This is a genomic window from Sphingomonas azotifigens NBRC 15497 (assembly GCF_002091475.1).
GTDB lineage: Bacteria > Pseudomonadota > Alphaproteobacteria > Sphingomonadales > Sphingomonadaceae > Sphingomonas > Sphingomonas azotifigens.
The window spans coordinates 1-50,755 of record NZ_BCTR01000017.1 but is presented as its reverse complement, the minus strand read 5'-3'; the positions used below and the strand labels follow the sequence as shown (position 1 = coordinate 50,755).

Genomic DNA, 50,755 nt, shown 5'->3' with positions numbered 1-50,755 from the left:
ACATATTCGACCGACAGTTGGCGGATCAGGAGCGCCTCCCAAGCCGGGAGATCAATTCCGCGCAGCCGGCACCACGCGTCGATCGTAAGCCAGCTGACCGGCCCAACTCCCATGGCCGCCGCCTCACTGAGCCCTATCTCGAGCAGACGCTCTACGATGTGCGGAAGCGGGTTCGGAGGCATCGGGACCGCGATGCGATCCAGCTTCATTTTCTCGGCGCGGGTCAGTGTGGGCACCGGCGCGTTCGCCCGCGCACGCCTGGTCCGCTCGTCCGGCTTGGGCACGGTGTTGAGCCATGCCATCTGCCGGACGAAAACGGTCAGCTGGCGACTTACTTTCCCGTGAAATTGCTCCAGTCGGTCACGAATTTCGATACCTGCTTGGCGAAGTGCCCGAGCTTCGGATCTGCGTAGAATGCCTTGAACAGCTCGGCGCCCTGCGTATCGCCCGCTGGCGGATAGGTGAAGTTTTCGAAGCGGACGGTGAGGGCCGCGAGATCCTCGGCCGTCTGCTGAAGGCGCTCTTCCGCACTGGTCGCGCTAAGTTCGCCGTCATTCGCCTTGAGCCGCTTCACGGCGCGCGCGGACTGCGCGGTCTCGACGGCGGAGAAAGCCTTGCTGCCCGGACTGTGCACGATGATCTGGACCGGCTTGGTGCGCTCCGCATCGGCATATAGCGGTTCGCCGGTAGCGCTCTTGAGATGGATGGGGGCAGTATCGGCAACCGCCTGAGTGGTGATGTCGAACATGGGATAGCCTTTCGCGGGATTGGTGCGCCAGCCCGTCACGCATCCCGCGATCACGCGGCGAGCTGGCGCATAGAGATACCGGCGTCGCGGGCGCCGGGCAGGATCAGGATCCGGCGGCGACCTTCACGACCTTCGTGCAGATCTCGACGGTCGGGGCCGCCATGACGACGGGGTCGGCGCCATCGATCGTCTCCGGCCAGCCGAAAACACGCCCCTGGAAGTAGCGCTTGGCGCCGTTCTGCTTGGTGACACGGAACGAGAACAGCGCGTTCGTCTCGTCGTCGGCAGCGGTCCGGAACAGCGTCTGCCCCGCATCCGAATCGTCGACGGCAAACGAGGGCTGCAGCGAACCATAGTCGGCGCTGCCCTTGAGCTTCTGCTTCGGCCCCTTGAGGGGCTGGAACTCAGTCTTCGCAAAGGTGGCACCAATGGTGCCGATCTTCTCGCAGTTGCCGCCTTCCGTGTAGGTCAACGCTGCATAGCCTGCGGTGTCCTGGGTGGCGGGGGCGGCGACCGAAATGGCGATCGACGACCCTGCTCCGGTTTCGAGACTCATGATTTACTCCTCGGCATGGGTGGTGGGCCGGCGACGCCGGCAGGGATCAGGCGGCGGTGCCGCCCTTCGCGGGATTGGCGGGGACCTTGGCATCGCCAGCGGCCAGCTTGTCGCCGATCAGGCCGGCGGCCTTGAAGTTGTCGTATTCGCCGTGGGTGAAGTCGTGTTCCTTGCCGCCGGCATATTCCTTTTCGGTGCCGGCATCCTTGAACGTGGTGGGCACATAGCCCTTCTTCGTTTCGGCCATCGTGGTCTCCTCTGGTGGTAAAGCCGCTCCCTCGGCCCGGACTTTCACCAGGCGACCTCCCGGCGGATGCCGGGCGCTCTTCGCGCATATCCTGAGCTACGAGGGGTCCATGGGAGCCGCGGCGCTTGCGGAAGATCAGACCGCGACGTCGTGGCTGACGCGAAGGTCCTGAGTTCGTTCGAAAGCCCCGCCCAGGCCAATGCCCTCGGGTCCGGCGCCGTCGGTGGTGATTGAGACGGACAATCCGCCGCCGATGTCGCCCGTTCGGTGCGCGCAGCAGCGGACCACCAGGCGGCGAAGACGACGCTGATCGCGCAGATTGTCGGCGCGGACGCGCACGGACACCCGCTCGACCGTCCGCACCGTCTCGCCGCGCGTCAGGGGCTTACGCTCTACCGTGCTGGTGGTGCTGATCAGCACCTGCGGCAACGGCGCCTGTTCGGGTAGCGCCCCGATCTTGATCCGCTCGGGCGGCACGATCGCGGTGAGGTCCGCGAAATCGCGGAGCAGCGCGCCGACGATGTCCGCCCCCTCGACGACGTCTGTCATTGTTCGTCCTCGATGTCCTCGGCGCCGACGATCTTTCCGCCGACGATCCGGCTGTTGATGTAGGCCTGTGCCGCGGCGATCGCGTCGCCGCTGCGCAGATCCAGTGCCGGGCGGAGAAATGGTGCCGCGCGGGCACCCGGGTGATGCACGGTATCGCCGACGAACTGCCCGTTGATCACGAGCGAGCCCTCTTTCACCAGCTTGTTGATGCGCCCGATGCTGCGACCCTGACGCTGATCCTCGGCGACCTTGATGAAGTGCGGCTCAGTGCCCCATTCCTCCCAGACGGCGAGCGAATAGCTCCAGCCCTGGCGGACAGTGATCCTGACGACGATCCGGCCGTCTCGGCTGGATACCTTAACGACGATGTTGTCGCGAACCTCCTCCGAGAGGGTGCGCTCGCGCGCGTCGTCCGCGACGACTTTCCCGCCGACGCGGCCCGCACCGCGCAGGAGCTTCGCTTCGATCTCCTGCGGTAGCTTGTCCATGTAGCGCTGCAGGTAGTCGCGCCCGCGGACCGTCACCATCAGGCAGGGTTCCCGGCCGGGCGATAGTCCTCGACTACCATCTCAAGCCCATCACGGTTGCCGAGGACCGCCGGCCCCGCGATGATTTGCATCACGCGTTCCGGCACCTTCTTGCGCAGCAGCACGATCCGCATGTTCGATGCGACGTCGTCGCGGAAGCGGATCCGGACGCGGGCCGGGCGCGCCGCGACGTTGATCCCATCGGCCAGCTTTTCTCCCCGGCTCGGCAGGTTATCCTGCACCTCGGCCCATACCTCCTTAACCAGCGCCCAGGTGCCCGAACCTGCGCCATCGAGGCTGGTGTCCGGCACTGGCCGCTCGATCCGCACGCGGCGGTTCAGCTTGGACGGGTCAAACACGCCTGTCATGCGAATGCCGGGGGACGGGGGCCGAGTAGCCGCTCGGCTGCACGCGCGGCGTTGTCATAGGCGCCAGCGCGCTCGTCGAGCATGCCAGCGACCAGCACGATGATGGCCTCGATCATGCAGCTCGGCGCCTCGCCGACGGCGTAGCCGGCGGTATAGACGACCGTTACGGCGCCTCCATTGCGAAGTGCGGGCCATCCATGATTGGGCGGATAGATCCGGGTCGGGCTCGGACCGAGCGAATACGCTGCATCGGAAATCGTCGCGTCGCCGCCGATGCCGTTGTAGGCGATCGAATCGATGGAGACGACTGGGCGGGTGTCGATGGTAAGGTAGGCGCCCCAGGTGCGAGCATATTGCACCAAGGTACGCTGCGCCACGACGCGACCGGTGTAGCCCTCCACCCACTCGCGCGCCGAACGAATCTTCTGCGCGATGAGGTCGTCTTCCTCATCCTCCTCGATTTTGCAGTGGAGACGGACCTGCTCGACCGTAACCGGTTCGACGACCGGCAGCGACAGCGGCGGACCATCGTCGACTAGCGCGGCATAGGCGGCAACGATCTCCGCATTTGTGGCGGTGTCCGGCAGACCGACGATCGCCCGCATCTGGTCGATGGTCATTCGATCACCTCGAAGCGCGCGACATAGAATGGGCCAGAGCCCTCCTTTGCCGTGGCGAGCAGGACAGGCTTGCCGTCGAGCATGCCCCCCTTGACGCTCTCCGGCCGCGCCGCGGTGCGGTTGGGCAGGAAGGAAACGCGATTGCCCTGGCGGCCAGCCCAGCCGTCGAACACGCCAGCAATTTCCAGCCGCACCCGGTCGCCATTCTCGATCTTCACAGCTGCCGGACCGTCAAAATAGCCGTGCGCTCATAGCGCTTGGGCGAGGCGGCATCGGTCACGATACGAACGGACACTGGCAGGAGCACGCCGTCCGCCGCGAACGAGGATGCTTCCCAGAAGGCCTGGTCGACCAGGAACCAGAGCTGGATCTTTTTGCCGGCTGCGTCGATGATCGGCCGGTAGCCGGATGCCGCATCGACACCGATGCCGAGCAATGCGGCGGTCGAGGACACCTTGATCGCCTCGATCTTGGCAATGCCTTCATCCTCGTCGAGCAACTCGGTGAAGTCGATCGCGTAGGGCGCGTGGTCGCCGGGATCGAACTGCTGCGCCCATGCAGCCGCCCCGAGCGGCAGCGCGCTGCCGCGCGAGGCGCTCGGTTGCACCACCGTCATGCTGGCGGTGCGATCCGGCGTGGCGATCACCGCGCCCTTCTCCGCCGTGCCGCCACTCGGCGCGGCGAGAAGGCCAAGGGCAATGAGCTGTGTCAGCATGGCGAGCCTCCGATCAGCCCGGGATGATCCGGAGCGACGGGGTTAGATCGGACGTAGAGGCCAGCGTCATCGCCGCGCGCGCGACCAGCACGCCGTAGAGCGAGGTGCCGGCCGCCAGCTTGAAGGGAAGCCCGCCGCCGATCGCCTGGGCAATCGAGGCGGTGCCGAGCGCCGACCAGTCGGTCAGGTGGATCACGCCGACCAGCTTGTCGAGGTCGGCGGCATTGATCGCGACGGTCGCCTTGTCCGTGAACGTGGAGGCGGATGGGTTCGCGGAGAAGATGAGCAGATCCAGCGCGGCGGTCTGCACGCTCTTCGACAGCACGCTGGCCGCCTGGATCAGACCCGAGCCTGCTGCGGCGCGCGCTGCGCCGGTGAAGGTGAGCAGGCTGCCCACCACGTTGCCGGCGGCGTACGCCGTCGTGGCCACCGCCGGGGTGCCCCCGGGTGCGGTGAGCACGTCGCCTCCGATGCGGCCGATATAGGCCTCGCCCGCCGGGGTGGATGCCGCGACCGCGGCTGCAATGGTCGCGAGCGTGGCATTGCCTGCGCCCTGAAGTGTCTCCAGCCCATCGACATAGCCGACGATCGCGGCGAGCGACTGGTTCGCCGTCGTCTGCAGCGCTTCGAGGCCGTCGACATAGCCGTTCTGGGACGTCAGCAGGTCGGCGATCGCCTTGAGGCGGCCGAGCAGCGTGTTGGCCGCCGGGCTGGCGGTGGCCAGGCCCATCGCGTCCTGCCCGGCGGCGTCAGCGATCAGGTTCCAGGCGAACAAGATGCCCGCAAGATCCTTGAAGGCAAGAACCTTGCCGTCGGCAACGGGGGTGGTGACGTTGTCGGCCATCAGGGGCTCCTATCTGGGTTTAAGCTTTGGCTGGCCGGGCGTCGCGGCCGCGCTTCACGGCCAGCTTCCAGCTTGTGTCAGTCTCGGGCTTGGCGGCGGTATCGGCGTCGGCGATCCACAAAGATCCTGCCCAGGTCACCGCATCGCCGGCCTTGTAGTCGCCCTCGCGCCAAACCCCGCGGTAGATCGTCACCGGGATCGACAGATCGAACGATTTCGAGACTCCACCGGCGCAGAAACAGAGGCGAATGATGCGGCCGCCGTCGTCGCTCTCGACCGAAAGGTCTTCGAGTTCGAAGGCGTCCTTCGGCTTCGGGATGGCTTCGACCATCTCTCGAAGCTGACGCTCGAGCGCCGGCATGTCAGCATCGGAGCCAACAACCTGACCCAGCTTCCTTATCGAGCCATCGGTCATCGTCAGGACCAACTCGCCGAAACGGTCGATGAGAGCGTCCGCAAGGCCGATGCCATCTGCCGGGGGCGGCAGCGCAGCGACCGCTTCGGTCACCATTGCCCGCACGACTCCCGGGTCCACGCTCTCGCCATCCTTCGGCACCGGCAGCGCGGCAACCGCGCGCTCGACCGTCTCCGTGATCAGCGGCGCCAGATCGTCCACCGTGATCGCCTCAGGGGCCGGCGGGGGCGGCAACGCGGCGACGGCTTCGTTCACCATCGCCCGCACGACTTCCGGGTTCACGCTCTCGCCATCCTTCGGCACCGGCAGCGCGGCAACCGCACGCTCGACCGTCTCCGTGATCAGCGGCGCCAGATCGTCCACCGTGATCGCCTCAGGGGCCAGCGGGGGCGGCAGCGCGGCGACGGCTTCGTTCACCATCGCCCGGACGACTTCCGGATCCACGCTCTCGCCATCCTTCGGCACCGGCAGCGCGGCGACGGCGCCCTCGACCATCTCGGATAGAAGGGGGGCCAGATCTTCGACCGTGAGCGCCTCGTGAGCGGTCGGCAGGGCCGCAACAGCTTCGACGATGAGCGCCTTGACGCGATCGGCGGACAGCTGGGCGGCGCACTGCGCCTCTAACTCGCCGATCCGTCGGACGAGCGGTGCCGTGGCGCGCTCGACATGATCGCCGATCAGCTCGGCGATCAGGTCAGCTAGCGCGTCGGAGTCGATCATCGAGATTGCCTTTCGCGCGGCGCCGGACGGCCCAAAGGTCGATTACCTGCGCGCCGCGCTCGGTCTGAGGATCGGGCTCCGGCGGAGGGGTGTCTGCGGGAGGTGTTGCGGGCTCCGGCGGAGTGCTGCTCGAGGTGTCGAAAGGATCATCTCGTGCATCGCGCTTTGCCAGCGCGGCCAGGCTGTAGTTCTGCTGCTGGAGGTAGGGCGTTTCGCCACCCGGAACCGGCCGCTGGCCGATCTTGGCCCGACCCTCGTTCGGCGACATCAGGCCTGCGCCGACGCCCTCCTTCAGCACCTCCATTTGTGTGACGCTATCCATACGGAGGAGGTTCTCGACGTCCAGTTCCGTGCCGGTGCCCGCCGGTGTGCCAAGGCCCTCATCGAGGCAGAGCTCGATCGCCTCGATGTGAACCTGAAGGCACTGCGAATAATATTCGATGTTGAGTGACTGGACATTGTTGAAGGTGGGCTGCGCACCGATCCCGATCTTGTAGGGCGGCACGTGATAGGTCGAGCAAACCACCTCGGCGCTCCACTTGAGCTGCTCGATAAGCTGCGCATCGACGGCTTTCACCGTCATGGATTCGTATTTCAGGCCGTCGCCGAGCACCGCGACCTTGCCCACATTCTCGCCGGTGTAATTCTCGTCCCAATGCGCCTTCAGCCGGGCTGCTGTTTCCTGTGAGATCTCGCCGGGCGCCGTGAGGATGCCGCCCGGATTTGAGCCACTCGCGAAGAACCGGGCGGAGTTATTCTGGATGGACAATCCCTGCGTCGCCGCGAGCCCATTGGCGTAGATTGGCGAAAGCCCCACCAGCGGGTGGAAGAAGCAGTTGAACCGGTCGTGGATGATCTCGCTCGCGGGGACAACGACGGCCTCGGAGAGGCCTGCGAGATGGTCGGTGTTGAGCTCGTAATAGACCGAGCCATCATCGGCGACGAGCGGCTTCACCCGGCCGGGATCAAGCACATAGAGCGCGGTGACAACGTTGCGTCCGTCGCGCTGCTTGAGAATGTAGGTGTTGCCGGCCTGCAGCTTGCTCAAGACCCAATTCTCGAGGAACTGGATGCGGTTCTGGAAATGGTTCGGCTTGCGGAGCACTGGCGAATACGCCTGATTGGTGGTCTCCGTCCAAAGCTCGCCTCGCTGGCGTACCAGCTTGATCCGCAGCTTCGCGATGTCGGAGGCGATCAGCGTCTGGCAGGCAAAAACGGCGTGGAAGGACAGCACCGTGTCCTTCTTGACCTCGATTCCGCGCTGCCACGCGCCGGTGAAGCTTTCACGCACGGCCGGCCACCATCCCCCACGCCCGGACGGCGCGCGAAGCGACTTCTTGCGGGAGATGGTGAAGCCGAGGAAGCGCATCAGCCCTTCGCGCGCATGTCACGTCGCTGGTACGTGCCGCCAGCTTTGTGACCCTTGCCACGACCGGACGATTCGGTCGCGGTATCAGGCTCGCTTTGTTCTTCACGAAGCTCGCCATCGTTCTCGGCCTTGCCAATCGCCCGAAGAAGCTTCGCATCGCGATCGGTCTTCGTCTCGAAGGGGTCGCCGACGTCGAGCTGCTTGCCGCCATAGCGCAGCGGCTTTGTCGCGATCATCTTCATGGGTCTCTCCCAAAGGAGGAGCCGGGCGAGCGCGAGGCCCGCCCGGCCGTTCATCAGCGGTAGTTGGTGCCGGTGATGTACTGGACAGCGCCGGCGCGGCGTTTGCCCCAGTTGATGTACCGCTCGGCGCGGATGCCGATCATGTTCATCTGCCACAGCGAGATGAGCACGGTGGTTGCGGTCGGCGGGTCGCTCGGTGCGCTATCCATCTGCAGCGAGGCTTCGCTGCTGACGTCGAGCATCGTCTCGCCATCGTCGGCCAGGAGGATTTCGCTGGCCTTGATGAGGATGATGCGCGATCCGGCCGGGATCGCGGGCGGCCCGGTGACAGCCGCCTGCGCCGGGATATTCTCGGACAGCACCACCGGAAGACCGAGCAACGTGCCGCCGCTCGCGCCGTTGATCTGAAGATCCGGGAATTCGCGCTGGCCCAGCGGGTTCAGCATCAGAGCGAGCCCGAGCGCCTGCGTCTCGGTCATGACCCATACTGCGCCCGCAAGCGACAGGTTCGCCTGAACGAACTTCGCCATCACGGCGTAAGCATCGTTTCGGAACGCATCGGCGTCAGTGCCGGTGGCGGTGACCGCGGCCACACCATTCGTAATCGAAGCCGGCGACACACCCGCCGTTGCCGCCTTGTCCGGATCCACGAACTGGCTGTCGGTGAACTGCGCAGTCTGGGCGATCAGGTCATCACGGACAAGCCCTTCCGCGGCGGGCGAAGATGCTCGCGCAAGTTCATCGGTGATGACGACGATGCCGGCAGTCTTCGCGCGGCCCAGGCTGATCTGATCGAACGACAGCGCGCTGACCGGCTTGGGCTTGCCTTCGCCGACCCACCCCACGCTCGACCCACCGGTCTGGCGCGGAATCTTGATCTCGAAGGGCACCCGGCGAAGGCCTTGGATGCGGCCGATGATCGTCGCCGGGCGGAGCAGCTCGGCGAACTCGCTGACCATGTTCTGGTATTCGACCAGCGGCTTGGCCCAGTTGGTGTCCGTTGTCGTACCGGCGGCAACGGCCGCCTTCAGGACCGTTTCGACCTGCGGCGTATCGCTCCAGCCCTTGGCGATCTCGGCCGCCTGCATCAGGTTGCCCTTCGACCGGGCCAGCGCCATCGCATAACGGGTGAAGGTGGTACCCTTGGGCAGGTTGGTGCCCTTGACCTCGATGCGAGTGCCGCCGCGCGCCGCCGAGGCTTCCTCGGACGAGCCGCCAACGGCGGGGACGCCCTTCGCGGCCAGGGTCTTCTGCAGCGAGCGCAGTCGCTTGATGTGCGCGTCGATCGCCTCGACGTCGGCTTCGAGGCCGTCATACTCTTCCTGCTCGGCGGCATCGAGGGTGGTTCCCTCGGTCGCCGCCTTCGTCATGATCTCTTCCATGCGGCTCTGCGTCGAGGCGCGCTTCGCCTCGAAAGCCGCAATCTGTGCAGCGATGTCCATTTTCGGTTTCCTGTAGGCGGCGCGGCGCGCGGCCAGGGAGTTACGCCGTCTTCCTGATCGGCTTGATCGAGGTGATGACGACGGGCGGCGCCCGGTCGCGGGCAGGATCCGCCAGCTTGACCACCCGGACGTACTTGCCGGACGCGGCTTCGTCGGGGGTTTGCGGGGGGATAGGGTCGGGGTCGGCCACGCCGGCCGCCTTGCGCAGGCCGGTGTCGATCGACTTGATCGAGGTGATGGTGGCGTCGGCCTGCATGGGAATGGTGACGGCGCTCAGCTCGTACCAATCCCACTCGTCGAACTCGACGCCGCCGTCGTTGATGAAGGCGTACTTCACCGCGCGGAAGCCGATCGATACGGCGCCGACGAGCCGCATCTTGATGCACTGCCAGGCAAAATCGAGCAGGTCCTTCAGCTTGCCCGGCTCGTCGGTCTTGGCGATCTGGGCCTTGAACTTGATGCCCTTGGCGGTCGGGGTCGCGTCGATCACATGGCCGATCGGCTGCTCGTGATTGTGCTGCCAGAGGAACGGCAGCGGGAGCGCGAACTTGGCGCCGAGCGGGTTGACGACGTCACCGGCGCGGTCGGGCGTCGGCGTCGAGGCGATGCCCTCGATGATGCGATCGTCCTCGTTGATCGATTTGATCTCGATCTGCGAATAGGCGCGGTTCTGCATGGCGCAGCTCCTAGATGATGATCATTTGGTAGGCCCGGCCGCGCTGGGCAGGCATGGCGGTGATGACGCCAACTGCCATGCAGAGCGCAATGACAGCGTCGATCTTGTTCACGGCTCGCTCCTTCGCGAGCCAATAGTTGCCCCAGCGATCGTTATCAGTGACGGCTGACATGATCGCGGAGATCAAAACCGGGTTCATGAGGAGCCGGATCCTCTCCTCAAGTATCATCGATTCGAGCGCCTTCACCGATGATGGCATCCACAGGCCATCCGGCTCTTTGCCCGCCTGCTTGGCGGCTAGGATCATAGCCTCGGTCGGCTTACCCTTCCTCGTGCCACCTTGCGGGTGCTCCACCTGCTCGATCGCAATGCCGAGTTTCCGCAGCTCTGGCTCGAAAGAGGCTCTATACGCATACCGATCGTAGCCGAGAGCGATCACATCGAAATTGTGCGCATCCTCGGCCACCGCTTGAGCGACATGCTCGTAGGCAATCACCTTGCCCTTGGGCGCCTTGAGATGTCCGTCGGCAACCCAGACTTCGTACGGCGCCTTGTCCGCAAGCGCGCGCATCGCAAGCGTGTCGCCTGGGGTCCATGCTTCGATCCAGGCGTCGTAGGTGGGCTTTTGGACGATCCGGGTCTGACCGTCCTCTTGCTCGATTTCGACGGCCTTGGTGCCGGTCTCGACGATGCCCGCTTTCGCGGTGATGTCGCGGGTCTGCGAGAGGTCAACGCCAAACGCGGCGCGCTTACCGTAATGGATCGAAGGCGAGAACGTGGCGAGGCACGGCTCCAGCGCCGCCCGCGTCATCCACGCCGCTTCCGCGTCAGTCCACACGCAGAAGTGAAGTCGCAGGATGCCGTTGAGCTTGCCCGGCATCATCTTCGCCTGGGCAACCACGCCCGCGAGATATTCCTCCGTGATCGTTACGCCGAGAAGTGGGTTCGCCTTCGGCCAGCAGCTGGGATCGTTGAGCGGATCGTCGCCCTTATCGAGCGCGCAGACATAGGCGAACGTCGTGTCGTCAATGACTTTTCCGAGATACGCCGGATCGTCATCCTTAGCGTCGGGGTTGCCGGCGGCGCAGCGGATGGCGTGTTCGTGCTCCTCCCAGCAGATCGAGTTCCGATCCGAGCCGCTGTTCGTGATCATGAACAGGAGCGGCTGGCGGCGGAATTTGAAGCCGCGCTCGAGCATCTCCATGACCCCGCGGTCGGGGTGCTCGTGGACCTCGTCGCAGAGCGCGAAGTGCGGGCGCGGGCCGGAGCCGGTCTTCTTGGCTTCGCGGCTGATCGGGCGGAAGAAGGAGTTGGTGGCCAGGTAGGCCATGTTGAAGACGTTGCCAGGCCCGCCGCTCTGTTTCACGCGCTTGGCAAGCTCGGGCGACTTGTCGACCATCTTGACCGCGTCGTTGAATAGGATGCCAGCCTGCTGCTTGGTCGCGCCGGCGGCATAGATCTCCGCGCCAGCCTCGTTATCGGCCATCATGCCGTAGAGCCCGATACCGCCGGCGATCGGGCTATTGTGCGTCGGGATCATCGAGCGGCCAGCCAAGAACATGCTTGAGACCGAATCGACAGTGATGCACCGGACCGGAACCGCCGCCACAGGCTCGCACCCGATTATTTTCCGGTCAGCGGAGAGCCTCCGCCGGTTGTGCCGTGGTGCAATTCTCTCAAGCTTGCGCGGCAGCCTGAAGCAGGGTTGGTCGGCTCGAGGGTGAAACGTCACACGGTACTTCGGCCCGATGGCGCGGCCGTTGAGCATCGCGACGCCCGTGGCCATCGTAGCCTTCATGCCGAGCGAGAGAACGAGTTCGAGAACCTGTTCGGCCAGGCCACGCTTCACCTGGGTGAATTCGCATTGCCCCGTGGCAGAAACCGTCCCGTCGGTGTCCATCAGCCCCTGGAGCAGCGCCCAGCGCTGCGATGGACAGGCGCGCAGATACTGAGGCGGGATGTGCTTGTTTCCGAGCAAGCCCGCGCTGCGGAGCTTCTTGTTCAGATCGGCGATGCGATAGCGATTCGAGCCAATCTTGCCAGACACCACCCATCCGGCAGCGTGCAGAGCGCCAATCGTCTGTTCGGCATCCTCGTGGCCGATAGTGATGCGCGCGCAGTCGCTGTCGCCGTCGCCGAGCCAAACGCCCAAACCATACGGCTCAATGGGAAGGTCTTCTACCGGCCCCGAAAGCTCTCCGCAGAGCGCTATGCTGTGGTTGGCAGACTGGTATTTCCCGTTCGCATAGCGAAGTGTCGCCGCGATGTGGCGCGTCGTGCGGATACTCTTCCGCCACTTGCCCCATTCCGATCTCGGCACCCCTTTGGTTGCGCGGTGCTGCCCGGCTTGCGTTGCTGTGCGCTGCTCGGTCAACCACAGATGCTCGGCTGAGGCGATGATCGGCTCACCAGCATCGAATTCAAGGCGATAGCACTCTCGGTCGTAGCTGATCGGATGCACAGCGACGACGCGGCACGGGCAGCCTGCATCGTCGAATACCCAGTCGCCGGGATTCAGGTCTCCCATGGTCGTCCACCCCGATGGCGTCGGGATGGGAGTATCCAGCGCGAGCGCCTTGCCGTTGCCCTTGCCCTCCTCGATGTAGGCGCGGCGAAACCGGCGGGTGTCGTCGGCCCGCTTCCAGCCGAAAAGGGAACCGACCTTGAACGCCTGGCTCTCGTGCAAGAGCAGCGGCTTTCCCTCGAACTGGCCTTCGCTCAGCTTCAGCCGGGTTTCGAAAAACCGCATCGCGCGCGCCGCGGCATCCGCGTCGTAATGCAACCCGCGCTCGTGCGCCCGCTCCAGATCGTCCAGGTGGCGACGGCACGCGTTGCGCACATGCGGACCGGCGACGACTTTGCCGGACACCACCCGCGTGGCGTACTGCCACACGCGATCGTGCCGAGGGTCATCAGCCGAAGAACTCGTCCTCCTCTTCTTCTTCGCCGCCGGCGCGGTTGCGCTCATCGGTGAGACCGAGCTCGCTCATGTAGGCGCGCATCTGCCCGTGCATCGAGGCCGGAAATCGGGGCGGACCGCGCCGGAACTCGGCCCACAGTTCGCAGAAGGCGATCGCCGCAGGCTCGCGCGATCCGTCCAGCCAGCCGGCCGGGGCGATGTAGCGTTTCCATGCCTTGAGCGCCTCGCCCTTGAGCCACGTCGGCTGCACGAGCTTGCCGAAGCTCGTCTGAGCCTCGTCGATCTGCTCGCGCGCTTTCGCCCGATCGCCGTGCCGCGTCGCATTGTGCGTGCCGTCGACTAGGCGAAGTCTTGCAGGTTTAGGCTTCGCTCCTCGCGTCGCCATAGTCTTCTCCGTTACTTCGCAATGACTTTGAACCGCCGGAAGTAACGCAAGTATTCATTGCAAGTAAAACGTTGCAGATTGACCAATCCGGACCATCAATCTGCAAATGCGAGAATTTGGGGACGGTGCGGTGTACGCCGACGGCCCGGTTTGGGTTTGGACCCTCCCCCCCCCCTACCCTCCGTTCAGAGCCCGAACCGCCGGGCGCGCGAGCACCTTCTCTTGGCCCGCGTGGATGATCCGCCTGAACTCGTGGACATCGTCGTTGTGCTGCTCGGGGAGCGACAGGAAGGCGTTCCAAGCGGCGGCCAACAGGTCGACCACGGCGCGCTCTTGAACGGTCAGGCTTTCGGCCATCCGTCGGCTCCTATTTCCGCCTGCCGGCGGTGTAGGCGGGTGCCCATGTCCTCCGCCGTCTTGATGCTGTGGCATGGCTCGCAAAGGCACTGGATGTTGCTGTCGACGTCGAGGCCACCCTTGAACAGCGGCACGATGTGATCGGGCGTGACAGCGGCCGTGATGATGCCGTTGGCCTTGCAATGCCGACAAAGCGGCTCGGCCGCGAGCCGGCGCTGGCGGTCACGTTGGCCATGCCGGCCGCGCCTCCGCTCGACCATCGCGCTACTCCGGACGCTGATTTCAGGATGCCTTCGGACTTCGCGGGAAGCTGCTCGCCTCCCTACGTGCGCTGGCGCGGCGGCCTGGGTCCGTGCCCTGCCGACCTGCTACCTCAAGCCGCTATGGCGGCGGTCCCGGTGCGGGTGTTCATGGTCTGTACCGCATCCTCAACAAGAAGGAAAGAGGCGACCCGAACCCGGAACTGGCCTCCGAACGCGACCAACGCGAACCGCCCATCACCTTCCTCGACAACGCCGCTCATGCCGGCGAAAGGCCCGTCAGGCACACGCACCGCGGCGCCAGGCGCGAACTCCCGCTTGATCGATCGCATGCGGGCACGGCGCTTCTTGTCTTCGGCATCGCGCAGCTTGGCCATGTCCGCGTCCGCAACCAGGGGGACGCGTCCACCATGCCGGAACAGCGAGAATGGCGGGTGTTCGGACACGGGGGCCGCACAGATAGACAGCAGCTCGTGCAGGTGTTCGGCGCGGACGAATGCGAAGGTCGGCATGATGGGGATCTCGCGGGTGAATGTCTTGCGACTGCGCGGGACCCGCTGCTTGATCACGTCGACGGGTGTCCAAGCCTCGATGCCAGCCTCGGACAGCGATCGCGCAACCGCGATGGTGCGCCCGCCGGACGATCGAACCACACACCAGCGCCCCGCGCGCGCCGCTGCATCGTCCCCATTTGCCATGATCAGAACTCCGCCCCCGCAGAGCACCATAGCAGTTGCGGTGGAGGAAGGAATCACGATTTGTTCTCCACGTCTTCGGCGAGCGCCGCATCAACCTGCTCTTGTGTCAGATGGCCGAGGGTGACGCCGAGGCTGCGATATGCCGGCGGCATGTGCCGGATCTGCGCGTTCGTGATAGGGCCTGGATCGTCGGTCGCGCCGCGACGACGGCGGTCCTGCTCGGCTGCCATCTGCCGCAGGCGAGCGCAGGCGATCGAATGCTGGGCCATGAGCCCGGCCGCGATCTGTCGGATCACCGCCTCGATCTCGTTGGCGAACCGCATGGGCCTATGCAGCGCCATCCGCGCGGCCTCGCGGGAGATCCGGCCCGGAAGGTCGCCCAACGCCAACACCATGACCTTAATCCACGCGTCCGCCTGCTCGGTCCCGATGCCCGGCGACACCTTCGTGAGCAGAAGGGAGAGATCGTCGCCGAGCCCGGCCGACCAACGGCCGGGGCGCGCGGGATCGGGCTCCACCTCTTTCAGGGGCGTCAGGCCGCGCTCATAACGAGCGAGGATCGGCATCACCTCGATGCCGTCCACCAGCGCCATCGCATCATTGAGCGTCCAGGTCGTGCTGCTGATGGAAGCGACGACGACTTTCGATAGGTCCTGCAGGTCGGTCCGTGCTGCGAGGGCGGTTGCCATTGCGGGTCTCCAAGATGCGGGTGATGAAGGGAATTGGGTCCGAGGCGGCTTCGGACTGGGCCACGGCGAGCGCGTCGATCACAGCGCCGTCGCCATACTGCTTTCGCCATTTCCCCAGCATGGCTGCTGCGGCGTCCCGCGTCTTGTTGCTATTCATTAGCAGCGGGATCCCTGCCTCGAAGAGCTTCTTCTTCGCATCGATCGGCGCGTCGGAAGCGCCGTTCGCATCTGCGTTGCCCTGCGTTGCGTTGCGTTTCCGCTCACGGTGCCGGGCCGCTCGTTCGGTGCTCAGGTCCTCGCGCTTGGGCTGGCGGCGATCCCAACTTATCAGGCGCCGGCCGTCTGTCACCCTGCCCTTCATTGCGCCGAGGATCGCCTCGATAGCGGTCTGATCGAGGTCGAGAGCCTCGGCGGCCTCCTCCGGGCGCACGCCTTCGATCGAGCCCTTGTCCTTAGACCGCGATGCTTCCACCAGCATGTACGAGAACAGCGCCACGACGCATGCGAGCGGCTGCCCGCTTTTGCGGGCGATCACCCTCCACTTCGGATCTGTTGGCATATCGTGCCACAGACGAACCCACCCGCTCAAATCTCGTCTCCAATCGTGATCAGCACGCGGCCGTGTTCGTGCGGCTCGCCATATTCGTATGAGGGCAGGAACCGGGCGTCGTTCACCCCCATCGCCTCCGCGATGCCGTCGAAGTACGGCTTCATGCGATTGGCGAAGTTGGTTCGGTCGCCGCGACGGTTGGGAGGTTCGAAGCGGACGTGGATCCGGATGTCACCGGGAGGCTGCTTCTTGATCTTCGCCTCCTTCGCGGCAGACCATGCCCAGCGGCGATGTTCCTTGGTGACAGCCGACTTGCCTGCCCAATGCCGGCCGTTCGCGTGGCCGGACAGCGATGCCGGCGGGAACGGAAGCTCGATGATCATGCCGCCTCCGCTTCATCGCTGGCGGGCTTCGGTATCGTTGCCTCAGCCTTGTCCGCGAATTGCCTCGCAAGCTGGGCAAGCTGGGCGAGGCCGCAATAGGTCCGGGTGACGCCGAGGTCGTAGACCAGCCGGACGGCCGTGCCGAAATCCTCGCCGTTGATCCATTGGTCGGGCGCCATTCCGCAAGCGGCCATGATCTCTTCGAGCTTGCGCGCGGCAGTCTGGTTGATCGAGCGGAGCGACGATACCTCCCGATCGACGCGATCGCGCACCGTCTTCTCGATCGCCGCGCGCTCGGTCGCCATGACTTGGTCTATGCCTTCCCGGATGCCGCGCTCCCGCGCTTCGTGCGATCGGCGCAGCAGGGCGGCGAGGAAATTGGGCGACCATTGCTCTCGGTCCAGCTGAGGCGCCTTCGCCGCGCAGTGCAGCCCGTTGCCCTTGAGGATGAGGTGCCCCCAGGTCGGCGGCAGCTCGCCCTCGCGCACGATGTCGGCCGGCGTGACGATCCACCAGTGATCGCAATAGCGCTGCAGCGCGACGGACTTGTCCGGCTGCTTCAGCTCGTGGAGCCAGTCGGACCGGCTGACCTTGATCTCGAACCCATGCAGGCGCAGCCCGCGCGACGGGTACAGGCTCATTGCGATGGCGTCGGCCGATCGGCTCGCCGCGGCGCCGGTGCTGTCGGGCACCTCGAAGAAGGTCGCCCACTCCGGTGCCCGATAGCGGTTGAGGAGCGCCGCGCGGACGTCCTTGGCGGTGAAGCGCGGGGTCATGCTGCTTTCCTTGCGATATAGCCTTCGATGTCATTTTGCTGGCGCGCGAGATCCAGCGGGCGGAGCGTTTTCCCCCAGATCGACGGACTCGATCCGTCGAAGCTGTCCATGCCAGCCGCGGCGCAAGCGCGGATCCGACGCGCCGTGTTGACGCGGGCGCAGTGAACCAGCGAGTTCCGCTCTCGACTAATGCGACGCCAGAACTTCAAGGTGGCGAGCTTCCACTCGGTGTCTCCTCCGATGAAGATGCCGACGCGCTGGCAGACGATCCGCTTGACCCGACCGAGCATCTTGCCGGCTTCCATCCCGTTCTGGACCGCCAGCATGAACCGGACGCCGCGCAGCCCCTTCCGGCGCCGCAGCTTGCGAAGCCACCGGACAGACAGATCGAGCGACGCCTCCACCAGCCAGATCAGCTCGGGGATCGCGTCCATCGTGCGATCGCGCAGGTCTGCTAGGAAGGCTCTCCACTCTGGGTTGCCGCCATATTCCTCAATCGGAACGTCTTCAGGCACCCGATAATCGGGGAAGTCTTCCGCGCGGACGGTCAAATTGACCCGCCGTCCGGTCAGCAGCGCTGCCGCCTCCACGAGAAATCGATAGGCGTCGGCGTCCTCATAGAGGGTATCGGTGAACACCAACGCCCGCTCCACCTTTGGATGCATGACGCGGTCGATCATGTCAGCGCGGAAAGACCCTTGCCCTGCGCTGAACATCGTGTAGCGGCGGCCGCTCATGCCTGCGCGTCCCACGTCACGATAGGTTGCGCGGTGTCGACCGCGAGAGCCATGCGATAGGGGCTCACCCAGATTGCCTTGCTCGATAGCGTGAAGGTTGCACCCAGCTTGGCCAAGAGCAGGGCCTCGCCGATCTCCTCCGCCATCGCCTTGCCGGCGAGCGACGGCACGGCGTTGCCGATCCACTCACGCTTTGTCGCATCGGAGCCGCCCTCCAGCTCGAAAACCTCCTCGGGGTCGAAGAGCGATTGCAGCGCCGCCAGCTCCAGCGTGGTAAAAGGCCGATGCCAGGTGCCGTCGAGCGAGATGATCCGGCAGACCAGGCGGTCCTTCGGCTCCGGCAATTGCTCGACCGGCTCGACCTCCGCCGCCCTCGGGTCCGCGACCGAGTTGTACCCATTGTCGTGATAGGCAGACCCGGACACGGTATTTGAAGGGCTGTCCCACGGGATCACCCCGTAATGTCCGCCACCTTCGAAGTGCTTCCGTCCGCCGACAAAACCGGCGGGCCGCGGATCAGCGACGCTCAACGCGCCTGATCCAACTCGATCGGAGCCAGTGACCGTCGGGGACGCCTCCTCAGTGCCGACGACGCGCATCTTGTTGGTGTGCGCGTTCGGCCCGTGCGTCGGGCGAGGATCGGCAACAGCGAAAGCCCCCTGCCCCGTCGTGCTCTCGGCAATCACTGTCCCGGCCGGCTCCTCCATCCCAGTCACCCGGTACTTGCCACCGCCGGCGAACGCCGTCGTCGATCGAGGATCGGCAACCGCCAAGCCGCCGGCTGGGCCACCCGGTCCAGCGACCGCCGGAGCCGGAGCGTCGAAGGAGACGATCCGGTAGACGTTGTTGAACCGAGGCTTCCCCTCCATGCGCGGGTCTGAGACGGCGTACGGTCCCGTTCCCACCGAAACGTCACCCTTGATGCAGGGAGCCGGCCTGTCCCAGGGGCGAACGCCAAGCTGCACGCTTTTCGGATGGCCATTCTCGACGCGAGGATCCGCGACAGAATGCGGACCGCCAGACGGATGGGGGTTGCCGGTGATTGTCCGAGCCGGCTCGTCCCAGCACTTCACCCCCAGGACGTGACTGTGGGTGTCAGCGCCATAACCAGGTCGAGGATCCGCGACACTGTGGGCGCCGTTCGTCGGCCCGCTGCGCCCGGGGACGCATCCCGCCGGCTCCGCCCAATCGCGCACGCCGAGGACGTCGGATTGCCAGCCTGCATCGCGAGGTCGCGGGTCGGCGACGGCGAACCGTCCGTTGCTCGGCAGGGATTCTCCCGCGACGGTACCGGTCGCCTCATCGAAGGAGACCACGCCAAACCCGCCGCTTCGCATGTCGTTCGTGCGAGGATCGGCAACGCTGTGGCGTCCGTGCAGCGGCGAGCGCTGGTTTCCGACGATCGTGCCCGCAGTCTCGTCCCAACCCATGACGCCGAGCACGCCGTTCCGCAGCTCACGATCGGGCAGGATGCCGTAATCGCGCAGGCGCCCGTCGATCACCTCCAGCTCGTTCAGCGCGCGCCAGTCGCGGCCCGCGGGCACAAACGCCAGGCGCACCCACGTCTTCCACTGCAGCTCTGGCACGCGATGCATAGCGCCGCCGCGGGGGTCGCCCGGCAGTGGCAGCTTGCCGATGATCTCGCCGACGCCGCGAACGCGCTGTTTCTCCGGCGCATAGATGAAGTTCGGGACCTTGTCCGGGTGCCGGTATAGGCGGAGCATCCGCTTGCGGTGCTGGCCGAGGCCGCCAAGCTCACCGCAGTCGTAGATGCTGTCCTCGACCTCGGTCATTACATAGCCGTACGCGCGGTACATGGCATCGATCTTTGAAAGGAACTTAGCGCCGCGCTTGGAGGCGATCCTCGGCACGTTCTCGAAGCCGTAAACGGCGACCGGATCATCCTTGTACGCCTCGAGACCGAGCATCATGCCGCGCGTCGTCAGGCGGTTCAGCGCCTCGTAGCGATCGGTCTCCGACGCCTTGGTCGACAGCAGCCCCGAGAAGCCCTTGCACGGATAGGTGCCGAATAGCACGTCCAGCCGGCCAAAGGTCGCGCGGATATCCGCCGGGGTAGCCTCTCGCCAGCCGCTCGGCGGGGCGTGGCCGTGCCAGCACCGGTATTGATCCTCGTCGAAGAGGTCCATCAAGGTACCCTTGACGCCCGTCATCCGCTCGAAGTTGCGGATCGCGCCTGGGTCGTTGTCGATGCCGCCTGCGCACTCGAACCGCCCGCGAAGGTTGCCAACGCGGAAGTCAGCGAGGTTGAACCCCTTCGCCAGCGCGCCGATCCCGCAGGCCATGTGGCCGTGGCGAAGCACGACGGTATCGCTGTTGTGACCGAGGACGGACGTCATGCTGCCACCGCCAGCTGCAGGGGCGATCTGCGATATGAGATTGCGCGGCGAATCTCCTGGTCGACAGCGGTTGCCGCGTTGGCATCCTCGCTGAGCGCGCGAGCGAAGAGGATGCCGGCGATAATCAGATCGCCATCGAGAATAGCCTTCACCGCCTCCCGCAGCGTCTCCGCGTCAAGGTCAAGAAATTCGGGCTCTTGTTCACGAGCATTCTCGTCGATCTCGTCCTGGTGAGCGTCGACATCGAGGTCGACGGCCATGATGGCGGAAATTTTGGCCCGAACATCTGAAGGCAGATCGCTACGGCTCGCGCCAATCTCATCAAGGAACTCGTCGATGTCGACGGAGGCGGAAATGGATACCATGCGAAATTCCTCTCAGACGTTCATGGGCATCAGCACGAGCGACAAGCCGCTCTCGACCGTGCTGGTGATGAGGGTGGGATCGGCCGGCGCACCCATTGCGAACCGCACGGTGTCGACCGGCAGCACGTCGAGCGCGTCGCGGAGATATGCGAGGTTGAAGCCGATCCGGATTTCGGCGGCGCCGGCCAGGTCGCCAGTGACCTCGTCCACCGCCTCACCGTGCCCGGTAGAGTTGATCGACATCGTCACGCCGGCCGGCCGGAAGGTGAAGGCGCCGCCACGCACCTTGTCAGAGCTTGCGACCATGATCCGTCGCGTCGCGTCGATCATCTCATCGCGGTCGACGGTCGCGATCAGCTTGATCTGCGTCGGGATGACGCGCTCATAATCCGGGTAGGTCCCATCGATCACCTTCGTCAGGATCACGAGGTTGCCGATTGTGAAATCGACCTTCCCGTCGCCGATCTTGACGCCGATATCGCAGTCACCGCGCTCGGCGGCGGCGCTACGCACCAAGTCGATGCACAGTGTCGGCAGGATCGTGCCGCGCATGTCGGCCGCCCCGGCCGGGAGATCGTCGCTATACCGCGCGAGACGATGCCCATCGGTGGCGACATATAGCAGCCGCCCATTCCTGACGTGCCAGAAGACCCCGCAGAGGTAGTATCGGGTTTCTTCCTTGCTGACCGCATGACGGACTGCGTTGAAACCCCGCGCGAGCGCCGTTGCGGAGATCGTGAAGCTGGTGACCACCTCGCGCTGAACAGCCACTGGAAAATCATCAGCGGGGAGAACGGAGAAGCGCAGCCGGGCTCGGCCGGACTTCACCACGGCAGCCAAGCCGTCCACCTCGATATGCGTCTCGCTGCCGGCGGCGAAGGTGCCCAGCACCTCAGCCAGCCGCTTCGCCTCGATGGTCAGGCCGACGGCTCCACTGACGCTCTTCGCGCGGCACGCCCGGGTGACGGTTCGATCGAGATCGGTCGTGGTCAGGTAGACATGGCCGGTCGCCGTCGCGCTGATCAGCACATTCGACAGGATCGGGATCGTGTTCCGAGCCTGGACGGCGCCGAGCACGTCGCGCATGGCGGCGGCGAGCTCGCTCGTCTCAAAGACGATGGTCCCCTTCGCGGCCATCGTCACATTCCCAACGCTTGCTGATAGGTTTCAAGCAGCATCTCCGCTTCGTCGCGATGGTGCTTCTCCATCTTCCGCAGGCGAATGACCGTGCGCATCGTCTTCACGTCGAAACCGGTCGACTTAGCCTCGGCGTAGACATCCTTGATGTCGTCGGTGATGCCCTTCTTCTCTTCTTCGAGCCGCTCGATGCGCTCGACGAGCAGTCGCAGCTGCTCGGCCGAAATATTGTCGCTCATGCTATTCCTCCGTTGGAGTGGATCGCCTCGATCAGGCTGAGTTGTGGGTCGGGGTTGGCAGCGTCCCAGGCGTCGAGGCCCTGGCGCGCGGCGGTCAGCGCTTCCGCCGAGGCGTCGGCTTCGAGCTGCGCGCGGCCGAGCTTCCAGGCGGCGCGCTCGCACCGCTTCAGGCTCATCTCGACCAGATCGGCCAGCCGCTGGCGCGCGGGGTGCTTTTCTTGAGCCTCGCCCACCATCACCGCGCACTCCCGCACGATTCTTCTGCCTTGGGCTGGAGCGCCGCCATCTCGGCAGCAATTCTGGCCCGGTCGCGCGCGGCGTGATCTAGGACTATCCTCTCACGCTCGGCAGCGGTAAGGTCTTGCTTCGTCAGGTCGCGGTAGAGGTCGCGATACTCCGAAGGTATGTGGGCCAGCCGGCGCGCGCTGATCGATCGGCCCGCCTTGGCGCGCGCCTCGGGCGCCCACGACTTGTCGATGTTCCTCGGCCCGTGCCGCCGGCCGTTCTCTCGCCGCGCCTCGAAGAACGCAGGATTGTCGATGCGAGCCCGCTCGACGGTGGCGCGAACTCGCGCGCGGTGCTCGGCTTGCCGGGCCGGATCCGCATTGTAGTTCATCCGGAAGGTTGCAGCGGCCTTCGCGCGAACTTCTGGGCTGCTGGCCACCCGCCGGTTCGAACAGGTGCGGCAGCGGGTTGACCCCGCGGCCATGCGGCCACCGCAATCGGGGCAGGACCGCACCACTCGCCGAGGTCCATTGAACGCCTCGCGCGCGGCGGCGCGCCGGGCAACCGTCTCCGGATCCGAGTTGATGAAGACGAGCTGGCAGCGCTTGCACCGGCCGCTCTTCCCCACCTTCGCGATCGCCTGGCTGCAATCGGAGCAGTTGCCCTTCATGCCGCCCGCTCCAGCCCCATCAGGTCGAACAGGCTGGGCACCGATGCTTCTGCCTCGGCGTCGCGCAGGTACTGACAGGCAAAGCGGAAATAGTCGGGGTTGAGCTCGCTGCCGGCGCCGCGGCGGCCCATCTGGATCGCGCGCATCGGCACGGTGCCCAGCCCTGCGAACGGATCGAACACCAGGTCGCCCGGCATCGAGTAGAAGTCGATGAGGCGGTCGACGATATCGAACTGCAGCGGGCAGACATGCTTCTCCGCCCCCTTGCGCGCCTGCTCGGCGTTGAGGGTGCGCATCCGGACGATGTCGTCCCAGATGCCCGGGCCCGACGCGCCTGGCGCGAGCGCCATGAACGTGCGGGGCAATTTGCCGCGGCCGTCGCTGCCCGCGCGAGCCTCGATCGTCTCGCCGATCGCGACATGGGCGTCGTAATCGTAGACGAGGTGCCGGCTTTCCTCGCGAAACGCCTTCACGAGAGATCCGACCTGCATCGAGGTGAACCGGTCGACGTGCGCCGCCAGATCGTCCGGCAGCTGGGCAAGCTCTTCCGGAAGCGCCAGCCGGTTGCCGCTGCTCCGCCAATGAGCGTGCGCATCGATCTGCCAGCGCGCGAGGCTATAGGCGGCGGGATCCTTCGCGACCGGATCATCGGCATAGGCGCGCGACTTGTCGCTCTGCGGCTTGCGGAACAGCAGGACATACTCGGGCGAGCCGCAACCCATCTTGGTCGCGTCCTTCAGCATCTCGCTGTAGCTCAGCCGGTAGGTCTGGTTGTTCTCGCGCACGACGTCGGTGTCGACGTGGTGCATGCCCAGGAACTGGAACCCATGCGCCGCATAGTGGAAGATGCACTTGGCGTGGAACGGGTTGACGGTGGGCACGCCCTCGCCGGTCACCGAGCCGAACAGGATCCGGTCCTTGACGTGCACGCACATCAGCCGGCCGGGCCGCAGCGCGCGAAGAAGCTTCGGCGTCAGGAAGTCGAGCTGCGCGAAGAAGTGCGCATCGTCATCGGTGTGCCCGAGGTCGTTGTAGCTCGGCGTGTATTCATAGTGATTCGAGAAGGGGATGCTCGTGACGATCAGCCCGACGGAATTCTCCTCGAGGTGATCCGCCTCCAACACGCAGTCGTTATGCGCGAGGCTCCACCCCTCCCCGCTCTCGACCTGCCGATCGACGCCGATCGACCGCTGCAACCCGGCGATCGCCACCTCATGCTGAAGCCCGTACTTCCGGATCAGCGCCGACATGCGCTCAGCGAGTTCCTCGTGCCGCGCCCATTTCTCCTGAAGCACCCGGACGACTTCCGTCTCGGTCTCGGCATGGATGATGTCGATCTCGACCGGGTGCGGCTGCTGGAAGCGCTGCAGGCGGTGGATAGCCTGGATGAAGTCGTTGAACTTGAAGCCGACGCCACAGAAGATCGCACGGTGGCAATGCCGCTGCAGGTTCGTGCCGCTGCCCAGCATCACCGGCTTGGCGGCGAGGAGGCGGCTCATCCCCTCGGCAAACCGCTCGATGATGCCCTCGCGCTTGTCGAGCGGTTGGGTGCCGTAGACGCTCTCTGCCTCGGGCAACGACGCCTCGATCGCGCGCCGCTCATCCTCCAGGTCGTGCCAGAGGATGAAGTGGTCGGCCGGCGCCGCGGCGACGATCCCGGCCGCCTTGGCGACGCGGGCGCCGAGGGTCGTGCGCTTCTCCTTGGCGGCGGCCTGCAGCGATAGCGCGGCGTCGCGCATCAGCTTGCCCTGCCCTCGGCTGTCGACCCCGCCGTCGGCCAGGTCCGACTGCACGACATGCCACCGGACGGTCAGCGGCGGCAGCTCATAGCCTTCGTCGCTGAAGCCGAGGTCGCTCGGGCGCTGCAGGAAGACCGCCCAGCTATTCAGCCAGGCGAAGAACTCCTCTTCCTTGTGCGGATAGAGCGTGAGGTCGCCGGCCTTCTCGCTGTTTCGCTGGAAGAAGCGGGTCAGCGCCTGCCCGGTGTCCATGACGCCGAGGAAGCCGCCATAGTGGATCAGCTCCTTGTACCGGTTCGGGGACGGCGTCGCGGTCGCCACGAAGCGGTAGGGCACCGCTTGGAACAGCGGCAAGAACGTCTGGAAGGTGTCCGAGCCATAGGAGCGAAGCACGCTCGCCTCGTCCAGGCTTACCGCCACGAAGCGCGAGACGGTGATCTTGCCATCGCGGACGCTCTCGTAGTTGGTCAGGAACAGCCCGGCGTAGCCGTCCGCGTGTAGCGCCTGGATCTCGGCGTCGCTTCTCACGAACCGCAGTTCCACGCCGAGCAGCTGCGCGTCGTGCATGAACTCGCGACGGACGCCGAGCGGCGCGACGATCAGACCGTCGGATCGATAACCGTCCTGGGCATGGAGCTTGTCGAGGATGATGCGCAGGACCTCGATCTGCTGGATCGTCTTGCCGAGGCCGAACGCCTCGAAGAGCGCGCGGCGGCCGCCTTCGACCGCCCAGCGGATGACATGCCGCTGGTGATCGCGAAGCGCGCGGCCGTCGACCAGGTGCGTAGCGACCTCGTCGAGCGAGCAGGCCAGCCCCTGGCGCTGGGCCACCGGGATCTTCGCCTCGAGGAATTGGCGATATGCGTCGGCGCCCATCAGTGCCTCCAAAATGCGATGGTTTGGTCGGAGTGCCAGCACAGGGCGCAGGTCGCGCAGCAGTCGGTGCCGCCGGTCTGTGCTGGGCAAATCGTGTGGCGGGTGGCCTCGCCGCGCTCGATGACGACGGCGCCGTCGGTGTCCGCGTCGAGGCCCGAGAAGCGGATGCACCACCGGTCCGGGTGCAGGCCGAGCAGCTCGCGGACCACGGCCCCCTCGGGGCTATCGGGCTCGCGGGCGGTGTAGCCGAACACGCGGAGGGCCGGGAACACGGCCAGCGCCTCGCCCCAGAGCTCGACATAATCGGGCGAGTAGAAGTCGCCGAGAACGTGCAGGCGCACCACGAAGCCGGCCGGGTGCGCCGCCTGCTTCGCTTCAAGCTCCTGCCAGAGCAGGCGTTCGAACTCGGGGCCGTGCGCGATCCGCCGCGCATATTGCATGTTCGACCCGTAGCAGGTCCGCCATTCGCTGCAGGTCCGCGGGCAGGTCGCGCGCTCCTCAAGCGTGAGCGTGAAGATCGGCGCGCCCTTCCACCGGCCCTTCGTGACCTTCTTCCCGATCTTGCGGCTGTTGACGCCGGAGACGAGCAGGCGCGGCAGCTCCCCAGGCTGGAAGACCCGGGACGGCATCACCGTGCGGCCTTCGGCAATCGCGGGGTGCGTATCGGCGAAGTGCCGGCGGCTGCCGCGCGCGTCGATGGCCTCGAAGCGACGCTGGGCGCCGCCGCTGCCGTAACCCTTCCGGGTCGTGGGCGCGATCTCGACCGCGGCGCTCATGCCATCGCCCAGAGGTCGGCCACCGTCCGATGGCTTCGGAAGGGGTACACGCCGGTCAAGACGCGGGGGCGCAGCGCTTCGGCGGGCAAGGCACGCGGACGCGGCTTATCGTTCGCGGAAGCTGCTGCCGCAGCCGCCGCGCCAGTGATGGCGACCATGATGTTACTCCTCAGCCGGCCCTTGCCGGCGATTGATCCTCAGCCTTCGGAAACCGCCTCGGCGAGCTCGGCGATCAGCGCGCGGGTTCGGCTTTTCAGTTTGCCGTCCTCGACATGGTCGATGACCCCGTCCTTTCGAGCCTCGCAGACTTCGCCGACCAGACCGGCCGCGCCAGCGGCGATCTGATCCCAGTTCGTCTCGGTCTTCGTAATACCCACCATCCGCGCTCCGCCCGCCTCGGTGATCATGTCGATCGCTTCGGGCGGCAGGAACTTGCGGAGCGTGAGCAGTCCATGCACCGGCATCGCTGCGCCGGCGGCCCAGCTCTTCAGCGTGCTGGTCGGGATCCGGGATGCCGCGGAGAGGGCGGCGCGGGTTATCCGGCGCCCCTCGCCCACGAACATCGCGAACATTTCCACCTGCCGATCGGCGATATCCTGCGCGATGCCGTTTTCAGCAGACATGATCTCGCGCCTCCGCATCAGTTACACGATCGATATGAACAGGGATCAGACAATCGGACGCGGGAGCCGGGGGATGGGAAGCCCCCGCGTCCGTCTTCGCCGCACCGCGCGGACGAAGCTCGCAATTCTGGGAGGTGCAGTGCTGCGCCTCCGGATGCCACCCGCCGATCTCGCACCGGGCGCAATGCCCATGCAGGACCGCTCGGGCGGCAGACTCTCGATCGAGCAGGTTCATGCTGCCTGGGCCTCCTGCGCCGGCCGGCGACGAGGCGGCGTCGTTTGCATTAGCCACTCAGCAGTGACCGGGAGGTTCTTCTCGACCGCGAGAAGGATAACGCCCGGCCAGTATTCCGGCGGGATGCGATTGCGCGCTGCCCATGCCCGCACATTTACCGGAAGCGTCGCTACGTCGGGGGCTGCCGCAACTTTTGCGGCTCCGCCCAGCGCATCGATCAGCTCGCTATGATCGGTGAAGGTCGTCATGCACCCTCGCTATCATTCGTAGCGAGTTAACGCAACATGATTTGTAGCGTTGATGTATGCGATTTGCTCGGCGTGGAAGAACCCAACCTCGATTCGCCGGCGGAACGCCTCAAGTGGGCTCGCAAGCGCGCCGGCTTCGATGATGCCGCCCAGTTCGCGCGAGCCGCGAAGATCAACCCCACGACGTATCGAGCATATGAGAATGGGCAGAATGGGTTTGCCCGGCAGGCAACAATCTTCGCGCGCCTCAGCGGCGTCTCTGTCGAGTGGCTGCTCGGCGGCGGGTCCATGCCCGATACGGATCCGCCCGAGCCGCCCGCCCTCGGAGAGTTCGGAACACCGGAGATCCTCACCGATCGCTTCAACATCGAGCTCGTCCGACGGGTGGATATCCGATACGCGATGGGCGACGGGGCAATAGTCGAGGACTATCCGGACGCCGGCTTCATGCCGTTCGACCGCGACTTCCTCAAGGTCCTGACCCCTGCCAATCCTGCGCAGGTCTTCCTCGCTACTGGACACGGCGACAGCATGGAGCCGACGATCCGGCGCGACGCACTGGTGATGATCGACACCAGCCAGAACCGGATTGCCCAACAGGACATGATCTGGGCGCTTTCGTTCGCGGGCGCCGGCATGATCAAAAGGGTTCGCCGCCTGCCGCGGGACCGCTTTCTGATCCTGTCCGACAACCCTGCCGTCCCTCCTCAGGAAGCGGAAGCGGATGACCTGTACATCGTGGGCCGCGTCGTCTGGGCTGGCATGGGACTTTGAGCCCTCGCTCGCTCATGGGCCTCACGGGCACAGCGCTCGCCCTGGGATCGTGCAGCGGGCACGTCGAACCGGTCGAGCAGCCGAGATCGGATGAGGCGCGCGCGTTCATTGCCGGAGAGCAGAAGCCGGTAAAGATCGACGGCTTCGAAATCTGGTATGCGAATGGCGGTCGTGGCACGATTTCGTGCGGGACGATCGCTTCACCTAATCCGACCGTGACAGGCAATGCGCGCGTGCGGTTCCTCTATTTCTTCGACATGCATCAAGGGCAGCTCGAATATCATCAAGGCTGGCGATCGGCGGGCGGCGACATGGCCGTGATCGAGCAAAACCGAAAGACGTTCGACCAGCTCTGGCACGACGCATGCGCAGGTAACGCGCCTTTTTCTTGGCGGCGCAGCCTGGGCTTGGCCTGGTAGCTACCGGACAATCTGCGTTGCAGTGCGTTGCACTTTCGCGGCAACGCAGCCGACGCCGCGTGGCAGATGCCCGCCGATCCGGCCACGATGCTCCGATGGCCGGCCGGACCAGACGTGCGCGCACCCGGCATTCCGCAAATCAAATTAATAGCCATCTATCATATACTTATGCGTACAGCGGGTAAACGCAACGCAGTGCAACGCGCGGCAACGCCCCAGAAGCAGATACAGATATAGTTACGTTTGCTCCGCAAACGGCGGCTTCGCTCGCGCGAGCCTGTCGATTTGATCATCGCGCGCCAGCGCTACAAATCATATTGCGCGCTATGATTGATAGCGCTATGAAGGCTCCACAGCGACCTGATCTGCCGTAATTCGGCACGCAAGACGGTCGCTGGGGAGATGAACCTTGCACCAACCCTCATATCTCAAAGATCCGGACGCCCTGCAGGCGGTCGACGACTTCCGCGACGACGTGCTGGCGATCCGCGACATTACCCGGCCGATCGCCGGCATGGCGTTTGATGACCCGCGCCGCGCGCAGATCGGCGCCCGCGTCAACGAGCACATGGAAGGCATCGACCTGCGCGCCGCGCGCCTGGGCATGTCCGGCCTGGTGCTGTTCGAGTTGATCAACATGGCGATCGACGCCGAGCGCGTCCCGGCGGCGGCATGATCATGCTGCAGAACGGTGAGGCATACACTCCACCAAACAGCCGTGACGCCATTGCGGAGCGGCGCTTGCTCGATGCCGCCAAGACGGCGCTCTATTGCCTCCGATGCTTCGACGACGCCATCCATACGATGGGTCTGATGATCGGACGAGACTGCCCAGCGATCGCGCCGCTCGAGCGCGCCATTCAGGAAGCGGAAGCGCCAAGGTGCCGAGCGAAGAAATCCGGTCGCCGCCGCGCGAGTGAGCGCCCCAAGGACACCGCGCATTGGGGTGCCGTGTGGATCGCCGCCGATCGCCGTCAGCCGTTCAAGGTGGAGCATCCGCGCGAGATGCCGCGCCGCCGCCGCTGGTGGCCGCTGTGACTTTCCCTCGGCAGCCCGCCCAGCTGGTCATCACCCCGTCCAACCAAAGCCCTTGGGTCGGCTGGCCCAACTCGCCCGGCGATCGCTTCACCCGCGCCCAGGTAAGCGCGATGAAGCGCAACGGCATCGACCCGGAGACGCATGCCGTCTTCGTGACGGTGTTCCGCGAGGCGACCACGCGCGAGATGTACTGGCCGCGCGGCGACGCGCCGCCGGTGTTCCAGTTCGATTGCCCGGTGCTGTCGACCACCAGCGACGGCCGCCTGCGTGTGATCGCGCCGAGCGGCGACGTGAAGATCGTGCTGCGGAACGGCTGGGTGAAGGAGCCCAGCTACCTCAACCAGCACCTGCTCGACCGAAAGGACGCCTGATGCGCGACCACTTCCCCAAGGCCATGCTCGTCGTGGCCGCCCTGCTGGTCGCCAGCATGCTTATTCGGTGCGTCGACGCGGCGTACCAGCCCCATTCCCCCGAGGTGGCCTCCGCACACCCCTTCGTGGTCGCAAGCAGCGCACAAGCGCGCATCCTCGCTCCGGCCGCGGAGGCCGGCCGGAGCTCCTCATTCCAGGGAGACGTCCGTTGACCGACACCACCACTGCGCCGGCCGTCGCGTCGGCGGATGACCAGCTGTGCTCGCTGATCAGCGCCGCCGTCGCGCGCCGCATGACGCCTGACTTCATCGAGAAGGAGGTGCAGACCCGCGTCGACAAGCTGATCGTCGAAAGCGTCGACCGGGCGCTGCGCAGCTACAGCGACACCGGCAAGCTCATTGAGAAGGCGATCGAGGAAGCGCTGCGCGTCGATCGACTCGACCTTCCGTCCTACGGCGCCACCGTCGCCAGCATGTTGAAAACCCAGATCGAAGCGCGGGTAGCGCCCCTGATCGCCGGTCAGCTGGCAGCGGACATGGACGAGCTCCTGAACCTCGCGCCGAAGGAGGTGAAGCTCTCCGACATCGCCGCCTTTATGCTGAAGCCCTACGAGGACGATAACGAGTGGGGCAAGCACATCACCGTGCATGTCGAGTCGAAAAGCTATGGCGGCACTTGGATCAGCCTCGACGATGACCAGGCGCTGGAAGGACGCGACCTGTACAAGGCGAAGTTCCGCCTTCTCGTTGACAAAGATGGTCGCATCTCCGGGTTCTTCGTCGGCGGCCGCGAGGCTTCCACGAAGAGTTGGATCGGCAGCGCCTACGGCATCGAGCAGAAGCTCCGCGCCTACACCGCCTGCGGCACCAAGCTGATCATCGACGAGGATGCGGTGATCACGTCGGTGGGAGACTACTGATGCGCCAGCCGATCAACATCCCCACCGACGGCAGCGGCACCATGTTGCTGATGCCGGCGCGCGAAGGCACGTGCGAGGTCTGCGCGACTGCCCACAAGCCCGAGCTGCCGCACAACGCGCAGAGCCTTTTCTACCAGACGCGGTTCAGTATCGAGCACGGCCGGGCAGCGGATTGGCGCGACGCGATGGCGCACTGCTCCGACGAAATGCGCGCGCTCTGGACCGAGCAGCTGACCGCCCGCGGCGTCGACGTCGAAGGCGGCGCGATCAACCCCGCGAAAACGGCGAGGAAGGCGCGATGATCCCCTACACCTCACCCGAGGACATGGCCGCCTGGGCGCGCGCCACGATGCAGCGCCAGCCGGACTTCGTGATTGGCGCCCCCGCCTACCTGCGGCGCTGGTGGATCGTGCCGCGCAACGAGCGGCAGAATGTCTACCTGCACGAGATCCTGCGGGATGATGATGACCGGGCACTCCACGACCATCCTTGGTGGAACACGTCGTATGTGCTGATCGGCCGCTATCGCGAGATCACGCCCGATGGCACCTTCATCCGCGAGGCAGGTGACATCGTGCACCGGCCGGCCGAGGCGTTGCATAGGCTCGAGCTGATCGACGGCGCGCCCGCAGTCTCGCTGTTCTTCACCGGGCCCAAGGTCCGCGAGTGGGGCTTCGCCTGCCCGCAAGGTTGGGTGCACTGGAAGGACTTCACCGGCGGCGTGAACGGCGAGCTGGTCGGTCGCGGCTGCGGCGAGCATGATATGGCGGAGGCGGCGTGATGATCAGCATGCAGACCGCCGCCGACATGGCGATCGCCTATCGCGAGATCGAGGTAGCCGAGAAGCTGCTCGCCGAGATCAAGGAAGCTCTGGCGAAAGCCGAGGTTCCGGACATCCGTGACGTGTTTGGCCGGCAGCAGCGCGCGCTACAGCTTGGCGTGCCGAACAGCGACCGCGGGCATAGGCTCTTCCATGTGCCCTACGAAATCGCGATTCCAGTGCTGGAGGCGACGATTGCCAGCCATCGCGCAGCGCTGACCACGCTGAACCAGAAGGCGGCGTCGGAGCTCGCCAAGCCGGAAACCACTCGTGGCTGACCGTCGCGAGATCGTGCTGAAAGCACTGGGAAAGCGCATCGCCCGCCAAGGCGACATGGCGATCCGCGTCCACCGCAACACCATGCGCATCATAATGAAGCTGCTCGGCCAGGGCGACTGGGAGTTCGGGCAGGACAATTTCCGCGAAATCGATGCGCTCGCGCTCGACATGCTCCGGGATCTGGCCTGGCAGCGCGGGATATTCGGAGGCCGCATCCATGGCTGACCAGATCGACCAGGCGAACGACCTGAACGAGCAGCACCTCGAGCGCAGCCTGCGCGCGGCGCGGCAGCCGATCGCCGTGGGCGTGCCGGGCGAGTGCGATAACTGCGGCGACGACAGCCCCCGCCTCGTCGGAGGCCGCTGTGCACGGTGCCGAGACGGACGGCCTCGATGACGCCGCGGCAACTGCGAACGCTTGACCTGATACGCGAGGAGATCGCGCGGACGGGTTTGGCACCCACCTATCGGGAAATTGCTGCTCGATCTGGATTCTCTTCGCCTGGGCACGCTCATGATGCGGTCGAATTCCTCATCGAGGCGGGCCTCATTCGGAAAATCCCAGGGCGGCAGCGGGGCCTGATGATCGTCAACCAGCCGACCCTCGCTGCTGTGCCGACCCAAACCCTTCGAGACGAACTGGCGCGCCGGGAAGCCGCCGAGATGGAGTTGACCGATGCCCAACTTTAAGCCCGACCTCGTGATCTACCACGACCAGTGCGCGGATGGTTTCGGCGCGGCCTGGGCATGCTGGCAGCGCTGGGGCGACGCGTGCGAGTATGTGGCGGCGAACTATGGCCAGACGCCGCCCGATGTCACCGGCCGCCACGTCCTGATCGTCGACTTCAGCTACAAGAATGCCGTCCTGCAAGAGATGGCGCGGGCGGCCCGGTCGATTGTCGTCCTCGACCATCATAAGACCGCCAGGGAAGATCTGGAGCAGTTCGCGCGGTTCGAGGGCAAGCCGGAGCGGTTCACGCCAGCGGTAGTGGGCTTGATGGTCGGGGATCTGACCAAGGGCGGCTATCCGCCGATCGTCGCCTGCTTCGACATGGAACGGTCTGGCGCGCGGATGGCTTGGGAGTTTTGCCACGAGCGCCCGGCGCCCTACCTGATCACGCTGATCGAGGATCGGGACCTGTGGCGCTTCACCCTGCCCGACACCAAGCCATTCGGGCTGTGGCTTCGCGCCGAGCCGTTTAGTTTCGCCCGCTTCGACGAGATCGCCCACGACCTCGCGTACACGACGACTTGCCGGACCATCATGCGCGAGGCTGCCGCAATGCAGCGGTTCTTCGATGCGAAGGTGCAGGAGATTGCCTCCTTCGCGCGCCGGCAGCGCGTCGGCACCTTCGAGCCGATCGCGGTAAACTGCCCGCCGATGTTCGCGAGCGAGGTCGGTCACGCTCTGCTGGACGCCCACCCGGGCGCGCCGTTCGCCGCAACCTACTTCGACGGGGCGAACGCCCGCATGTGGAGCCTGCGCAGCCGGGACGATCGCGAGGACGTGTCCGCGATCGCGGCCAAGTTCGGCGGCGGTGGGCACCGCAACGCCGCTGGGTTCAGCGTGCCGCGATGACCCGGTTCGCTGCGAACACCGACGTATCGGCCAGCCGCTCGCGCGACGAGATCGAGCGGACCCTCACCCGCTACGGTGCCGATCAGTTCATGTACGGCTGGCAGGACGATGCCGCGATGGTCGCATTCCGCATGGTAGGCCGCCAAGTGCGCTTCGTGCTGCCGATGCCCAGCAAGGAAGAGAAGCGCTTCACGCACCACTCGCGCGGCCGGCGGACGCCGGATGCGGCACTGAAGGAGTGGGAGCAGGCTGTCCGGCAGCGGTGGCGCGCCCTGTCGCTGGTCATCAAGGCCAAGCTCGAGGCGGTGGAGAGCGGCATCAGCGAATTCGAGGACGAGTTCCTGGCGAACATCGTCATGCCGAACGGCTCGACGGCCGGCCAGTGGGTGCGGCCGCAGATCGCCATCGCCTATCGGACGAGCGAGATGCCGAAGATGCTGCCGGCTCTGTCCAGGCCGGCCGGGGACGAAGCATGAAACCAAGCGCCGCCCAGCTGCGCCAGCTCAGGCGAGACAACATGCGCCAACCCGCTGCACTCGCTCCGGTGCCTTGGCAGGAATGGCCGCCGGCGGGGGTCCATGAGGGCCGCCGGCTCAAGGTCTACCGATCGCGCGACTTCCTCGTGCAAGTCCACGAGGAGCCGGGCGGCATGATCCGCATGTCGGTGAACCGCACCACCTGGTGCGAACGCTCCGGCAGCTGGCGGGAGGACATCAGCTGGGACGACCTGCAGCGCCTGAAGCGCGAGGCCGGCTACGGCCAGCGCTGGGCGGTCGAAATCTATCCGGACGATCACGCCGTCGTGAACGTCGCCAACATGCGTCACCTGTGGCTGCTCACCGAGCCGCCCGTCTACGCCTGGGGAGTGAAGGGCTAATGAGACACCTATCTAGCCACCGCGCGGAAATGGACCGGATTCGTCGCCGCGGCCGAGCAGTCATGGGCATCATGCTCTTGATCATCATCGTCATCGCGATCGCCATCGGTTGGGTGCTCGCGCACCCGCGCCTGATCGGCGGCTATGCCCGGGAGGTGATCGCCGGCTTTTCGGAGAACAACCATGTCGGCAACTGAGGTAGACCGGGAAGCGGCGAACACCCGCTTGGCCAAAGAGGAAAACCGCATCGCATGGGTCGCCGAGGTGCTGCTCGATCGCATCCAGTGGTGCATCTGGGCTGATGCCACCCGCGAACAGGCGGTGGAAGTCATCGACGGCATCAACGAGATGACAGAGTTCGACGACAAGGCCGTCGCGATGGTCACCGTGCAGCGGGGCATCAGCAACCAGGACGCGCAGGACGTCATCGACACCCACTTCGCCACCCGCCACCGCACCGCATCCACAGCCGCGATGGCCGCTGAGATCCAGCGGTTGCGGGAAGATATGCGCAAGCAACGCGATACGCTGCTACGGGAACTCGTCCCGGGCGACAGCTTCACCGCTGGTCGCGTTAAGGGATTGAACGAAGCGCTCGACATTATCGCCGCCCCACCCAACGGGGATGGCCTCCACCCATTCACCGGGGCAGACTATGAGCGGATGCAGGATTGCCTTCGGGCGGCGTCCGCCACCACCAACCGGGTGGCTATGCTCGCGCCGGCCGAACAGTCTGCGCTGGCGGCGTCGATCGCGGAACTCGAAGCTTTCGAGCGCGACGGCACGCTGCTGGACGAGATCGAAAATTGGGCATCGTTCGGCGAAAGCGTGATGCTTTGCCTGCACGAGCTGAAGCGCCTTCGCGCCGCCGGCGCCGATCGACAAGCCGATAAGCGCGTGATCGCGCGGCTCGTGCAGGCAGCGGAGGCGATCGGCTTCCAGGCTGGGGTGGGAGAGCGCGAGACCGCGGGGGCCATCGTCTCCTATCTCGCGACGAGCCCAAACGAGATCGCCCCGTTCGTAGACGGCACCCTCTCGCCCATCGATTTTGCTGGCGACTGGATCTCAGGCGGCTGCTTATCGTGGCATGCGGCCGATGGCCGGGTTGTGCGCCCTGCGATCGATCCTAAGAACAAACCATGATCAGCATCCTCATCGCAGCCGCCCTGTCCGGCTCCGCCTTCACCTGCACCGTCACCCGCGTTTACGACGGGGATGGGCCGCTCTGGTGCGCCGAGGGGCCGAAGGTCCGCATTGCGGGGGTACAGGCGCCGGACTTCGAGGCTGCCGAGCCGTGCCGCCAGCGGCGCGCGGGGTACGTCTGCAGCGACGCGCGAGCCCGGGCAAGCCAGCGCGCCGTCTCCGCTCTGGTGCTGCGCCGCCGGCTGACCTGCCAGGCGCTCGAGCCAAGCTACAACCGCATCGTCGCCCGCTGCCGACTGCCGGATGGGCGGGATCTGTCCTGCGCGGTGATCGCCGCCGGCGCCGCGACGCGTTGGGACCGGTACTGGCGCCGATACAACATGGCCCCCTGCCCCGCCCCGCGCGGCGGCCGGGCGCAGCAACCTTGAACGGAGAAGCCGACCATGGGCGCCGCTGAGAAGCTCGACGGCACGATCCCTTTCTGGCCCGCCGCGATGACGCGGCCGATGGCGCTCGCCTATACCAGCGTGTCCGAGGCGCAGATGCGCCAGTGGGAGCGCGAGGGTACCGTGCGCTTCCGGGCGCGCGGGCCGAACGGCTCGATGATTACCGAGCGCGCCCAGCTGGATGAGGCGCTCCGCAAGCTGTTCGGCGAGGTCGCCGAAGACATGGACTTCGGCGATGGCGACTGAGCGACTGCCGGCCTATGTGAACGTGCGGCGGCTCGCCGGCGGCCAACGCGCCTATTTCTGGTGCCGCCCCGCCTGGGCCGATCCGAAGCTCGCTACCTCACCCGATGAGAAGGTCCGCCGGAAGGCATTGCGCGACGGCAAGACGTGCCCGGTCGCGAGCACACCGTTGGGCACCGATATCGCGGAGGTGTTCGTCCGCGCCCGCGTACTGAACGAGGCGTTCGCCGCCTGGCGCCTGGGCGACAAGGCGGAGGTGCCGCACGGCACGATCGCGTGGCTGTTCGATTGGTACCGCAAGCAGGAGCGGTTCACCGACAAGCGGCACCAGACGCGCATCGGGTACGAGCGCGCCATGCGCTACGTCGAGGAAATGTCGATGAAGACCGGCACCTTTGGCCAGCGACAGGCTGGCGCGGTGGATGGGCCGGCCGCCGACAAGCTCTATCAGCGCGCGATCGCGAAACATGGCGAGCGGCAGGGATCCTACATGATGCAGGTCTGCCGGCTGGTGTGGAGCCTCGCGAGCCGGCCGGGCTATTCGAAGCACACCGGCGTCAAGGTGAACCCGTTCAAAGGGATGGGCATCAAGACGAGCGTCGGCGCCGGCAAGGGCAACCGCGCCGCGACGCGCGCCGAATACGACCTCTATCGCGAGACCGCCCGCGCCATGGGCCGCCAGTCGATGGCAACCGCCGCGGCGCTGTGCTTCGAGACCTGCCAGCGCGTCACGGACGCGTTCGGGTTCGAGGATCCGGACGGCAAGGTGATCCGTGGCTTCTTCTGGGACGACTATAAGCCCGGCGAGCAGATCACGGTCGTGCAGTCGAAGACGAACAAGAGGATCACCCTGCCGCTCGTCGACGGTACCGGCGAAGATGCCATCCAGCTCTACCCGGAGCTGGAGGCCGAGCTCGCGCGCACGCCGCGGCAAGAAGGCGTCGAGCGCCCGATGATCGTGTTCGATGAGCGGACCGGCAAGGCGTACGGCATCGACTACATGCAGAAGCTGCATAAGCGGATCCGCATCAAGGCCGGGCTGCCGAAGGATTTGCGGTTCACCAGCTTCCGGCATGGCGGCATCACTGAGATCGGCGATTCTGGCGAGGTGGATATCCGCGCCGTCTCCGGTCACTCGGAGATCAAGACGACGAAGATCTACGACAAGGCCAACCGTGAGAAGGCTCTCCGGATCGCGCGCGCCAGGCGCGAGCACATCGCCCGCGTCGTGGGCAGCACCAAACCAGGAGACGACGAATGACGAATGCAGACCGTGAAGCGGCAGAGCGAGTCCAGGCGTATATCGATGCTTACGAAGATGCGCCGAGCTGGGGTGGTCATACGATGTACCCGGCGGCACCGTCTGTCGCGGACCTAAAGGCCATTCTCCGCCACCGTGAGACATCCACATTTGGGGAGGGGCTCCAGGCAGGAACGCTGGATCCGGAGCCATGCCCTCATTGCGGCGGGGAGGCAGAGACATACAAGTCCTCGGACAAAGTCCATCCTTATCGCACTGTCTGCAAGGGCTGCGGGGCATCCACGTCGTATCACGGCGATTGGTTTCAGTGCGTCGCGTTCTGGAATCGGCGAGCCGCGCCATACGATGCTGTGCGGGAGGCGCTGGAGAGGCTGAAGGGCTTGGAACTGTCCGAAGACGGCCTTTCACTCCGATGGCCCTATGATGGCGATGTGGACGGGGACGGGCGATGGATCACCGTTGGCGGGAACGCAGTTATCACCTTCGAGGACAGCGATGATGGCGAGGCTGCACGGCAGTTTCTCCTCGCAGCACTAAACAACCAGCTCGCGGCGGAGCGATGACCTGCCCGCATACTGTTTCCCGCGGCCGGAAGGGGCAAGAGGGCTCTTGGTGCGAAGCGTGCGGCAAGCAACTGCTCGCGGTGCATGATCGGCCCTGCGGTGAATGCTGTCATCATTCTCGTTGGATGGGATCTTCCTCATGCAGAAAGAAGCTCATGGCGATCGTGCCATCGATGCGGGTCTCCTATAGCACGCTGCCGGGCGCGGATGGTCTGTGCTTCGAACCGTTAGGTGCGCAGCCATGATCGGGGCGAAGATAATGCTCGACGACGATCGCCAATTCGCGAGCGTCTACCTCCGGGAGAAACCTGCAGTCGGCGAGTACCTTTGGTTCTCGGACCCGTCAGGCCAGATCCGGAGGGACTTTGGTGCAACGAGCTTCCTTGTGCGCGAAATCGCCCATTGGGTGAACGAAGAATGGTCACCGGCTACGCATACGGGCGAACCTATCCAGACCCTTGCCATCTATGTTGAGCCCAACTCGGCTGGTGCATAATTATTTTACGCACTTACTGCGTATTCCGCTTGCGCCGATCAGGAAATGTGCTAAAACAAAATCACCGGGCCGAAATGGCTCGGCCCGGTTGAACCGGAGACTAGGATGGAAATCTTAGGCTGGTTCATCCAAAAACTGAAGTCGGTAAAAGTGAAGTTCCACCTCTCACTTAAGATCGACATCAAGATCGGATGAACTATCGGGGGGAAGGGTCCAAACCTTCTCCCCACCGGGTCATCCAATGAATGGCGAAGAACTGAAACTGAGGCGGAAGGCTCTCGGTATGACACAGGCGCAACTAGCGGAGGCCGTAGACCTAAGCCGCGACTTCATCGGCCAGATGGAGCGCGGCATAGCGCCTATCGGCGTCCGGACGGCGGCGGCCGTTCGCGCGCTGCGTGCAGCGGCCGGCGACCGGCCGCCGGCGAGCGCGCGAGATCCAATGGAGCGGCTGATCGAAGATGCACTGATCGAAGCGGGAGTTTCTTTCACTCGCGAGGGGCAGCCGGGTCACCAGTACGCGCTCGACTTCTACCTGCCAGATTCGGACGTGTTCATCGAGGTGAAGCGGTTCCACAGCGATCGCATCGCGGCGCAGACGGCCCGGGTGCCGAACGTGATCGTGGCCCAGGGCAAGCCTGCTGTGGAGGCGCTGGCCGCGCTGATCCGCGCTGGTGGCTTTGCAGTCGGCCAGCCGCGATGAGCCCGCTGGAGCGCGCTGCCCGCGCCCTGTGCGAGCTCGACAAAAACCCGCCCGGTGCGACCATGGACGGCAAGCCGCTATGGATGGATTACCTGCCCGAGGTGCGGGCAGTGATCGAGGCCATCCGGCAGCCGAGTGAGGAAATGCTGGCGGCTTCTGGTATCCCCACTCTCAGGAAGCGGATCGACCAGCTCGAGAATTCCGCCCTGATGGCAAGGTTCAAGGGTATCGGTCGTGAGGCCGATGGCGAGACTGCCGACGTCCTGCGAGGCGTGCTTGCCGAGGTGGAAGGAGACTGGACCGCCATGCTCGATGCGCTGCTGTCGGCTAAATTGCGCTGATATCCCTCGGTTCCGCGTCGCTAATCGCGGCCGGAACGAACCGAGAATGTCAAAACACGTGTCAAAAGACGTGTCAAAACGCCCCAGCGCCGGGCGGCTCTGAGCGTCAAAAAAAGCTAGGTTTTCTGCGGCTTTAGGTGGTGACCCGGAGAGGATTCGAACCTCCGACCTCTCGATTAGGAATCGCTTGCTCTATCCTGCTGAGCTACCGGGCCACGCGGCCGCTGGTACCCGGCTCGCGCGATCAAATCAATTGCGCGCCTCGGGGGGCACCACTGGGACCAGCAGCGGCGCGACCGGTACGCCCTCGTCGACCAGCGCCTTGGCCTCGGCCAGCGTCGCCTGGCCGTGGATCGGCGCCTCGGGCGCGTCGCCGGCATGCATCGCCCGCGCCTTCTCGGCAAAGGCCTTGCCGACCCATTGCGAGGTTTCAAGTTGCTTGGCCTGGAGCTGGGCGAGCGCCGCCAGCGCGGCCTTGAACGCCTCCGGCGTCACTGGCGGCGTGCCGGCGCCCTGATTGCCCTTGGCCGCCACCGCCGGCGCCATCACCGCCTTGGCGACCTCGCGATCGCCGCACAACGGACAGGCGATCAGCCCCTGCGCGCGCTGCTCCGCATAGGCGGCACTCGACTTGAACCAGGCCTCGAACACATGGTTGCCGCTGCACTTGAGGTCGAAGACGATCACGCCGGGGTCGCCTCGGGAATCGCGCGGCGGTGGCGCAGCACCGGCACCCGCGTGCGCACATCCTCCAGCCGCGCCGTGTCGAGCGTCGCGAAGCCCAGCCCCGCCGGCGCGCCCATGTCGAGCAGCACGTCGCCCCAGGGGTCGATCGCGAGGCTGTGGCCATAGGTCGCGCGGCCGTCTTCGTGCTCGCCGGTCTGCGCCGCCGCGAGCACGAAGGCCGCCGCCTCGATCGCGCGGGCGCGCAGCAGCACATGCCAGTGCGCCGCGCCGGTCGGGCGGGTGAACGCGGCCGGCACCGCCAGGATCGTCGCCCCGGCATTGCTCAGCGTGCGGAACAGGTCCGGGAAGCGCAGGTCGTAGCAGATCGCCATGCCCAGCTTGCCGAGCGGGGTATCGACCACCACCGGCCCCGCGCCCGCGGTATAGCTGTTCGATTCGCGCCAGCTCTCGCCGCTCGGCAGGTCGACATCGAACAGGTGCATCTTGTCGTAGCGGGCGCGGATCGCGCCGCTGTCGTCGATCACGAACGCGCGATTGGCGAGCTTGCCGTCCTCGCGCAGCACCGCGAGGCTGCCGAGATGCACCCAGATCCCGTGCGCCGCCGCGGCTTCGCGGACCGCCGAAAGTACACGATCATCGCGCTCATGCGCATAGTGATGTTGGGCGCGTTCACGGTTGCCGTCGAGCAGGCCGGACATTTCGGGGGTGAACAGCATCGCCGCCCCGCCCGCTTTGGCCTGTGCCACCGCCTCGACCAGCGTCGCGGCATTGGCGGCGGGATCGATCCCGCTCGTCATCTGGAGCAGCGCGGCGCGGCTCATGCGGCGAGCAGCGGATCCAGGCCGCCCTGGCGGTCCAGCGCGGCGAGATCGTCCGAGCCGCCGATATGCTTGCCGTCGATGAAGACCTGCGGCACCGTCGTGCGTCCGGGCGCGCGCTCCAGCATCTCGGCGCGCTTGGGCCCGCCCATGGTGATGTCATACTCCTCATACGCCGCGCCCTTGGCGGAGAGGAGGTTCTTGGCGCGCGTGCAATAGGGGCAGAACGCCTTGGTGTAGATTTCGACCTTTGCCATAATGCCTCCAGACGTGTGCGCGAGGCCCCGGCTTGTCAATCCAGGGGCGCCTCCTCGGCAAGAACGCGCGCCCAGCACAGAAGGATCACCCGCGCCGCCCCGCCGCGCTTGAGCAGCCGCGCGCAGGCATCGCCGGTCGCGCCGCTGGTGTGGACGTCGTCGACGAGCAGCACGGTGCGCCCCTGCAGCTTGGCGCGCGCCCCCGGCCCCAGCGCGAAGGCACCCGCGACCGCCTTGGCCCGCGCCCGCCGCCCCAGCCCCTGCAGCTTGGGCGTCGCCCTGACCCGCCGCAGCAGGTCGCGTTCCACCGGCAGGCCACTGCGCCGCGCCACGCCGTGCGCGATCAGCACCGCCTGGTTGAAGCCGCGCGACCAGAGCCGCCAGCGATGCAGCGGCACCGGCACCAGCAGATCGGCCCCTTCCGGCACCAGCCGCGCCATCGCCCGCGCCATCGTCTCGGCCGCCGCCAGCCGCCCGCCATATTTGAGCTTGAGCGCCAGCCGCCGCGCGACGTCGCCATAGGCCACCGCCGCGCGGACCCCGTCGTGCGGCGGCGGATCGGCGAGGCAGGCCGCGCAGCGCGCGCCCGGGCCGCGATCAAAGTCGAACGGCAGGTTGCAGGCCGCGCACCACGGCGCCCCGAGAAACTGCAGGCTGTCCCAGCAACCCGCGCAAAAGCGGTGATCAGCCTCGACGATCGCGCCGCAGCCCGGGCAGCGCGGCGGCAGCGCCAGATCGACTAGGCGGAGAAGAGGCGCGCGCGGATCCACCCCGCTCTTGTTCCAAGCCCCGCGTCGCTGCACAAGCGCCCCTGTGTCCGACTCCGAGATCTTCGACCGCGCGCTCCGCCGCAAGCGCCGCGACCGCGCCGCCCGCAGCTATGAAGGCTTCCTCCGCGACCACATGCTCGACGGCCTGCTCGAGCGACTGGAAGGCGTGAAGCGCGACTTCCGCAATGTGCTCGACCTGGGCAGCGCCGATGGCAGCTTCTTCTGGCCGGGCGCGACGATCACCCGGCTCGAACCCGGATCGGTCTTCGCCGCGACAACCGGCGCGATCCAGGCCGACGAGGACATGTACCCCTTCCCCGAGGCGAGCTTCGACCTGGTGATCTCGGCCGGCGTGCTGGATACCGTGAACGACGTGCCCGGCGCGCTGGCGCTCGCCCGCCGCGCGCTGAAGCCCGACGGGCTGTTCCTGGGCGCGTTCCTCGGCGCGGGCAGCCTCTCGACGCTGCGCGCCTGCCTGCTCGCCGCCGAAGCGGACCGGCCAGTGGCACGCTTCCACCCGCAGATCGACGTGCGCGCCGCGGGCGACCTGCTCTCGCGCGCCGGCTTCACCTTGCCGGTGGCCGATGTCGAGACGCTGACCGTCCGCTATGGCGGGCTCGGCGGCCTGATCCGCGACCTGCGCGGCATGGCGGCGACCAATTTGCTGCCCAACACGCCGCCGCTCCGCCGCGAGACGCTGCTCGGCACCGCCGCCGCCTTCGCCGAGCGCGCCGAGCCCGACGGCCGCACCCCGGAACGCTTCTCGATCGTCACCCTGACCGGCTGGGCCCCCGATCCCTCGCAGCCCAAGCCCGCCCGGCCGGGCAGCGCCACGGCGTCGCTGGCGGACGCGCTCAAGCCGAAGGGCTAGGGGCTAGCTGGTTCGACCACGCCTTGGCGCTGCAATTTCAGATCTTCATCGCGAACCAGGTTGGGTAACGCGAATTCCAGCTATCCTCCGCGCACTGGATCACGTGGAGTTCCAACCCGTTCGCCGCGACGAAGCTATCCACCGCACGCATCACAAGCGGCCAGTCAGAATGATAGTCGTCGCCGGCCATGATGCCGCCCATCCGCAGCTTGGGAAACCATTGCGCGAAAGTAAGACCGTTTTCCTCGCCCGTATGTGCATAGCCGTCGACATAGATGAAATCGAGGGTGTCGTCGCCGAACAGGTCAAGTGCCTCGTCGAACCGCATGCGGAGGCAGGAATTCCTGTCGCGATAGGGATTAAGCAGCCGCAGCGCCTGCTTGTACTGCTCGACGTCATGCCCTCGATCCCCGGCCCACATGTCGATGCTGAACAGATAGGCGAGTTCGGAACGTTCCAGTATTCGCTTGGAAAAGTCTCCTGCTGCGACGCCGAGTTCCACACCGATCCCGCCGGAGCGGATGATCATCGCCACATCGTCGCGCCGGGTGAACTCCTTCGCAAGCAGCCGCAGCGAGGCATTGCACTGCGCACGCTGGCTTTCGGCCGCGGGCGCAGCCACGGCGGCAGGATCGATATCTGCCATGCGGCACTCTCCATCAAAGGCTGCCGCGCTTCACAGCCACGGCAAATCATATCCAACTATGGACGAGTATGTTTAAAGACCTGGTTAAACTTGGCTTGCGCAGCTGTGTTCAGGCTCGCAGCACGGACGCCAGCACATCGAGAAACGGCAGGTCGGCCGGCGGCATCGGCAGGCTGCGCAGCAGCGCCATGTCGGCCCAGGCGAGCGCGCTGGCGTGGCGCGGCTCGGGTACGCCCTGCCAGCTGTCGAGGCGGTAGAGCATCAGCAGCAGGTGACGATCGGGCAAGGCCAGGCTGGCAAAGCTGAGCGGAACCAGCACGGCGGGATCGACGCCCACGCCCAGTTCCTCGTCCAGCTCGCGGGCCAGCGCAGCCTCGGGGCTCTCGCCCGGCTCGATCTTGCCGCCGGGGAACTCCCACAGACCCGCCAGCGCGGTGCCTTCGGGGCGCTGCTGCACCAGCACGCGCCCTTCGACCAGCATCGCCGCGGCAACGACGAGGAGGATCGGGCGGGGTCCGCTAATCACTTTGCAACCAAATTCTGCAACATTTCGCACCATGTCCTGAACGAGATTGGATGCCGATGCGAGCCCTGATTACCCTCCTGCATGCCGTGGCCCGCGCAAATCGTGGCGCGACTGCAGTGGAATACGGCCTGATCCTGGCGCTGATCGTGCTTGCCTTGATCTCGGCGCTGTCGGGGCTGGGCAGCACCACCAGCCAGCTGTGGGGCAATGTGTCGCAAAAGGTCCAGCAGGCGGGCCAGTAACGCGCGTCAACCTTTTGCTAAGCGCGGCATTTAGGCCGTTCTTAACCCCTCTTCCCTAGGGTGAACGGGCCTTTCCGGATCTTCGGGCAGGCCGGTGTTTGAAGTTTCTGGGACGATGGAGTCGGGTATGCAGAAGATTCGCAATTTCCTCAAGAATTCCAAGGGCGCGACCGCGATCGAATATGGTCTGATCGCCGCGCTCATCGCCGTCGCCGCGATCGCCGCGATGCAGGGCCTGGGCAGCCAGCTGAACAAGACGTTCGGCAACGTCACGTCGAACATGAAGGCTTCCTAAGCCTTCGGTTTCGCTTTCGCGGGGACGGGCGCTGCTGCCGGGCACGACCGTCCCTCAGATCATGGAAGGAGCCGCCGGATGAAGTTCTTTCGCAAGCTGCGCACCGATCGCAAGGGCGCGACCGCCATCGAATATGGCCTGATCGCCGCGCTGATCGCCGTCGCCGCCATCGCCGCCATGCAGGGCCTGGGCACGCAGCTCAGCACCACTTTCGGCAACGTCACGTCGGCGATGAAGACGCAGTAACCGCCGCGCCATTTCTCCGCGAACCCAAGGGCCGGCGCCTGCGCCGGCCCTTTTTCGTTTATGCGTCAGACGCGGCCCATCGCGAGGAACTTCGCACGGCGCGCCTGGCGCAGCGATTCCGGCGACATGCCGGCCAGCCCCTCCAGCGCCTTTTCGATCGCATCGCCCAGCGCCTGCACTGCCTGGCCCGGTGCGCGATGTGCACCGCCCAGCGGCTCCGGCACGATCCGGTCGATCACCTTCAGCTCCTTCAGGTGCTGCGCGGTGACCTTCATCGCCTCGGCGGCGTCGGCGGCCTTGTCGGCGGTGCGCCACAGGATCGAGGCACAGCCCTCGGGCGAGATCACCGAATAGACCGCGTGCTCCATCATCAGCACCTGGTTGCCCGCCGCCAGCGCCACCGCGCCGCCCGAGCCGCCCTCGCCGAGGATCGAGGCGACCAGCGGCACGCCGAGCGACAGGCACGTCTCGGTCGAGCGCGCGATCGCCTCTGCCTGGCCGCGCTCCTCGGCCTGCACGCCCGGGAACGCGCCCGAGGTATCGACCAGCGTGATCACCGGGATGCCGAAGCGGTCGGCGAGCTTCATCAGGCGGATCGCCTTGCGATAGCCCTCGGGCTTGCCCATGCCGAAATTGTGCTTGAGCCGGCTGGCGGTATCGTCGCCCTTCTCATGGCCGATCACCATCACGCGGCGCCCGCGGAAGCGGCCGAGACCGCCGATGATCGCATTGTCGTCGGCAAAGGCACGGTCGCCGCCCAGCGGCATGAAGTCTTCGATCAGCCCGGCGACGTAATGCTTGAAGTGCGGGCGCTCGGGATGGCGGGCGACCTGCGTCTTCTGCCACGGCGTCAGCTTGGCATAGGTGTCGAGCAGCAGCTTGTCCGACTTGGCCTGGAGCGGGGCGATCTCGGCGGCGATGTCCACGTCGCCGCCCTGGGCGGCGCTGCGCAGCTCGTCGATCTTGCCCTGGAGCTCGGCGATCGGCTTCTCGAAGTCGAGGAATGTCGTCATGCGCGTGGCGCTACCGGGCGCCGCGCTTCGCGTCAACGCGCGGGCGACTCCAATTCCTCCCCGGCACGGGTAGGGGGACCGCGCGTCGCAGGCGCGTGGTGGAGGGGCCGCGCCGCAAGGCGCGGAGCGTGTCGATCGCTCCGGGTACCGCCGCGTGCCGCGGCGGCCCCTCCACCATGTGCTGCGCACATGGTCCCCTCCCCGGGACGGGGAGGACCTGCAGGTCAGCGCTTTCCCGCCAGCGCCTCGCCGAGCGGGTGCCGTGCATTGACCAGCTCGACCAGCCGGCGGCTGTCGACATGGGTGTAGATTTCGGTCGTCGCGATGTCCGCATGGCCGAGCATCGCCTGCAACGCGCGCAGATCGGCCCCACCCTCCAGCAGATGCGTCGCGAAGGCGTGGCGCAGGACGTGGGGGCTCACCCGCTCGGGCGGAATGCCCGCCGCCGCCGCCAGCGCACGGACGATCTGGTAGAGACGGATGCGCGTCAGGTGCTTCTTGCCCGACGGGAACAGCCATGCCTGGTCCGCCGGCACCTGGGTGCGCCACAGCGCCACTGCGGCGCGGGCCCGGTCCGAGATCGGCACCAGCCGCTCGCGCCCGCCCTTGCCCTTCAGGATCAGGAACGGCCGATCGGGGTGGATGGCATTCCGGGGAAGCGAGACGAGCTCGGTCGCCCGCAGGCCCGAGCCATAGAGCAGCTCGATCAGCGCGGCGAGCCGCAGGTCGAGCGGATCGGGCGGCACCCGCGCCTGGCGCTCGGCGATCGCGGCGAACATCGCGTCGACATCGCCGGTGCTGAGGATCCTGGGCAGGCGCCGCGCGGTGCCGGGTCGCGGCAGCGCGCCGCCGGGATCGTCGCCGCGGTGCCCCTCCTCGGCGAGAAAGGCGAAGAACCGCCGCAGCGCCGAGGATTTCCGCGCGACCGTGGCGCGGGCGAGGTCCGCCCAGCCGCCGCTCAGCCGTTCGATGTCCGCGCGGCCGGCGGTCGCCAACCCGCCGCCCAGCGCCTCCGAGGCGAGCCGCAGGTCGGTGCCATAGGCGGCGACGGTGTTCGCTGCCGCGCCCGATTCGGCGCGCAGCATCTCGAGAAAGCGGTCGATCAGCGCGCGGTCGTCGCTCACGCCGCGCGCGTGACCGCCTCCACGGCGATCATCCGGGCATAGTTGGCCATCCCCGCCGCGCGCATCGCCGCGACGATGTGGTACAGCGCCTCGGGCGTCACCTGGTCCCAGCGCGGCGACTGCATGCCGACCCCGGCGAGCAGCGCGACCATGCCGGGCTGGCTGGCGGCGCCAGCACGATCGATCGCCTGGGTCCAGGCATTGACGCCGCCCAGCCCCACCTTGGTCGCCTCGGCCCCGCGCTGGGCATCGGCGGGCGCGAGCCGGCCAAGCCCGGCCAGCCCGGCCAGCAGCATCGCCGCCTTGCGCGGGCTCGCGGCACCGGCATAGCGCTCGAAATCGGCATAGCCGATCGCGCCGGCAGGCTCGACGAGCGCGAGCAGCGCCCAGCCCTCGCTGCCCGGCGCGACCACGCCGCGCCATTGCAGCGCCGCCGACTCATAGCCGGCCGACAGCATGGAGGCGATCAGCCGGTCGGGCTCGGCCGCATTCTTGTTCGCCGGAACCCAGGCCGCAGCTTTGGCAGTCAGCACCAGCCGCGCATAGCGCAGCCGCGGCGTCTCGGCCGCATCCCACAGGCTGCGCATCGCCTGCACCCGCTCGCCGGGCGACCCGGTATAGGCGCTGCGGAGATCGCGCGCGGTCTTCTGCAGCGGATCGGGCACGTCGCTCGCCTGGTCGATCTCGGCATAAAGGTCGACCAGCGCGGCGTTCGACAGCACGCCGGCCGCCGCCGCCAGTTCCGCCGCGGGCGCGCGCAACGCCGGGGCGACCAGCGGCGACAGCGCCTGCCAGTAGCGATAGTGCGGCCCCACCGTGGCGAAGAGATTGTCGGGGATGTCCGCCCCCGCCGCCGTCGCCATGCCGAACCGCCAGGCGGAAAGCGCGGGTACGCCGACCCAGTCGATCGTCACCGCGCGCCGCGAATCGGCGCCCATGCCGACCACCTTGGTGGCGAGCAGTGTATCGATGTCGTTGCGCGGCTTGCCCTTGGCCGCGGCATCCAGCCGCTGGTCGGCTTCGCTCGGCTTGCCGGCAAGCCCGGCGCAGATCGCCTGCGCCAGCGCCCAGCCGCGATCGGGCACCGCCGCGGCGGCATCGTCGACGATCGGGCATACCGCGGCGGGATCGCCCGTCGCCAGCGCCACCTGCATCGCCACCCGGTCGAGCGCGTTGGTATAGTCGTCGATGTCGACATAGCTGACCAGCCCGCGCGCGGCGGTCGCCTCGCCCATGCGGAGCAGCAGCCAGGCGCGCTCCGCGGCATAATCGGCGCCGTCGACTCCCGCGGGCGTGTCGAGCGGCGACATCAGCGCGCGGCGCAGCGCGATCGACACCCAGCGCGAGGCGACCGGCGCATCGAGCCGGCGCATCAGGGTGATCTGCGTCGCCGCCGGCACCTTGCCGAACGCATCGGCAGGAAACGGCGCATTGCCCGCCGCGAGGATGCCGACGCGGTCCAGCGGCCGGCGCACGCCCTTGGGCAGATCATATTGCGACAGGTCGATCGCCGGCGCCGCCACCACGCTGGCGTTGCTTTCCTCGACATCGAATGCGTCGGGCCCGGTATCCGGCCCCGCCGACAGCATGTCACCGCTCGGCGACGGCGCCGCCGCCGGCGCGGCGCTGGGCGCCGGCGTGGGGCGCGGCGAAGGCTGTGGCCGCGGCGCCGGCTGGTCGAAGCCGGGCGGCAACAGCGATTCGGGAGCTTTCTGCTGCTGGCTGAACGCCGGCACGCCGACGGCGGCGAGCAGCGCCGCGGCGATCGCCAGGCGGGACGCCCTAGTTGGCGAGGTTTTCAAGCGCGACCGCCTTCTCCATGCGCACCGGCTCCTTCACGGTGTTGCGGCCTGCAAGGGCGAACATGCCCCCCACCAGAACCACCAGAATGACGAGCAACACGACAAGCAAACGCGGCATGAAAAACAGTCCATTCCTTGAGCGGACGGGCCTTTTGCCCGCGACGGTCCCTCGCTGTATAGCCCTTCGCACGATGTTACAAACGCATGCGCAACTTAACGCCTGGACCGGCAAGCCCATCGTGCTGGTGGGATTGATGGGGGCCGGCAAAACCACGGTAGGGCGCCGCCTCGCCCAGCGCCTGCGGCTTCCCTTCGTCGATGCCGATGCGGAAATCGAATCGGCGGCGGGCATGTCGGTCTCGGACATCTTCGCGAAATTCGGCGAACCGCATTTCCGCGACGGCGAACGGCGGGTGATCGCCCGGCTGGTCGACGGCACGCCCAAGGTGATCGCCACCGGCGGCGGCGCCTTCATCAACGACGAGACGCGGGCGCTGATTCTCGACCAAGCGATCTCGATCTGGCTCGATGCCGAACCGGCGATCCTCGCCGATCGGGTCCGGCGGCGCGACACGCGGCCCTTGCTGCGCGGCAAGGATCCGCTGGCGACGCTCAGCGAGCTCGCGCGAGTGCGCAATCCCTATTACGCGCTTGCGCAGATCCGCGTACCCAGCGTAGCCGCGCCGCACGAAACCACCGTCGAAGCGATCCTGAAGGCCCTGCACAAGTGACCACCATTCCCGTCGCGCTGGGCGCACGCAGCTATGACGTGCGCATCGAACCCGGCTTGCTGGTGCGCGCCGGCGCGGTGCTCGCCCCGCTGTCGCGCGGACGGCCGATGCCGATCGTCACCGATACGAATCTGGCGGCGCATTGCGAGACGCTGGTCGCCAGCCTCGCCGCCCAGGGCATCGCCGCGCCGGTGCGGGTGCTGCCGGCGGGGGAAAGCACCAAGAGCTGGGCGCAGCTCGAATCGCTGACCGATTGGCTGCTGGCGCAGGGCGTGGTGCGCAGCGATCACGCGATCGCACTGGGCGGCGGCGTGATCGGCGATCTCGTCGGCTTCGCGACCAGCATCCTCAAGCGCGGCTGCAACTTCGTCCAAGTGCCCACCACGCTGCTCGCCCAGGTCGACAGCTCGGTGGGCGGCAAGACCGCGATCAATTCGAAGGCGGGCAAGAACCTGATCGGCGCGTTCCACCAGCCCTCGGTGGTGCTGATCGACCCGCAGGTGCTGGACAGCCTGCCCCAGCGCGAGCTGCGCGCCGGCTATGCCGAAGTCGCGAAATACGGGCTGATCGACGATGCCGGGTTCTTCGCCTGGTGCGAGACCAATGCCGCCGCGCTGTTCGCGGGCGATCCGGCCGCACGGGCGGAGGCGATCGGCCATTCGGTCGCCGCCAAGGCACGGATCGTCGCGGCGGACGAACGCGAGACGACGGGCACGCGTGCGCTGCTCAACCTCGGCCATACCTTCGGCCATGCGCTGGAGGCGGAGACCGGATTCTCGGACAAGCTGCTCCACGGCGAGGCGGTAGCCGCGGGAATGGCGCTCGCGTTCGCCTTCTCGGCGCAGCAGGGGCTGTGCCCGGTCGCGGATGCCGAGCGGGTCGCCGCGCATCTTCGCGCGGTGGGGCTGCCCGACGGGCTGGCCGCCGCCGGGGTGTCGGCAGACGGCGCGACGCTGGTCGGCCATATGCTCCACGACAAGAAGATGGAGGGGAACACCCTGCCCTTCCTGCTCGCCCGCGGCATCGGCCAGACCTATCTGGACAAGACGGTGGACCTGGCGAAGGTCGCGGCGTTCCTGGACGGGCAACGCCGCTAAATTCCTCCCCGGCACGGGGAGGGGGACCAAGACGCGCAGCGGCTTGGTGGAGGGGCCGCCGCGCCAGCGGCGGGG

General features: G+C 66.5%; 75 protein-coding genes and 1 tRNA gene (1 of these 76 cut by a window edge). 30 read left to right on the top strand and 46 right to left on the bottom strand.

Annotated elements, in window-relative coordinates; genetic code table 11:
* The 36 genes from SAZ01S_RS08210 to SAZ01S_RS23585 form a co-directional block, all read right to left on the bottom strand.
* Nucleotides 1-302, bottom strand: the 5' portion of a protein-coding gene (locus SAZ01S_RS08210; RefSeq protein WP_245824717.1) for a phage tail assembly chaperone. It extends 112 nt beyond the left edge of the window; only the first 302 of its 414 coding nucleotides appear in the window; it begins with the start codon at nt 300-302; the stop codon falls past the left edge of the window.
* Nucleotides 303-331: 29 nt separating this feature from the next.
* Nucleotides 332-748 (bottom strand): hypothetical protein, encoded by a 417-nt coding sequence (locus SAZ01S_RS08205; RefSeq protein ID WP_139809990.1) that lies wholly within the window; start codon nt 746-748, stop codon nt 332-334.
* A gap of 103 nt (nt 749-851) precedes the next feature.
* Nucleotides 852-1,304, bottom strand: coding sequence for a hypothetical protein (locus SAZ01S_RS08200; protein WP_084581787.1), 453 nt, complete (start codon nt 1,302-1,304; stop codon nt 852-854).
* 46 nt (nt 1,305-1,350) lie between these two features.
* On the bottom strand, nt 1,351-1,551 hold the full coding sequence (locus tag SAZ01S_RS08195) for a hypothetical protein (protein ID WP_084581786.1): 201 nt from the start codon (nt 1,549-1,551) through the stop codon (nt 1,351-1,353).
* A gap of 135 nt (nt 1,552-1,686) precedes the next feature.
* The gene (locus SAZ01S_RS08190; protein ID WP_084581785.1) at nt 1,687-2,100 is read right to left on the bottom strand and encodes a hypothetical protein; all 414 of its coding nucleotides are present in this window, start codon (nt 2,098-2,100) and stop codon (nt 1,687-1,689) included.
* Nucleotides 2,097-2,627 carry an HK97 gp10 family phage protein gene (locus SAZ01S_RS08185; RefSeq protein ID WP_084581784.1) on the bottom strand — a complete coding sequence of 177 codons (531 nt, stop codon included), beginning with the start codon at nt 2,625-2,627 and terminating at the stop codon, nt 2,097-2,099. The genes SAZ01S_RS08190 and SAZ01S_RS08185 overlap by 4 nt, the downstream gene beginning before the upstream one ends.
* Nucleotides 2,627-2,995, bottom strand: a complete 369-nt coding sequence (locus SAZ01S_RS08180; RefSeq protein ID WP_084581783.1) for a head-tail adaptor protein — start codon at nt 2,993-2,995, stop codon at nt 2,627-2,629. Before SAZ01S_RS08180 ends, SAZ01S_RS08185 begins: the two co-directional genes overlap by 1 nt.
* A complete protein-coding gene (locus tag SAZ01S_RS08175) occupies nt 2,992-3,615 on the bottom strand; it encodes a head-tail connector protein (RefSeq protein ID WP_084581782.1) in 624 nt (207 codons plus the stop codon). The genes SAZ01S_RS08180 and SAZ01S_RS08175 overlap by 4 nt, the downstream gene beginning before the upstream one ends.
* Nucleotides 3,612-3,833, bottom strand: coding sequence for a hypothetical protein (locus SAZ01S_RS08170; protein ID WP_084581781.1), 222 nt, complete (start codon nt 3,831-3,833; stop codon nt 3,612-3,614). The genes SAZ01S_RS08175 and SAZ01S_RS08170 overlap by 4 nt, the downstream gene beginning before the upstream one ends.
* Complete coding sequence (locus tag SAZ01S_RS08165) at nt 3,830-4,330, bottom strand: hypothetical protein (protein WP_084581780.1); 501 nt, start codon at nt 4,328-4,330, stop codon at nt 3,830-3,832. Before SAZ01S_RS08165 ends, SAZ01S_RS08170 begins: the two co-directional genes overlap by 4 nt.
* A gap of 13 nt (nt 4,331-4,343) precedes the next feature.
* Entirely contained in the window at nt 4,344-5,174 is an 831-nt protein-coding gene (locus tag SAZ01S_RS08160; protein WP_084581779.1) for a hypothetical protein, read from the bottom strand.
* 19 nt (nt 5,175-5,193) lie between these two features.
* The gene (locus SAZ01S_RS08155; RefSeq protein WP_084581778.1) at nt 5,194-6,309 is read right to left on the bottom strand and encodes a hypothetical protein; all 1,116 of its coding nucleotides are present in this window, start codon (nt 6,307-6,309) and stop codon (nt 5,194-5,196) included.
* Nucleotides 6,284-7,678, bottom strand: coding sequence for a phage portal protein (locus tag SAZ01S_RS08150; protein ID WP_084581777.1), 1,395 nt, complete (start codon nt 7,676-7,678; stop codon nt 6,284-6,286). The genes SAZ01S_RS08155 and SAZ01S_RS08150 overlap by 26 nt, the downstream gene beginning before the upstream one ends.
* Nucleotides 7,678-7,920 (bottom strand): hypothetical protein, encoded by a 243-nt coding sequence (locus SAZ01S_RS08145; RefSeq protein ID WP_084581776.1) that lies wholly within the window; start codon nt 7,918-7,920, stop codon nt 7,678-7,680. The genes SAZ01S_RS08150 and SAZ01S_RS08145 overlap by 1 nt, the downstream gene beginning before the upstream one ends.
* Before the next feature lie 53 nt (nt 7,921-7,973).
* Nucleotides 7,974-9,362 (bottom strand): phage major capsid protein, encoded by a 1,389-nt coding sequence (locus tag SAZ01S_RS08140; RefSeq protein ID WP_084581775.1) that lies wholly within the window; start codon nt 9,360-9,362, stop codon nt 7,974-7,976.
* A 40-nt stretch (nt 9,363-9,402) separates the two neighbouring features.
* On the bottom strand, nt 9,403-10,038 hold the full coding sequence (locus SAZ01S_RS08135) for an HK97 family phage prohead protease (protein WP_084581774.1): 636 nt from the start codon (nt 10,036-10,038) through the stop codon (nt 9,403-9,405).
* Between the two features lie 10 nt (nt 10,039-10,048).
* Nucleotides 10,049-13,006 carry a terminase TerL endonuclease subunit gene (locus SAZ01S_RS24275; RefSeq protein WP_084581773.1) on the bottom strand — a complete coding sequence of 986 codons (2,958 nt, stop codon included), beginning with the start codon at nt 13,004-13,006 and terminating at the stop codon, nt 10,049-10,051.
* Nucleotides 12,951-13,343, bottom strand: coding sequence for a hypothetical protein (locus SAZ01S_RS08125; protein ID WP_084581772.1), 393 nt, complete (start codon nt 13,341-13,343; stop codon nt 12,951-12,953). The genes SAZ01S_RS24275 and SAZ01S_RS08125 overlap by 56 nt, the downstream gene beginning before the upstream one ends.
* A gap of 174 nt (nt 13,344-13,517) precedes the next feature.
* Nucleotides 13,518-13,700 carry a hypothetical protein gene (locus tag SAZ01S_RS08120; protein WP_084581771.1) on the bottom strand — a complete coding sequence of 61 codons (183 nt, stop codon included), beginning with the start codon at nt 13,698-13,700 and terminating at the stop codon, nt 13,518-13,520.
* Nucleotides 13,685-13,960, bottom strand: coding sequence for an HNH endonuclease (locus SAZ01S_RS08115; protein WP_084581770.1), 276 nt, complete (start codon nt 13,958-13,960; stop codon nt 13,685-13,687). The genes SAZ01S_RS08120 and SAZ01S_RS08115 overlap by 16 nt, the downstream gene beginning before the upstream one ends.
* 113 nt (nt 13,961-14,073) lie before the next feature.
* On the bottom strand, nt 14,074-14,658 hold the full coding sequence (nusG, locus tag SAZ01S_RS08110; RefSeq protein WP_139809989.1) for a transcription termination/antitermination protein NusG: 585 nt from the start codon (nt 14,656-14,658) through the stop codon (nt 14,074-14,076).
* Between the two features lie 53 nt (nt 14,659-14,711).
* Entirely contained in the window at nt 14,712-15,347 is a 636-nt protein-coding gene (locus SAZ01S_RS08105) for a hypothetical protein (RefSeq protein ID WP_139809988.1), read from the bottom strand.
* Entirely contained in the window at nt 15,256-15,936 is a 681-nt protein-coding gene (locus SAZ01S_RS08100; protein WP_218018041.1) for a hypothetical protein, read from the bottom strand. Before SAZ01S_RS08100 ends, SAZ01S_RS08105 begins: the two co-directional genes overlap by 92 nt.
* Nucleotides 15,933-16,280, bottom strand: coding sequence for a hypothetical protein (locus SAZ01S_RS08095; RefSeq protein WP_084581766.1), 348 nt, complete (start codon nt 16,278-16,280; stop codon nt 15,933-15,935). The genes SAZ01S_RS08100 and SAZ01S_RS08095 overlap by 4 nt, the downstream gene beginning before the upstream one ends.
* On the bottom strand, nt 16,277-17,056 hold the full coding sequence (locus SAZ01S_RS08090) for a hypothetical protein (RefSeq protein WP_084581765.1): 780 nt from the start codon (nt 17,054-17,056) through the stop codon (nt 16,277-16,279). Before SAZ01S_RS08090 ends, SAZ01S_RS08095 begins: the two co-directional genes overlap by 4 nt.
* Nucleotides 17,053-17,793, bottom strand: coding sequence for a hypothetical protein (locus SAZ01S_RS08085; protein ID WP_218018040.1), 741 nt, complete (start codon nt 17,791-17,793; stop codon nt 17,053-17,055). The genes SAZ01S_RS08090 and SAZ01S_RS08085 overlap by 4 nt, the downstream gene beginning before the upstream one ends.
* Nucleotides 17,790-20,150, bottom strand: a complete 2,361-nt coding sequence (locus SAZ01S_RS08080) for a class I SAM-dependent methyltransferase (RefSeq protein ID WP_084581763.1) — start codon at nt 20,148-20,150, stop codon at nt 17,790-17,792. Before SAZ01S_RS08080 ends, SAZ01S_RS08085 begins: the two co-directional genes overlap by 4 nt.
* On the bottom strand, nt 20,147-20,515 hold the full coding sequence (locus SAZ01S_RS08075; RefSeq protein WP_084581762.1) for a hypothetical protein: 369 nt from the start codon (nt 20,513-20,515) through the stop codon (nt 20,147-20,149). The genes SAZ01S_RS08080 and SAZ01S_RS08075 overlap by 4 nt, the downstream gene beginning before the upstream one ends.
* 12 nt (nt 20,516-20,527) lie before the next feature.
* Complete coding sequence (gene dnaN, locus SAZ01S_RS08070) at nt 20,528-21,652, bottom strand: DNA polymerase III subunit beta (protein ID WP_084581761.1); 1,125 nt, start codon at nt 21,650-21,652, stop codon at nt 20,528-20,530.
* Nucleotides 21,653-21,654: 2 nt separating this feature from the next.
* Complete coding sequence (locus SAZ01S_RS08065; protein WP_084581760.1) at nt 21,655-21,891, bottom strand: DUF2312 domain-containing protein; 237 nt, start codon at nt 21,889-21,891, stop codon at nt 21,655-21,657.
* A complete protein-coding gene (locus SAZ01S_RS08060; protein ID WP_139809986.1) occupies nt 21,888-22,130 on the bottom strand; it encodes a hypothetical protein in 243 nt (80 codons plus the stop codon). The genes SAZ01S_RS08065 and SAZ01S_RS08060 overlap by 4 nt, the downstream gene beginning before the upstream one ends.
* Nucleotides 22,127-22,786, bottom strand: coding sequence for a hypothetical protein (locus SAZ01S_RS23590; RefSeq protein ID WP_139809985.1), 660 nt, complete (start codon nt 22,784-22,786; stop codon nt 22,127-22,129). The genes SAZ01S_RS08060 and SAZ01S_RS23590 overlap by 4 nt, the downstream gene beginning before the upstream one ends.
* On the bottom strand, nt 22,783-25,401 hold the full coding sequence (locus SAZ01S_RS08050) for a DNA methyltransferase (protein ID WP_084581757.1): 2,619 nt from the start codon (nt 25,399-25,401) through the stop codon (nt 22,783-22,785). The genes SAZ01S_RS23590 and SAZ01S_RS08050 overlap by 4 nt, the downstream gene beginning before the upstream one ends.
* Nucleotides 25,401-26,177, bottom strand: a complete 777-nt coding sequence (locus tag SAZ01S_RS08045; protein ID WP_084581756.1) for a GP88 family protein — start codon at nt 26,175-26,177, stop codon at nt 25,401-25,403. The genes SAZ01S_RS08050 and SAZ01S_RS08045 overlap by 1 nt, the downstream gene beginning before the upstream one ends.
* Nucleotides 26,178-26,374: 197 nt before the next feature.
* Nucleotides 26,375-26,818: a hypothetical protein gene (locus SAZ01S_RS08040; protein ID WP_084581755.1), complete on the bottom strand. Its 444-nt coding sequence runs from the start codon at nt 26,816-26,818 to the stop codon at nt 26,375-26,377.
* A gap of 213 nt (nt 26,819-27,031) precedes the next feature.
* Nucleotides 27,032-27,283 carry a carph-isopro domain-containing protein gene (locus tag SAZ01S_RS23585; protein ID WP_139809984.1) on the bottom strand — a complete coding sequence of 84 codons (252 nt, stop codon included), beginning with the start codon at nt 27,281-27,283 and terminating at the stop codon, nt 27,032-27,034.
* Between the two features lie 72 nt (nt 27,284-27,355).
* On the opposite strand from SAZ01S_RS23585, the gene SAZ01S_RS08035 reads away from it, so the two are divergent.
* The 24 genes from SAZ01S_RS08035 to SAZ01S_RS07920 all read left to right on the top strand — a co-directional run bounded on the left by SAZ01S_RS08035 (nt 27,356) and on the right by SAZ01S_RS07920 (nt 39,555).
* A complete protein-coding gene (locus SAZ01S_RS08035; protein WP_167693105.1) occupies nt 27,356-28,057 on the top strand; it encodes an XRE family transcriptional regulator in 702 nt (233 codons plus the stop codon).
* Nucleotides 28,058-28,071: 14 nt separating this feature from the next.
* Nucleotides 28,072-28,476 (top strand): hypothetical protein, encoded by a 405-nt coding sequence (locus SAZ01S_RS08030; protein ID WP_084581753.1) that lies wholly within the window; start codon nt 28,072-28,074, stop codon nt 28,474-28,476.
* Between the two features lie 409 nt (nt 28,477-28,885).
* Nucleotides 28,886-29,152, top strand: coding sequence for a hypothetical protein (locus SAZ01S_RS08025; RefSeq protein WP_084581752.1), 267 nt, complete (start codon nt 28,886-28,888; stop codon nt 29,150-29,152).
* Nucleotides 29,149-29,514 carry a hypothetical protein gene (locus SAZ01S_RS08020; protein WP_139809983.1) on the top strand — a complete coding sequence of 122 codons (366 nt, stop codon included), beginning with the start codon at nt 29,149-29,151 and terminating at the stop codon, nt 29,512-29,514. The genes SAZ01S_RS08025 and SAZ01S_RS08020 overlap by 4 nt, the downstream gene beginning before the upstream one ends.
* Nucleotides 29,511-29,885 carry a hypothetical protein gene (locus SAZ01S_RS08015; RefSeq protein ID WP_084581826.1) on the top strand — a complete coding sequence of 125 codons (375 nt, stop codon included), beginning with the start codon at nt 29,511-29,513 and terminating at the stop codon, nt 29,883-29,885. Before SAZ01S_RS08020 ends, SAZ01S_RS08015 begins: the two co-directional genes overlap by 4 nt.
* Entirely contained in the window at nt 29,885-30,097 is a 213-nt protein-coding gene (locus SAZ01S_RS08010) for a hypothetical protein (RefSeq protein ID WP_084581750.1), read from the top strand. The genes SAZ01S_RS08015 and SAZ01S_RS08010 overlap by 1 nt, the downstream gene beginning before the upstream one ends.
* On the top strand, nt 30,094-30,804 hold the full coding sequence (locus tag SAZ01S_RS08005) for a hypothetical protein (protein WP_084581749.1): 711 nt from the start codon (nt 30,094-30,096) through the stop codon (nt 30,802-30,804). The genes SAZ01S_RS08010 and SAZ01S_RS08005 overlap by 4 nt, the downstream gene beginning before the upstream one ends.
* On the top strand, nt 30,804-31,106 hold the full coding sequence (locus SAZ01S_RS08000; RefSeq protein ID WP_084581748.1) for a hypothetical protein: 303 nt from the start codon (nt 30,804-30,806) through the stop codon (nt 31,104-31,106). The genes SAZ01S_RS08005 and SAZ01S_RS08000 overlap by 1 nt, the downstream gene beginning before the upstream one ends.
* Entirely contained in the window at nt 31,103-31,585 is a 483-nt protein-coding gene (locus tag SAZ01S_RS07995) for a cupin domain-containing protein (RefSeq protein ID WP_084581747.1), read from the top strand. Before SAZ01S_RS08000 ends, SAZ01S_RS07995 begins: the two co-directional genes overlap by 4 nt.
* A gap of 8 nt (nt 31,586-31,593) precedes the next feature.
* Entirely contained in the window at nt 31,594-31,902 is a 309-nt protein-coding gene (locus SAZ01S_RS07990; RefSeq protein ID WP_218018039.1) for a hypothetical protein, read from the top strand.
* Complete coding sequence (locus SAZ01S_RS07985) at nt 31,895-32,128, top strand: hypothetical protein (protein ID WP_084581745.1); 234 nt, start codon at nt 31,895-31,897, stop codon at nt 32,126-32,128. The genes SAZ01S_RS07990 and SAZ01S_RS07985 overlap by 8 nt, the downstream gene beginning before the upstream one ends.
* Nucleotides 32,121-32,300: a TraR/DksA C4-type zinc finger protein gene (locus SAZ01S_RS07980; RefSeq protein WP_084581744.1), complete on the top strand. Its 180-nt coding sequence runs from the start codon at nt 32,121-32,123 to the stop codon at nt 32,298-32,300. The genes SAZ01S_RS07985 and SAZ01S_RS07980 overlap by 8 nt, the downstream gene beginning before the upstream one ends.
* Nucleotides 32,297-32,593 carry a LexA family protein gene (locus SAZ01S_RS07975; protein WP_084581743.1) on the top strand — a complete coding sequence of 99 codons (297 nt, stop codon included), beginning with the start codon at nt 32,297-32,299 and terminating at the stop codon, nt 32,591-32,593. Before SAZ01S_RS07980 ends, SAZ01S_RS07975 begins: the two co-directional genes overlap by 4 nt.
* Nucleotides 32,580-33,482: a hypothetical protein gene (locus tag SAZ01S_RS07970; RefSeq protein WP_084581742.1), complete on the top strand. Its 903-nt coding sequence runs from the start codon at nt 32,580-32,582 to the stop codon at nt 33,480-33,482. Before SAZ01S_RS07975 ends, SAZ01S_RS07970 begins: the two co-directional genes overlap by 14 nt.
* A complete protein-coding gene (locus SAZ01S_RS07965; protein ID WP_084581741.1) occupies nt 33,479-33,958 on the top strand; it encodes a hypothetical protein in 480 nt (159 codons plus the stop codon). The genes SAZ01S_RS07970 and SAZ01S_RS07965 overlap by 4 nt, the downstream gene beginning before the upstream one ends.
* Before the next feature lie 41 nt (nt 33,959-33,999).
* Nucleotides 34,000-34,359 (top strand): DUF7694 domain-containing protein, encoded by a 360-nt coding sequence (locus tag SAZ01S_RS07960; protein ID WP_084581740.1) that lies wholly within the window; start codon nt 34,000-34,002, stop codon nt 34,357-34,359.
* Nucleotides 34,360-34,421: 62 nt separating this feature from the next.
* A complete protein-coding gene (locus tag SAZ01S_RS24565; RefSeq protein ID WP_281252154.1) occupies nt 34,422-34,556 on the top strand; it encodes a hypothetical protein in 135 nt (44 codons plus the stop codon).
* On the top strand, nt 34,543-35,502 hold the full coding sequence (locus SAZ01S_RS07955; RefSeq protein WP_139809982.1) for a hypothetical protein: 960 nt from the start codon (nt 34,543-34,545) through the stop codon (nt 35,500-35,502). The genes SAZ01S_RS24565 and SAZ01S_RS07955 overlap by 14 nt, the downstream gene beginning before the upstream one ends.
* Nucleotides 35,499-35,930, top strand: coding sequence for a thermonuclease family protein (locus SAZ01S_RS07950; protein ID WP_084581738.1), 432 nt, complete (start codon nt 35,499-35,501; stop codon nt 35,928-35,930). Before SAZ01S_RS07955 ends, SAZ01S_RS07950 begins: the two co-directional genes overlap by 4 nt.
* 15 nt (nt 35,931-35,945) lie before the next feature.
* Nucleotides 35,946-36,194 (top strand): hypothetical protein, encoded by a 249-nt coding sequence (locus SAZ01S_RS07945; RefSeq protein WP_084581737.1) that lies wholly within the window; start codon nt 35,946-35,948, stop codon nt 36,192-36,194.
* A gap of 22 nt (nt 36,195-36,216) precedes the next feature.
* Complete coding sequence (locus SAZ01S_RS07940) at nt 36,217-37,452, top strand: tyrosine-type recombinase/integrase (RefSeq protein ID WP_167693104.1); 1,236 nt, start codon at nt 36,217-36,219, stop codon at nt 37,450-37,452.
* On the top strand, nt 37,449-38,015 hold the full coding sequence (locus SAZ01S_RS23580; protein ID WP_139809981.1) for a Lar family restriction alleviation protein: 567 nt from the start codon (nt 37,449-37,451) through the stop codon (nt 38,013-38,015). Before SAZ01S_RS07940 ends, SAZ01S_RS23580 begins: the two co-directional genes overlap by 4 nt.
* A 737-nt stretch (nt 38,016-38,752) precedes the next feature.
* Nucleotides 38,753-39,214: a helix-turn-helix transcriptional regulator gene (locus SAZ01S_RS07925; protein ID WP_084581733.1), complete on the top strand. Its 462-nt coding sequence runs from the start codon at nt 38,753-38,755 to the stop codon at nt 39,212-39,214.
* Nucleotides 39,211-39,555: a hypothetical protein gene (locus SAZ01S_RS07920; protein WP_084581732.1), complete on the top strand. Its 345-nt coding sequence runs from the start codon at nt 39,211-39,213 to the stop codon at nt 39,553-39,555. The genes SAZ01S_RS07925 and SAZ01S_RS07920 overlap by 4 nt, the downstream gene beginning before the upstream one ends.
* Before the next feature lie 138 nt (nt 39,556-39,693).
* On the opposite strand, the gene SAZ01S_RS07915 is transcribed toward SAZ01S_RS07920, so the two are convergent.
* The 5 genes from SAZ01S_RS07915 to SAZ01S_RS07895 form a co-directional block, all read right to left on the bottom strand.
* Nucleotides 39,694-39,770 (bottom strand) — tRNA-Arg (locus SAZ01S_RS07915).
* 34 nt (nt 39,771-39,804) lie between these two features.
* On the bottom strand, nt 39,805-40,242 hold the full coding sequence (locus SAZ01S_RS07910; RefSeq protein WP_084581731.1) for a DUF1178 family protein: 438 nt from the start codon (nt 40,240-40,242) through the stop codon (nt 39,805-39,807).
* The gene (locus tag SAZ01S_RS07905) at nt 40,239-41,063 is read right to left on the bottom strand and encodes a carbon-nitrogen hydrolase family protein (RefSeq protein WP_084581730.1); all 825 of its coding nucleotides are present in this window, start codon (nt 41,061-41,063) and stop codon (nt 40,239-40,241) included. Before SAZ01S_RS07905 ends, SAZ01S_RS07910 begins: the two co-directional genes overlap by 4 nt.
* Nucleotides 41,060-41,317, bottom strand: coding sequence for a glutaredoxin 3 (grxC, locus tag SAZ01S_RS07900; protein ID WP_084581729.1), 258 nt, complete (start codon nt 41,315-41,317; stop codon nt 41,060-41,062). Before grxC ends, SAZ01S_RS07905 begins: the two co-directional genes overlap by 4 nt.
* A gap of 35 nt (nt 41,318-41,352) precedes the next feature.
* Nucleotides 41,353-42,087: a ComF family protein gene (locus SAZ01S_RS07895; protein ID WP_139809980.1), complete on the bottom strand. Its 735-nt coding sequence runs from the start codon at nt 42,085-42,087 to the stop codon at nt 41,353-41,355.
* 43 nt (nt 42,088-42,130) lie between these two features.
* Here SAZ01S_RS07895 and SAZ01S_RS07890 point away from each other — a divergent pair, with 43 nt between their 5' ends.
* On the top strand, nt 42,131-42,958 hold the full coding sequence (locus tag SAZ01S_RS07890) for a methyltransferase domain-containing protein (RefSeq protein ID WP_084581727.1): 828 nt from the start codon (nt 42,131-42,133) through the stop codon (nt 42,956-42,958).
* 37 nt (nt 42,959-42,995) lie between these two features.
* Here SAZ01S_RS07890 and SAZ01S_RS07885 read toward each other — a convergent pair whose 3' ends face one another.
* Nucleotides 42,996-43,604, bottom strand: coding sequence for a class I SAM-dependent methyltransferase (locus tag SAZ01S_RS07885; RefSeq protein ID WP_084581726.1), 609 nt, complete (start codon nt 43,602-43,604; stop codon nt 42,996-42,998).
* Nucleotides 43,605-43,713: 109 nt separating this feature from the next.
* Nucleotides 43,714-44,163, bottom strand: a complete 450-nt coding sequence (locus tag SAZ01S_RS07880; protein ID WP_167693102.1) for a (deoxy)nucleoside triphosphate pyrophosphohydrolase — start codon at nt 44,161-44,163, stop codon at nt 43,714-43,716.
* A gap of 17 nt (nt 44,164-44,180) precedes the next feature.
* Here SAZ01S_RS07880 and SAZ01S_RS07875 point away from each other — a divergent pair, with 17 nt between their 5' ends.
* The 3 genes from SAZ01S_RS07875 to SAZ01S_RS07865 all read left to right on the top strand — a co-directional run bounded on the left by SAZ01S_RS07875 (nt 44,181) and on the right by SAZ01S_RS07865 (nt 44,913).
* Complete coding sequence (locus SAZ01S_RS07875) at nt 44,181-44,372, top strand: Flp family type IVb pilin (RefSeq protein ID WP_084581725.1); 192 nt, start codon at nt 44,181-44,183, stop codon at nt 44,370-44,372.
* 127 nt (nt 44,373-44,499) lie between these two features.
* Entirely contained in the window at nt 44,500-44,667 is a 168-nt protein-coding gene (locus tag SAZ01S_RS07870) for a Flp family type IVb pilin (RefSeq protein WP_084581824.1), read from the top strand.
* 78 nt (nt 44,668-44,745) lie between these two features.
* On the top strand, nt 44,746-44,913 hold the full coding sequence (locus SAZ01S_RS07865) for a Flp family type IVb pilin (protein ID WP_084581724.1): 168 nt from the start codon (nt 44,746-44,748) through the stop codon (nt 44,911-44,913).
* 65 nt (nt 44,914-44,978) lie between these two features.
* On the opposite strand, the gene SAZ01S_RS07860 is transcribed toward SAZ01S_RS07865, so the two are convergent.
* From SAZ01S_RS07860 to SAZ01S_RS07850, 3 genes are all read right to left on the bottom strand, one after another.
* Complete coding sequence (locus tag SAZ01S_RS07860; RefSeq protein WP_084581722.1) at nt 44,979-45,926, bottom strand: acetyl-CoA carboxylase carboxyltransferase subunit alpha; 948 nt, start codon at nt 45,924-45,926, stop codon at nt 44,979-44,981.
* 224 nt (nt 45,927-46,150) lie between these two features.
* Nucleotides 46,151-47,050 carry a tyrosine-type recombinase/integrase gene (locus SAZ01S_RS07855; RefSeq protein WP_084581720.1) on the bottom strand — a complete coding sequence of 300 codons (900 nt, stop codon included), beginning with the start codon at nt 47,048-47,050 and terminating at the stop codon, nt 46,151-46,153.
* Complete coding sequence (locus tag SAZ01S_RS07850; protein ID WP_245824714.1) at nt 47,047-48,852, bottom strand: hypothetical protein; 1,806 nt, start codon at nt 48,850-48,852, stop codon at nt 47,047-47,049. The genes SAZ01S_RS07855 and SAZ01S_RS07850 overlap by 4 nt, the downstream gene beginning before the upstream one ends.
* Nucleotides 48,853-49,043: 191 nt before the next feature.
* On the opposite strand from SAZ01S_RS07850, the gene SAZ01S_RS07845 reads away from it, so the two are divergent.
* Together SAZ01S_RS07845 and aroB are read left to right on the top strand one after the other, a co-directional pair.
* A complete protein-coding gene (locus SAZ01S_RS07845) occupies nt 49,044-49,583 on the top strand; it encodes a shikimate kinase (protein WP_084581718.1) in 540 nt (179 codons plus the stop codon).
* Entirely contained in the window at nt 49,580-50,680 is a 1,101-nt protein-coding gene (gene aroB, locus SAZ01S_RS07840; RefSeq protein ID WP_084581716.1) for a 3-dehydroquinate synthase, read from the top strand. The genes SAZ01S_RS07845 and aroB overlap by 4 nt, the downstream gene beginning before the upstream one ends.
* The last annotated feature ends 75 nt before the right edge of the window (nt 50,681-50,755 follow it).

What these genes read in the sequence shown, in the direction of transcription:
- SAZ01S_RS08030 (WP_084581753.1), top strand. Translation starts at nt 28,072, where the DNA reads ATGGGCCTCACGGGCACAGCGCTCGCCCTGGGATCGTGCAGCGGGCAC.
- SAZ01S_RS07950 (WP_084581738.1), top strand. Translation starts at nt 35,499, where the DNA reads ATGATCAGCATCCTCATCGCAGCCGCCCTGTCCGGCTCCGCCTTCACC.
- SAZ01S_RS07860 (WP_084581722.1), bottom strand. Translation starts at nt 45,926, where the DNA reads ATGACGACATTCCTCGACTTCGAGAAGCCGATCGCCGAGCTCCAGGGC.
- SAZ01S_RS08075 (WP_084581762.1), bottom strand. Translation starts at nt 20,515, where the DNA reads ATGGTATCCATTTCCGCCTCCGTCGACATCGACGAGTTCCTTGATGAG.
- SAZ01S_RS08185 (WP_084581784.1), bottom strand. Translation starts at nt 2,627, where the DNA reads ATGGTGACGGTCCGCGGGCGCGACTACCTGCAGCGCTACATGGACAAG.
- SAZ01S_RS23585 (WP_139809984.1), bottom strand. Translation starts at nt 27,283, where the DNA reads ATGACGACCTTCACCGATCATAGCGAGCTGATCGATGCGCTGGGCGGA.
- SAZ01S_RS07980 (WP_084581744.1), top strand. Translation starts at nt 32,121, where the DNA reads ATGGCTGACCAGATCGACCAGGCGAACGACCTGAACGAGCAGCACCTC.
- SAZ01S_RS07880 (WP_167693102.1), bottom strand. Translation starts at nt 44,163, where the DNA reads ATGGTGCGAAATGTTGCAGAATTTGGTTGCAAAGTGATTAGCGGACCC.
- SAZ01S_RS07955 (WP_139809982.1), top strand. Translation starts at nt 34,543, where the DNA reads ATGTCGGCAACTGAGGTAGACCGGGAAGCGGCGAACACCCGCTTGGCC.
- SAZ01S_RS07875 (WP_084581725.1), top strand. Translation starts at nt 44,181, where the DNA reads ATGCCGATGCGAGCCCTGATTACCCTCCTGCATGCCGTGGCCCGCGCA.
- SAZ01S_RS08080 (WP_084581763.1), bottom strand. Translation starts at nt 20,150, where the DNA reads ATGACGTCCGTCCTCGGTCACAACAGCGATACCGTCGTGCTTCGCCAC.
- SAZ01S_RS08105 (WP_139809988.1), bottom strand. Translation starts at nt 15,347, where the DNA reads ATGGCAACCGCCCTCGCAGCACGGACCGACCTGCAGGACCTATCGAAA.
- SAZ01S_RS08135 (WP_084581774.1), bottom strand. Translation starts at nt 10,038, where the DNA reads ATGCAGAACCGCGCCTATTCGCAGATCGAGATCAAATCGATCAACGAG.
- SAZ01S_RS07865 (WP_084581724.1), top strand. Translation starts at nt 44,746, where the DNA reads ATGAAGTTCTTTCGCAAGCTGCGCACCGATCGCAAGGGCGCGACCGCC.
- SAZ01S_RS08020 (WP_139809983.1), top strand. Translation starts at nt 29,149, where the DNA reads ATGATCATGCTGCAGAACGGTGAGGCATACACTCCACCAAACAGCCGT.
- SAZ01S_RS08125 (WP_084581772.1), bottom strand. Translation starts at nt 13,343, where the DNA reads ATGGCGACGCGAGGAGCGAAGCCTAAACCTGCAAGACTTCGCCTAGTC.
- SAZ01S_RS08145 (WP_084581776.1), bottom strand. Translation starts at nt 7,920, where the DNA reads ATGAAGATGATCGCGACAAAGCCGCTGCGCTATGGCGGCAAGCAGCTC.
- SAZ01S_RS08190 (WP_084581785.1), bottom strand. Translation starts at nt 2,100, where the DNA reads ATGACAGACGTCGTCGAGGGGGCGGACATCGTCGGCGCGCTGCTCCGC.
- SAZ01S_RS07920 (WP_084581732.1), top strand. Translation starts at nt 39,211, where the DNA reads ATGAGCCCGCTGGAGCGCGCTGCCCGCGCCCTGTGCGAGCTCGACAAA.
- SAZ01S_RS07885 (WP_084581726.1), bottom strand. Translation starts at nt 43,604, where the DNA reads ATGGCAGATATCGATCCTGCCGCCGTGGCTGCGCCCGCGGCCGAAAGC.
- SAZ01S_RS08150 (WP_084581777.1), bottom strand. Translation starts at nt 7,678, where the DNA reads ATGCGCTTCCTCGGCTTCACCATCTCCCGCAAGAAGTCGCTTCGCGCG.
- SAZ01S_RS23590 (WP_139809985.1), bottom strand. Translation starts at nt 22,786, where the DNA reads ATGAAGGGCAACTGCTCCGATTGCAGCCAGGCGATCGCGAAGGTGGGG.
- SAZ01S_RS24565 (WP_281252154.1), top strand. Translation starts at nt 34,422, where the DNA reads ATGGGCATCATGCTCTTGATCATCATCGTCATCGCGATCGCCATCGGT.
- dnaN (WP_084581761.1), bottom strand. Translation starts at nt 21,652, where the DNA reads ATGGCCGCGAAGGGGACCATCGTCTTTGAGACGAGCGAGCTCGCCGCC.
- SAZ01S_RS07990 (WP_218018039.1), top strand. Translation starts at nt 31,594, where the DNA reads ATGCAGACCGCCGCCGACATGGCGATCGCCTATCGCGAGATCGAGGTA.
- SAZ01S_RS08200 (WP_084581787.1), bottom strand. Translation starts at nt 1,304, where the DNA reads ATGAGTCTCGAAACCGGAGCAGGGTCGTCGATCGCCATTTCGGTCGCC.
- SAZ01S_RS08115 (WP_084581770.1), bottom strand. Translation starts at nt 13,960, where the DNA reads ATGGTCGAGCGGAGGCGCGGCCGGCATGGCCAACGTGACCGCCAGCGC.
- SAZ01S_RS07970 (WP_084581742.1), top strand. Translation starts at nt 32,580, where the DNA reads ATGCCCAACTTTAAGCCCGACCTCGTGATCTACCACGACCAGTGCGCG.
- SAZ01S_RS07905 (WP_084581730.1), bottom strand. Translation starts at nt 41,063, where the DNA reads ATGAGCCGCGCCGCGCTGCTCCAGATGACGAGCGGGATCGATCCCGCC.
- grxC (WP_084581729.1), bottom strand. Translation starts at nt 41,317, where the DNA reads ATGGCAAAGGTCGAAATCTACACCAAGGCGTTCTGCCCCTATTGCACG.
- SAZ01S_RS08160 (WP_084581779.1), bottom strand. Translation starts at nt 5,174, where the DNA reads ATGGCCGACAACGTCACCACCCCCGTTGCCGACGGCAAGGTTCTTGCC.
- SAZ01S_RS08085 (WP_218018040.1), bottom strand. Translation starts at nt 17,793, where the DNA reads ATGAGCGGCCGCCGCTACACGATGTTCAGCGCAGGGCAAGGGTCTTTC.
- SAZ01S_RS24275 (WP_084581773.1), bottom strand. Translation starts at nt 13,006, where the DNA reads ATGAGCGCAACCGCGCCGGCGGCGAAGAAGAAGAGGAGGACGAGTTCT.
- SAZ01S_RS07960 (WP_084581740.1), top strand. Translation starts at nt 34,000, where the DNA reads ATGCGCCAACCCGCTGCACTCGCTCCGGTGCCTTGGCAGGAATGGCCG.
- SAZ01S_RS08050 (WP_084581757.1), bottom strand. Translation starts at nt 25,401, where the DNA reads ATGGGCGCCGACGCATATCGCCAATTCCTCGAGGCGAAGATCCCGGTG.
- SAZ01S_RS07995 (WP_084581747.1), top strand. Translation starts at nt 31,103, where the DNA reads ATGATCCCCTACACCTCACCCGAGGACATGGCCGCCTGGGCGCGCGCC.
- SAZ01S_RS07845 (WP_084581718.1), top strand. Translation starts at nt 49,044, where the DNA reads ATGTTACAAACGCATGCGCAACTTAACGCCTGGACCGGCAAGCCCATC.
- SAZ01S_RS08010 (WP_084581750.1), top strand. Translation starts at nt 29,885, where the DNA reads ATGCGCGACCACTTCCCCAAGGCCATGCTCGTCGTGGCCGCCCTGCTG.
- SAZ01S_RS08000 (WP_084581748.1), top strand. Translation starts at nt 30,804, where the DNA reads ATGCGCCAGCCGATCAACATCCCCACCGACGGCAGCGGCACCATGTTG.
- SAZ01S_RS23580 (WP_139809981.1), top strand. Translation starts at nt 37,449, where the DNA reads ATGACGAATGCAGACCGTGAAGCGGCAGAGCGAGTCCAGGCGTATATC.
- SAZ01S_RS08155 (WP_084581778.1), bottom strand. Translation starts at nt 6,309, where the DNA reads ATGATCGACTCCGACGCGCTAGCTGACCTGATCGCCGAGCTGATCGGC.
- SAZ01S_RS08180 (WP_084581783.1), bottom strand. Translation starts at nt 2,995, where the DNA reads ATGACAGGCGTGTTTGACCCGTCCAAGCTGAACCGCCGCGTGCGGATC.
- SAZ01S_RS08120 (WP_084581771.1), bottom strand. Translation starts at nt 13,700, where the DNA reads ATGGCCGAAAGCCTGACCGTTCAAGAGCGCGCCGTGGTCGACCTGTTG.
- SAZ01S_RS08095 (WP_084581766.1), bottom strand. Translation starts at nt 16,280, where the DNA reads ATGATCATCGAGCTTCCGTTCCCGCCGGCATCGCTGTCCGGCCACGCG.
- SAZ01S_RS07870 (WP_084581824.1), top strand. Translation starts at nt 44,500, where the DNA reads ATGCAGAAGATTCGCAATTTCCTCAAGAATTCCAAGGGCGCGACCGCG.
- SAZ01S_RS08045 (WP_084581756.1), bottom strand. Translation starts at nt 26,177, where the DNA reads ATGAGCGCCGCGGTCGAGATCGCGCCCACGACCCGGAAGGGTTACGGC.
- SAZ01S_RS07925 (WP_084581733.1), top strand. Translation starts at nt 38,753, where the DNA reads ATGAATGGCGAAGAACTGAAACTGAGGCGGAAGGCTCTCGGTATGACA.
- SAZ01S_RS08065 (WP_084581760.1), bottom strand. Translation starts at nt 21,891, where the DNA reads ATGAGCGACAATATTTCGGCCGAGCAGCTGCGACTGCTCGTCGAGCGC.
- nusG (WP_139809989.1), bottom strand. Translation starts at nt 14,658, where the DNA reads ATGGCAAATGGGGACGATGCAGCGGCGCGCGCGGGGCGCTGGTGTGTG.
- SAZ01S_RS07945 (WP_084581737.1), top strand. Translation starts at nt 35,946, where the DNA reads ATGGGCGCCGCTGAGAAGCTCGACGGCACGATCCCTTTCTGGCCCGCC.
- SAZ01S_RS08165 (WP_084581780.1), bottom strand. Translation starts at nt 4,330, where the DNA reads ATGCTGACACAGCTCATTGCCCTTGGCCTTCTCGCCGCGCCGAGTGGC.
- SAZ01S_RS08090 (WP_084581765.1), bottom strand. Translation starts at nt 17,056, where the DNA reads ATGACCCCGCGCTTCACCGCCAAGGACGTCCGCGCGGCGCTCCTCAAC.
- SAZ01S_RS08040 (WP_084581755.1), bottom strand. Translation starts at nt 26,818, where the DNA reads ATGCGGAGGCGCGAGATCATGTCTGCTGAAAACGGCATCGCGCAGGAT.
- SAZ01S_RS08175 (WP_084581782.1), bottom strand. Translation starts at nt 3,615, where the DNA reads ATGACCATCGACCAGATGCGGGCGATCGTCGGTCTGCCGGACACCGCC.
- SAZ01S_RS08195 (WP_084581786.1), bottom strand. Translation starts at nt 1,551, where the DNA reads ATGGCCGAAACGAAGAAGGGCTATGTGCCCACCACGTTCAAGGATGCC.
- SAZ01S_RS08205 (WP_139809990.1), bottom strand. Translation starts at nt 748, where the DNA reads ATGTTCGACATCACCACTCAGGCGGTTGCCGATACTGCCCCCATCCAT.
- SAZ01S_RS07975 (WP_084581743.1), top strand. Translation starts at nt 32,297, where the DNA reads ATGACGCCGCGGCAACTGCGAACGCTTGACCTGATACGCGAGGAGATC.
- SAZ01S_RS08140 (WP_084581775.1), bottom strand. Translation starts at nt 9,362, where the DNA reads ATGGACATCGCTGCACAGATTGCGGCTTTCGAGGCGAAGCGCGCCTCG.
- SAZ01S_RS07965 (WP_084581741.1), top strand. Translation starts at nt 33,479, where the DNA reads ATGACCCGGTTCGCTGCGAACACCGACGTATCGGCCAGCCGCTCGCGC.